The following is a 56,893-nucleotide window of genomic DNA, read 5'->3' as shown; positions in this document are numbered from 1 at the left end:
TGACGGGGCCGTGGCCAAGGATCCGGTCGGTGAGGTGGGGCGGATCCTGCGGTACTGGGGCGGGAACCTCGGCCATTACGCCATGGGGCCGGGCGACGGGAGCGCGATCTACGACTCGGAGTACTCCGAGGTCGGCGCCTGGCGGGTGATCGCCTCCTGAAGGGCCGCGCGGCACAACGCGTCCGCCCTGCGGGTGGTCTCGGGGAGGCGGTAGGCGGGGGTGAGCGCGAGGGTGTGGGCGCACGCGGTGTCCAGGCTCACCCGGTGGCCCACGGAGACGTACACAGGCTTGACGCCGTCCCGCGTGCGCAGCGCGCGGCCGACCTCCTCGGCGCCCGCCAGGAGCGGGGTGGACGCGCCACGCCGGGTGCCCGGCGTGGCGTACGTGAAGGTGAACGGGTTCTTGGCCACGCCGATGGTCGGCAGCCCGGTCAGGACACCGAGGTGGGCGGCCAGGCCGAAGCGGCGGGGGTGGGCGAGACCGTAGCCGTCGCACACCACCAGGCCGGGCGGTAGGGGCAGCGCCTCCAGGGCGGCCAGGACCGTGGGGATCTCACGGAAGGCGAGCAGGCCGGGGACGTACGGGAAGGAGATCCGGCCGACGGCGGTGGCCTCGGCGAGCACGTCGAGGGTCGCCGCGTCCAGGAGGACGGCCGCCGCGGCGACGAGGTCACGCCCGTCGTCGTAGGCGACATCCACTCCGGTGACATGGCCGGTACCCGGCGCCGGTCCCGCTTCATCGAGGACCACCCGCGCGCGTAGCGCGTCCTGCACCGCACGGGCCTCCTCCTCGGTGCCGGGCCAGCCTTCGGGAATGCCTACGGGCGTCGTCATGGGTCTCATGGTGGATCGAGCCTAGTCCCGGTTGGCGCCCGGCCCGATGGCGATAAACCCGAGGGCCATCGGCGTCGACAAGAAGTCGGCGAGGAGTTGGCGAGGAGTTGGCGAGAAGTCGTCATCAAAGGGATATGGAAGGAATAGCGGGGATCGGTCCGGAATGGAAAGTCGTCAGGGATTTGTAAAGCACGGTGACAGACATCACCGGGGTTCAAGTGCACTTCCCGGCCGATTTATTCGTCTCCCCCTATGACCGGCCTCATCCGTCCGGAGCGGTGCCGCCGGCAGCCCGGAAGCCCGTTCCGCCGTCTCAAGGGAGCAAGGCCATGAGCACTGTCATCGAGCAGCCCGTGGAGGCCCGCCTCGTCGCCGCCGCGCCCCGCATGCCGCAGATCCCCGCCACGCTGCATTACGACCCCCGGGACCCGTTCGCCGTCCGGATGACCTTCCCGGCGCAGGCCACCCTGGAGGGCATCGAGGTGTGCTGGACCTTCGCGCGGGACCTGCTCGCGGCGGGATTGCAGGCCCAGGCGGGCGACGGCGACGTCCGCGCCCGGCCCTACGGGTACGACCGTACGGTGCTGGAGTTCCACGCCCCCGAGGGCACCGCCGTGATCCATGTGCACTCGGCGGAGCTGCGCCGCTTCCTCGCGGCGACGAGCGCCCTTGTGCCGCAGGGGCTGGAGCATCTCCAGTTCGACCTCGACCGCGATCTCGCCGAACTGATGGGCGACGCCCGTTGACACCCTCCCGCCCGCCTCGTACGGTGTACAAGTCCTGTTGCCGCCGATTGGAGAAGGACGTTGCTCGTCTGAGGTCCTGAGACACCTCGTCACACCTCATCCGTGTGCGTTGCGTGCGACCTCGGCATTCGGGCCGTCCCAGCGGGGCAGGGCTTTTTCATGAGCCCCTGACCTTCCAGGAATCGTCCAGGCACTTCCGGGACTTTTCCGGGAATCCTCCAGGACTTTCTTCGGCTCCCCCTCCCGGTCGCCCCGGTCGCCGCTCCCGGTGTCTCGATACGCGTTGCTGCCCCCTGTCACACCAAGCAACCGCGAGGCCCGTATGTCTACTTCGCTCAGCTTCACCTCCCTTTCCTACGCCTGGCCCGACGGCACCACCGTCTTCGAGGGCCTGGACGCCTCCTTCGGCTCCGGTCGCACCGGGCTGGTCGGCGTCAACGGATCGGGAAAATCAACCCTGCTGAAACTCGCCGCCGGAGAACTCCACCCGACCGACGGCACCGTCCGTCTCACCGGTGAGGTCGGCCATCTCCCGCAGAACGTCGCCCTGGACACCGCGCTGCGCGTCGACCGGGCGCTCGGTATCGCCGAGCGGCGGGCCGCGCTGCACGCCATCGAGTCCGGCGATGTGTCCGAGGCGCACTTCGAGACCGTCGGCGACGACTGGGACGTCGAGGAACGCGCCCTGGCCACGCTCGGTGAACTCGGTCTCGGGCACATCGAGCTGGACCGCACCATCGGTGAGGTCTCCGGCGGCGAATCCGTCCTGCTCAGACTGGCCGCGCTGCTCCTCCGGCGGCCGGACGTACTGCTGCTGGACGAACCGACCAACAACCTCGACGTGTACGCCCGTAAACGGCTGTACACGGCCGTGGAGACCTGGCCGGGCGTGCTCATCGTGGTCAGCCACGACCGGGAACTCCTGGACCGGGTGGACCAGATCGCCGATCTGCGCTCCGGCGAGATCACCTGGTACGGCGGGAACCACTCCGCCTACGAGGAGGCGCTCGCCACCGAGCAGGAGGCCGCCGAACGGATGGTCCGGGCCGCCGAGGCCGACATGCGCAAGCAGAAGCGCGAACTGGCCGAGGCGCACCTCAAGCTGGCCCGCCGCAAGAAGTACGGCCAGAAGATGTTCGAGGAGAAGCGCGAGCCGAAGATCGTGATGGGGGCGCGCAAGCGCGCGGCGCAGGTGTCCGCGGGCAAGCACCGCATCATGCACGAGGAGAAGCTCGCGGGCGCCAGGGAGCGGCTGGACGAGGCGGCGGAGGCGGTACGGGACGACGACGAGATCCGCGTCGACCTGCCGTACACCGCGGTCCCGGCCGGGCGCACGGTGCTCACGCTGCGGGACCTGGAGCTGTGCTACGGCGCCCGCGTCGACGGCGGTTTCGATCTGCACGGTCCCGAGCGGATCGCGCTGATCGGCCGCAACGGCGCGGGCAAGACCACGCTGCTGCGCACGGTCGCCGGGGAGCTGGCGGCGGTGTCGGGCACGGCCACGGCCCATGTGCCGCTGCGGTTCCTGCCGCAGCGCCTGGATGTGCTCGACGGCTCGCTGACGGTCGCCGAGAACGTGGCCCGGTTCGCGCCGGGCGCCACCCACCAGCAGATCCGTGCGCGGCTCGCGCGCTTCCTGTTCCGGGGACAGCGCGCGAACCAGCGGGCGGAGACCCTGTCCGGCGGCGAGCGCTTCCGCGCGGCGCTGGCGGCGCTGATGCTGGCCGAGCCCGCCCCGCAGCTGCTGATGCTGGACGAGCCGACGAACAACCTGGACATGGCGAGCGTGCGGCAGCTCACCACCGCGTTGGAGGGATATGAAGGGGCCTTGATCGTGGCCAGCCATGATCTGCCGTTCCTGGAGTCGATCGGCATCACGCGCTGGCTGCTGCTGGACGGGGAACTCTCGGAAATCACGCCAGAAGCTGTCGGGTTTGACGCCTAGCGTCGCTCCCATGCGCGAGCACAGCGATTTCAGCGGTAGTTGCAGCGAACCCGGCGGTATCGGCGGTATCGGCGGTATTGCCGATACCGGTGGTATCGGTGGTATCGGTGGGTACATCATGCTCACCCGGGCCCGGGAGAACAATCTCAAGGACGTCACCCTCCGGATCCCGAAAGGCCGGCTGACCGTGTTCACCGGCGTCTCGGGGTCCGGGAAGTCGTCCGTCGTCTTCGACACCATCGCGGTGGAGTCACAGCGCCAGCTGAACGAGACGTTCACCTGGTTCGTCCGCAACCGGCTGCCCAAGTACGAGCGGCCCCACGCGGACGCGCTGGAGGACCTCACCCCGGCGATCGTGGTCGACCAGCGGCCGATCGGCGGGCACTCGCGCTCGACGGTCGGCACGATGACGGACATCTACTCGGTGCTGCGGGTGCTGTTCTCCCGGCACGGCACCCCGAGCGCCGGGGCGGCGACCGCGTACTCGTTCAACGACCCGGCGGGCATGTGCCCGCGCTGCGACGGTCTGGGCCGCACGGTCCAGCCCGACTGGGAGCGCATCCTGGACCCCGCCCGGTCCCTCGCGGACGGCGCGGTGCGCTTCCCGCCGTTCACCGCCGGGACCTGGCAGGGGCAGACGTACGTCAACACCGAGGAGCTGGATCCGGGCAAGCCGGTCGGTGAGTTCACGGTCGCCGAGCGGGAGTTCCTGATGCGCGGACGGTCCGGCAGCAAGGTCACCATCAGCGGCTCGGGCGGCACCTGGGTCACCGACTACGAGGGCCTCGCCGACCGGTTCGAACGGCTGTACCTCAAGCGGGATCTGTCGGCGCTCAGCCAGAAGACCCGCGATCTGGTCGGCGGGTTCCTGGCGGAGGGTGTCTGCCCCGAGTGCCGGGGCGCGCGGCTGAACGCGGCGGCGCTCGCGTCGCGGATCGGCGGCCGGTCGATCGCCGACTGCGCGGCCATGCAGGTCACCGATCTGATCGAGGTGCTGAGGGAGATCGGCGACCCGGTGGCCCGGCCGATCGCCGCGGCGGCCGTCGCGGCGCTGGAGCGGATCGACGCCATCGGCCTCGGCTATCTCAGCCTGGACCGGGAGACCTCCACGGTGTCCGGCGGCGAGGGGCAGCGGCTGAAGACCGTACGGCACCTGGGTTCCAGCCTCACCGGGATGACGTACATCTTCGACGAGCCCAGTGTGGGGCTGCATCCGCGCGATGTGCACCGGCTCGGGGATCTGCTGCTGCGGCTGCGCGACAAGGGGAACACCGTGCTGGTGGTGGAGCACGATCCGGACGTCATCGGGCTCGCCGACCACGTGGTGGACATGGGGCCGGGCGCCGGGGCCGACGGCGGCACGGTGGTGTTCGAGGGCACGCCCCGCGCGCTGGCCGCCGCCGACACGCCGACCGGGCGGTACCTGGGGCGGCGTACGGCCCTCAAGGAGCGGGTGCGTGAGGCCGTCGGCGGGAGGTGGGTGAAGGGGGCCGGGCGGCACAATCTGCGGGACGTGACGGTGGAGTTCCCGGCCGGGGTGCTCACCGCGGTGACCGGGGTCGCCGGGTCGGGCAAGAGCACGCTGGTCGCGCAGTTCACCGAGGCTCATCCGGACACGGTGGTCATCGACCAGTCGGCGATCGGTATCTCGGGGCGCTCGACGCCGGCCACGTATCTCGGGGTGCTGGATCCGGTGCGGCGGCTGTTCGCGCGGGAGACGGGGGCCGACGTGGGGCTGTTCAGCTTCAACTCGTCCGGCGCCTGCCCGGCCTGCGAGGGGCGCGGGATCATCTACAACGACCTCGCCTTCATGGACCCGGTCACCACCACCTGCCCGGACTGCGCGGGGCGGCGGTTCAAGGCGGAGGTGCTGGCGCTCACCGTGGGCGGGCACTCCATCGCGGACGTGCTGGAGATGACCGCCGGACAGGCCCTGGAGTTCCTGACGGACGCGGGGGTACGCCGACGGCTCCGGGCGCTCCAGGACGTCGGCCTGCCCTATCTCACCCTCGGGCAGCCGATGTCCACGCTGTCCGGCGGTGAGCGCCAGCGGATCAAGCTGGCGACCCGGCTGCGCGGGGAGCCGGAGGCCGCGGCACCCCGCGGGCGACGCGACACGCCCGGCGCGAAAACGGGCCCTGGCACTGGCACGGTGTACGTGCTTGACGAGCCGACGACCGGGCTGCACATGTCGGACGTGGACCGGCTGCTGGCGCTGCTCGACCGGATCGTGGACGGCGGCGACACGGTCGTGGTGGTGGAGCACAACCTGGACGTGGTGGCGCACGCGGACTGGATCATCGACCTGGGGCCGGACGGCGGGCGCTCCGGCGGACAGGTGATGTTCGAGGGGCCGCCGCGTCAACTGCTCACCGCGCGGGGCTCGTTCACCGCCGACCATCTGCGGCGGGCCACCGCCTGAGATCCGGGGGGTTTCGTCCGCGCGGGCGGCACTGCATCATGGCCCACCGGGGCCGCCCGCCCGCACCGCCGCCGTCACCCACCCGGAGTGTTCCCTCGTGCCCAGCAAGAAGGCGCTCGTCCGCCGCCCCGGCCCCCGCCTGGCCGAGGGTCTCGTCACCCACATCGAGCGCACCGGCATCGACACCGGCCTCGCGGCACAGCAGTGGGACGCCTATGTGGCGGCGCTGCGCGCGCACGGCTGGGAGACGGCCGAGGTCGCCCCGGCCGACGACTGCCCGGACGCGGTGTTCGTGGAGGACGCCGTGGTGGCGTACCGGAACGTCGCCCTGATCGCCCGGCCCGGCGCCGAGTCCCGGCGCGAGGAGACCCCGGGCGTGGAGGAGGCGGCGGCCGGGCTCGGCTGCTCGGTGAACTGGGTCTGGGAGCCGGGCACCCTGGAGGGCGGCGACGTACTGAAGATCGGCGACACGCTGTACGTCGGCCGGGGCGGGCGCACCAACGCGGCCGGGATCCAGCAGCTGCGGGCCACTTTCGAGCCGCTGGGCGCCCGGGTGGTGACGGTGCCGGTGAGCAAGGTGCTGCATCTGAAGTCGGCGGTCACCGCGCTGCCCGACGGGACGGTGATCGGGCACCTCCCGCTGCTGGACACGCCGTCGCTGTTCGGGCGTTTCCTGCCGGTGCCGGAGGAATCCGGGGCGCATGTGGTGCTGCTCGGCGGCGACACGCTGCTGATGGCCGCAAGTGCGCCGAAAACGGCCGAGCTGTTCCAGGATCTGGGGTACGCGCCCGTACTCGTCGACATCAGCGAGTTCGAGAAACTCGAAGGGTGTGTGACGTGCCTCTCGGTGCGGCTGCGTGATCTGTACGCCTGACGGGTGATTCGATCACTCCAACGGCCCCGGGACCTGCACTCCCGGGCGTGTCGTCGACCGCCCTGCACGGGCGGCAGATCTCCCTTGTGCAGGGCGTGAGCTGGGGTCTTTACCGCAGACTTAACCTACGGTTTCGTAACCTACGGATACGTAGCCTACGATTCCGTAGGTTCCGGCCCGCTCGCCGGTCACGCCCCCCTGTACGACGTCCCCCTGGAGTTCCCGTGACGATCACCACCCCTCCCCAGCTCGGCAGCCCCTCCGTCTGGACCGACGCCCGGCTGCTGTACGCGTTGGAGGAAGTGGTCGAGAACGAACTCAACCGGCATCTGAAGGTCGCCAAGGACTGGATGCCGCACGAGTACGTGCCGTGGAGCGACGCCCGTAACTTCCCCGGCTTCTTCGAGGACGGCGAGTCCTGGGACAAGGAGCAGTCCAAGGTCACCGAGATCGGCCGGATAGCCCTGGTGGTCAATCTCCTCACCGAGGACAACCTGCCCAGCTACCACCACGAGATCGCCTCGCTCTTCGGCCGGGACGGCGCCTGGGGCACCTGGGTGCACCGCTGGACGGCGGAGGAGGGGCGGCACGGCATCGTGATGCGGGACTATCTGCTCGCCTCCCGCGCGGTGGACCCGGACAAGCTGGAGCAGTTCCGGATGTCGCACATGAGCGAGGGCTTCGAGTCGGACAACCGGCACTCGATGCTGCACTCGGTCGCCTATGTCGCCTTCCAGGAGCTGGCGACCCGGATCTCGCACCGCAACACCGGCCACCAGTCCGGTGACCCGATCTGTGACCGGATGCTCGCGCGCATCGCGACGGACGAGAATCTGCACATGGTCTTCTACCGCAATCTCCTCGGCGCGGCCTTCGAGATCGCGCCCGACATGACCATGCAGGCCGTGCGGGACGTCGTGGTCGACTTCCGGATGCCGGGCCACGGCATTCCGGGCTTCGAGCGGGCCGCCGCGCAGATGGCGATCGGCGAGGTCTACAACCTGCGGATCCACCACGACGACGTGCTCCAGCCGGTGCTGCGGTTCCTGAAGGTCCTGGAGATCGACGGTCTCGGCCCCGAGGGGCTCAAGGCGCAGGAGGAACTGGGCCTGTACATGGGGGGGCTCAACGAGGAGGCGTCGAAGTTCGACGAGAAGCTGGCGGCCAGGAAGGCGCGGATGGCGGCGCGCGCGGCGGGCTGATCCGACGGCTCGGTTGGCACGACGGCTCGGTTGGCACGACGGCTCGCGGGCGGCGTCGAGGGGTTCCCTCGACGCCGCCTTTGTCGTACGCCGGGCCTTCCGGGGGCGCCTTCCCGGGTGTGTCCCGCGGGGCTCAGCCGGCGGTGCGGCGCAGGTGCAGCCGTTCCTTCTCGGAGAGGCCGCCCCAGACGCCGAAGCGCTCGTCGTGCGCCAGGGCGTAGTCCAGACAGGCGCGGCGCATGTCGCACATGCCGCAGATGCGCTTGGCCTCGCGCACCGAACTGCCCGGCTCGGGGAAGAAGAAGTCCGACCCGGTCTGCGCGCACAGGGCCTGGTCCTGCCAGGCGGCAGCGGCCGGGATGAGGGAATCGAAGTGCATGGCGAGGATCGTGCCGGGCCACGCAAAACGTTCACTCAACGCGGGATCAACGGCGTCGGCGGGCCGGGGGTGGCGCCGGGGGTGGTCAGCGCCCGCGCCGGGGGGCGTCCGCGCCGGGGCGGGTGGCTGTGCCGCCGGGCGGATCTCCTCGCCGCCGGGTGGGGCGGGGGTCCGCGCCGCCGGAGGACGGGGATCCACGCCGGGCCGGGCGTCCACGCCACCGGGACTGGCGCGGGTCCGCGCCGGGGCGGGCAGAGATCGCGCCGACGCGGACGTCCTCGTCAAGGGCTGGTGTGGTGGAGCGAGGCCGGGGCGGCTCGGGGCACGGCGGCGCGCGGGGTGGGCTGGAGGGCGGCGGCTAGAAGGCCGGAGGCTGGAGGCCGGAGGCTGGGGACACTCCGGCAGCGATTGTCAGTGGGCGGTGCAAGACTCGGCAGTGGACAGGCACGGGCAGTGCACAGGCAGTGGTTCCCGGGAAGGTGATCATGCTCAGCACCCATTTCGTCAGCGGCGCACCGAACTGGGTCGATCTCGGTACCGCCGACATCGACCGGGCCACCACCTTCTACCAGGCACTTTTCGGCTGGCAGTTCCAGTCCGCCGGGCCCGGGGCCGGTGGGTACGGGTTCTTCCAGCTGGACGGCAGGACGGTCGCGGGCGTCATGCCGACCGACCCCGGGCAGGGCCCGTCGGCCTGGACGGTCTACTTCCAGAGCCCGGACGCGGACGCCACGGCCGAGACGGTCCAGAAGATGCGCGGCAAGGTGCTGGCGGAGCCGCTGGACGTGATGGGCCAGGGCCGGACGGCGCTGCTCACGGACCGCGCGGACGTGCCGTACGGCATCTGGCAGCCGGGGCGGCTGAAGGGCGTCGACGTGGTCGGTGAGCACGGCTCGCTGATCTGGCTGGAGCTGTACACGCGGGACATCGCGGCGGCCGCGGGCTACTACAACGCGGTGCTCGGCTGGGAGACCTCCTCGGTCCTCTACCCCGGCGGCTCCTACACCTGCGTCAACCCGTCAGGGCAGGGCGAGGACTCCATGTTCGGCGGACTGGTCCCGCTGGACGAGGACCCGGTGGAGGCGGGCGGTGAGCCGTACTGGCTGCCGTACTTCTCGACGGCCGACCCGGATGTGGTGTGCGCCCGCGCCAGGGAGCTGGGCGGCACGGTCCGGGTGGAGCCGGTGGAGGTGCCGGACGTGGGCCGGGTCGCCAGGCTGGCCGACCCGTTCGGCGCGAGATTCGCGCTGCTGCGACCGCTGCCGCGGCAAGGGGACTGAGTCGCCGGGCCCGCTCGGCGGCTCATCTCGCCGGGGCCGGTGTCCTGCTCTGTGGATGCCGTGGGGTGCTGTGGGCTGCCGTGTTCGCCGGCTCGCCGTCGGCCTCGTCGGCGATAGCCTTCTGCCCCAACTCATCCATATATCAGGAGACAAAGCGTGACCGCGAATGGATCTTCCTTAGGCGAGGGCGGATCGGCCGGTGCGGGAAACCCGGGTCCGGGCCCCACGGGAGCCCCTCCGGGAGATGACGGATCCGGGTGGACGAGCCTGCACAAGCTGACCGCGCTCGGTGTGGTCGCCACGCTCTTCGGCGGCCTGGCCACGCTCATCGCTCCGCTGCTCGTGAAGGGGGGCAACGACAAACCCCCGGCGCCCGCGGCACCGGCGGTGACGACGTCCGCCGGCCCGCCGGGCGGTTCGAGTCCCGCGCCGGACGGGCCCGCTCAGCAGGAGCTGCGGACGGCGTACAGGGAGGTGTACTCCGAGCGTCTCCTCAAGCTCCGTACCCCTCGGTCGAGTGAATGCTGGAACTCGTTCGTCGACTTCGACGAGGGCGCACCCCCCGCCCCTCACCCCAGCAGATCCACCCCCACCCCCACCCCCTCCCGCACCGCCCGCTCATACGCCGGCCAGGCCACCGCGAGGTCCTGCCAGGGCAGGCCCACCGGGGCGTACACCGTCCGTTCTGTCGGGTCCGTGCGGCCGGGATGCTCGCCGCGCAGTACCTCGCCCAGGGTCGCGGCGGCTACCCCGGCCGGGAGGGCCGCCGTCGCCAGTACACCCGTGTCGGCGGCCAGTCGGCGGTCGTCGACGACGAGCAGGGCGTGCGAGAGAAGGTCGGTGGACAGTTCCCGTTTGCCCGGTTCGTCGGCGCCGAGGCTGGTGAGGTGGCGGCCGGGCGGCGTGTCCGCGAGGCCCAGGAGGGGTGCGCGTGACCAGGTCGCCAGCAGCACGATGTCCGAGGCCGCCGCGACCTCCCGTACGGAGGACGCCACCCGTCCGTCGTGCCGCTCGGCGAACGACCGGGCCCGCGCCGGGTCCAGGTCGTGCACGGCGAGCCCGGTCCGCGGACGCAGTGCCGCCAGTGCGCGGACCATCACCTCGGCCTGGGCGCCCGCCCCGATCACGCCCACCGCCCCGCCCTCACCGGCCAGGGCGTGGGTGCCGACGGCGGCGGCGAGGCCGGTCCGCCAGGCCGTCAGGGTGGCGGAGTCCAGCAGGGCGAGCAGTTCGCCGTCCCGTCCGCTGTGCAGGCAGACCACGCCGCGCAGGGCCGGACGCGCGCCCGGGAACTTGGCGTTGACCTTGACGGTGTAGGCGTCGATGCCCGGCAGCAGGCCGGGGATGAGGGCGGTCGCCGTGCCGGGGAACGGGAGGTCGGTCCGTATCCGCTGCCCCGTTGTCGCGGCGGGCGCGCGGACGAACCCCTCCCGCAGGGCGGCCACGCACTCCGCCGGGTCCAGCACGGCTTCCAGATCACTTCGGGTGAGCAGTCGGGTCACCCGCACATGGTCCCCGGTGCGCGGGAGCACGCCGGAGGCGCCCGGCAGGGCTCAGTGCGCGTGCCCCGCCCCCGCCGCGGTCTCGGTCCCGCTCGCCTTCTCCGCCGTATCAGCCGGTCTCTCCGCCGTATCACCCGATCCCGTCGACCCCCCTTGCGCCGCCGCCCCGTGGCCCGCATGCGGGTCGTATCCCGGAATCGTGCCGTCCGTCTTCTTGACCAGGAACAGGCCGACCATCCCCATGTCGGAGTGGCTCTGTACGTGGCAGTGGTACATCCACGCGCCCGCCCCCACCCCCTCCCCCGCGATCACCTGGAAGCCGAAGGAGTCGGCGGGGCCCACGATCTTGTTGTCGATGACCTGGCTGGGGTCGTCGGGGCCGGTGAGCAGGCCGGTGCGGTTGTCGGCCCAGCGATGACCGTGCATGTGGAACGTGTGGTAGTACTCGCCGTGCGTGATCATCACGAACTCCACCCGGTCGCCGACTGTGGCCTCGAAGTCCGGGCCGGTGTGCGCGGGACGGTTGTTGATGGTCATGTCGTTGAAGACGACGGTGTGGGTGCGGTCCGGCAGGAGGTCGCCCTTTCTCCGGACGATCACCGGTCCGTACAGGCCGTTGCGGATGCCGCCCGTGCCGTGCACGGTGCCGACCACGTGGTCGTGGTAGTGCCAGTAGCCCGCGCTGCCGGCCCGCCAGGTGCCGTCCTTGCGGCGGCCGGGGGCATGGGTGCGCCAGGTGTAGGTGCGGGTGGCGCCCGGCTCGACATGACTGTTGTTCATCTTGGTGCCGTCACTGGTGATCTCGTAGTTCAGGCCGTGGACGTGCAGGCTCACCGGGACGTCCATGGTGTTCTCGAACTCGATGTGCAGGGTGTCGCCCTCGTTCAGCTCGATCAGCGGGCCCGGGACGCTGGCCTTGCCCTTCTCGAAGCCGTAGCCCATCTTTCCGCCGTCCAGCCGCTCGGCGTAGAGCTTGATCCGTCGGGTCTCGCCGCCGGCCGGGGCGGTGCGGGCCGGGGTCGCGGTGGCGCTCATGGCTTCGGGTCCCAGGGACAACGAAGTCGCGACCGCCGCACCACCCAGCACGATCCGCCGGTTGAAAGCACGTCTGTCCATGCCGAACTCCCTACGTCGGTACGGGATTCGGAGTCGAGACGCTAGCCGGAGCCGCAGAGTTTATCCACACTCAGGACAAAGTTTGTTTCTTCACGGTCATACCTATTGGCGAACCGGGAAAAGACGTCTAGCTTTCCTAGGCGCTGGCTGTGAACCGACGAGGGGTGGAAGACCACATGCGGTCCACAACGCACCAAAGACCCTTTTCCGCACCAGGGTCGGGCGCTGCGCGACATACCGGGAAACGCACCGGGCGACGGGTCCTGACGGCCGCACTGGCAGCCGGATTCGTCACCGCGGGGCTGCTCTCCGGCCCGTCCGCCACCGCGCGCCCGGCCCCCGATCCGACGTTGGCAACGATGTCCATCAAGTCGCCCCCGGGCGGCGCGAACGTACGGGTGCTGGCCTTCTACGGGTCCGCCGCGGGCGGCGAGGAGTCGCCCGTGGTGAACGCCGGGATCGAGGCCGTCGAGGCCATCGGGCTCTCCGGGCCCACGAACCAGCGGTTCAGTACGGAGGCGACCGACGACGCCTCCGTCTTCACCAACGCCACCAAGCTGGGCCGCTACAACGCGATCGTGTTCCTCACCGGCGGCGGGGACATCCTCGACCCGGAGCAGGAGGCGGGCCTGGAGGCGTACATGGAGGCCGGGGGCGGATTCCTCGGCGTCCATGACGCGGCCAGGGCCGAGCCCTACTCGGACTGGTTCACCGGGCTGATCGGTGCCCGCCCGGCCGCGTCGAGCCCGGCGAACGTACAGCGCGCCACGGTCGAGATCGGCGACCGGCAGCACCCGGCCACCAAGAATCTGCCGCTGACCTGGAAGCGGCCCGACGTCTGGACGAACTGGGTGAAGAACCCGTCCGGCCAGGTGCACACGGTCGCCCGGGTGCGCGAGTCGACGTACAAGCCGGGCGCGAGCGCGAACGGCTGGGACCACCCGGTCAGCTGGTGCCGCGACTACGACGGCGGGCGCTCCTTCTACACCGGCATGGGCGGTACGGCGTCGGCGTACGACGAGACCGACTTCCGTGGTCATCTGCGCGGCGCGCTGCTGTGGACGACCCGGCTGGTCCGGGCCGACTGCTCGGCGACCATCACCGCCAACTACCAGGCGGAACGGCTCACCAAGCCGAATCAGCCGGGCCAGAACGACCAGATCGGCGAGCCGCACGGGCTGGTCACCGCACCTGATGGCCGGGTGTTCTACATCGGCCGGGGCGGCGCCGACTCCTCGCAGCCGGTGGTCACCGACTGGAACGACCCGAACATCGGCAAGGGCAAGGGCGAGATCCACGTCTACGACCCGAGGACCGGGCAGGTCACCCTGGCCGGCGCGCTGACCGTGTTCGGCAACAAGGGCGGCGGCGATGAGCTGCGCAAGGTCGAGGAGGGGCTGCTCGGCATCGAGCTGGACCCGCGGTTCGCGGACAACGGGTGGGTGTATCTGCACTACACCCCGCACGATCAGATCAACCGGGACACCCGGATGGCCGATCGGCGGGTCTCCCGGTTCACGCTCGACCAGGCCACCAACAAACTGGACCTGAGCAGCGAGAAGGTGCTGCTGGAGTGGCCGGTGCAGATCCACAGCTGCTGTCACGCGGGCGGCGGGATGACCTGGGACTCCCAGGGCAACCTGTACATCGCGACCGGTGACAACAACTCCAGCGGGTTCAGCAGCGGTTACTCGGGCAACAACCCGCAGCCGAACTACAAGGGCGTCTCCTTCGCCGACGCGCGCCGCACGTCCGGCAACACCAACAACCTCAACGGCAAGATCCTGCGCATCCACCCGGAACCCGACGGGACCTACACCCTGCCGAAGGGGAACCTCTTCACCGGCAAGGAACCCGACGAGGGCGGCGGCAAGACCCGCGGCGAGATCTATGTGATGGGCGTGCGCAACCCGGCGCGCATCTACGTGGACCAGCAGACCGACATCCTGTACGCGGGGTGGGTCGGCCCGGACGCCGGATCGCCGTCGCCGACCTGGGGGCCGGCGAAGTACGACACGTTCGCCGCGATCACCGAGGCGGGCAATCGGGGCTGGCCGTACTGCATGGGCAACAACCAGCCCTACCGGGACCGCAATCTGCCCGATCCCGCCCAGCCGCTGGACTGGTACGACTGCGACGCGCCGAAGAACGAGTCGCCGAACAACGACGGTCTGGTCAACATCCCGCCGGTCACCGGGAACAACATCTGGTACTCCCCGCAGGGCGGCGGACCGGACTTCCCGCGCGACGCGAACGGTGTGCCCTCCTACAAGCAGGAGGAGGCGACGTACGCGCTGCCGTGGCTGAAGGGCGGCGGACAGGCCGCGATGAACGGGCCCGTCTACCGCTACGACACCGCCTCGGCGAGTGCGGTGAAGTGGCCGTCGTACTGGGACGGCAAGTGGTTCGTGGGTGACTTCTACGACGCCGACCAGCCGCGCAACGCCGTGGTGATGGACCCGAAGACGGTCGGCGCGGGCGGCATCCCGGTGCACTCGGAGTCGCTGAAGAAGATCGTGCCGGTCGGCAACGACGGCATCAGGAACCTCATGGACTGGAGGTTCGGTCCGGACGGCGCGCTGTACGTGCTCGACTACGGCCGGGGGTTCTTCACCTCGGACGCGAGGTCGGCGCTGTGGCGGGTCACCTATCAGGGCGCCGGGCCGACCCCGGCCGCGAACCAGCTCGCCAAGGGGGCCAAGTGAGACGGCCGATACGAAGAGTGCGCCGGGGCAGACTGCTCACGGCACTGCTGGCCGCCGTGATGGTGATGCTCGGGCTCCAGTCGGCTCCGGCGCTCGGGCAGCAGCCCGGTGCGCCCGCCGCACCGGCCGCACCGGCCGCCGCGCAGACGCTGACCTGGACGGCGGGCGACCCCATCGACCGCTATCTGTCGGTGCCGACGACGGCGGTGGCGGGTCCGGCGACGATCGTCTTCGAGAACAGCGCGGCGACCGGCAACACCACCGGGATGCCGCACACGCTGACGTTCGTGACGAGCGACCCGGAGTTCAACAGCGATGTCCAGCTGAACATCCTGGCCAGCCCGTCCGACGCGCAGGGCGGCCGGCACACCGCGACGGTGAACCTCACGCCGGGGCGCTACTTCTACCACTGCACGATCCCCGGCCACGGCCAGATGCAGGGCATTCTGGTGGTGACCGAGGGCACCGGTGAGGACACCACCGCACCCGAGGCCACGGCCCGGGTCACCGGGACGCAGAACACCCAGGGCGAGTACGTCGGTGCCGCGACCGTGGCGATCGACGCGAGCGACGAGACGGGCGGCTCGGGCGTCGACCGGATCGAGTACGCGATCGGCGACGCGGGCGCCTGGCAGCCGTACACCGCCCCGGTGGTGGTCGACCAGGTCGGCGCGCACCAGGTCCGCTACCGGGCCACCGACAAGGCCGGCAATGTGTCGGCGGAGCAGACGGCCCGGTTCACGGTGGTGGCCCCGCAGACGGACGACACCACCGCGCCGGAGACCTCGGCGACCGTCACGGGTGAGCGCAACCCGGACGGTACGTACATCGACATGGCGACGGTGACGGTGTCCGCGTCGGACACCGGGTCCGGGGTCAACACGATCGAGTACGCCATCGGGGCGGACGGCGCCTGGCAGCCGTACACCGCGCCGGTGATGGTCCACGAGGTGGGTGACCACACCGTGCGCTACCGGGCGACCGACAAGGCGGGCAATGTGGCCGCCGAGAAGAGTGTGCGGTTCACGGTGGTGGCCGCGCCGCCGGAGGACACCACGGCACCGGTCACGGGCGTCGCGGTGGACGGCGCGCGCAACTCGGACGGGGCGTACATCGGCAACGCCAAGGTGACGGTGACGGCGACCGACGAGGGCGGCTCCGGCGTCGACCGGATCGAGTACTCGCTGGACGGCGGCCCCTACCTGGCGTACTCCGGCGCGGTGGTGGTCGACCGGGCGGGGGCGCATTCGCTGGCCTACCGGGCGACGGACAAGGCGGGCAACACGGCGGCGGCACGCACGGTGCACTTCACCGTGGTGGCGAGCGGTCCGCCCGCGCCGAACTGCGCGGAGTACGACGAGCGGCTGACGGTCATCGTCGGCACGGTCGACTCGGGCGTGCCGAACCGGCTGACCGAGAGCCGGTGCCGGATCAACGAACTGATCGAGGACGAGAAGCGGTGGACGTCCCACGCGCTGTTCCTCAAGCACGTCAAGACGGTCCTGGACAAGCTCCGCAAGGACGGGGTGATCGACAGGCGCGAGTACAACGCGATCACCAGGGCCGCCAAGCAGTCCGGCATCGGCACACCCGGCCAGACGACGGGGTACGTCCCGGTCTTCGACGGCACGGCGGGCTCCTTCGCCAAGTGGCAGCACGTGGGCGGCGGTTCGTTCGGGCTGAACCCGGACGGGTCGATGACCAGCGGCACCACCAAGGGCGGCCTGGGCATGCTGTGGTTCCCGCAGCGCAAATACGGCGACTTCTCGCTGCGCCTCCAGTGGCGCGACGACGCGCCGGGCACCGGGAACGCCAACTCGGGTGTGTTCGTGCGCTTCCCGAGCGTCCTGAATCACCCGGAGGAGACCCGTCCGGAGTGGGTCGCCATCAAGTACGGGCATGAGGTGCAGGTGTTCGACCGTCCCACCGGCGACATGTACAAGACGGGCTCGATCTACGGCTTCGACCGCGTGGGCCTGGCCGGGGCGGGTGTGACCCAGAAGGGCACCTGGAACGACTACGAGATCCGGGTGGTCGACCAGCACTACTCGATCTACCGCAACGGTGTGCTGATCAACGAGTTCGAGAACAGCGGCGGGCAGGAGTTCACGCCGCCGCGCGGGGACGACCCGGGCACCGACGGCCGTCGGTTCGCCTCCGGCTACATCGGGCTCCAGGTGCACGGCACCACGGATGTGGTCTCGTACCGGGACATCCGGATCAAGGACCTGTAGGGAGGGGCGACTTCAGGAGAGGGCGAAGCGCCCGTGACCGGACACCGGTCGCGGGCGCTTCGCGCTGCGGTCAGGGGCGCCAGAGTTCCAGGGCCCACTGGTCGGGGGCGATCTGGTAGCAGGTGAAGAAGGACGCGCCGGCGTTCATGACCGCCCAGTTACCGGCGTAGAAACAGGCGCCCTGGCTGGAGTACGTACCCCAGGGGACCCACTGGGTGGGGCCTACGTCCGTGGCGGTGACGGTGGCCTCGGTGGTGGTGGCCGCCTGGGCCGCCGGAGCGGCGAGCAGTCCGGCGGTGGCGACAGCGCCGGCCATGGCCGCGGTGGCGAGCAGCTTGCGCAGGGACATGACGTCGAGCCCTCCCTTTCGTCGAGGTCATCCGGGTTCCGCCCGGGATGACCTGGGAAAGATTGGTCCAGACCTCCTGTCGAACACAAGAGGAAGCCGACATTCAGTGACATATTGGCCGATATCTGGATCATCTGGCCAGAAATCGATGTCCGTGAACACGGAAAATCGGCGAATCGATTCAGCAGACTCGTTCGGGTGACCGAAGGAGAAGTGAGCGCACACATCAGGGCAGGCTCGACGCGAACATCCACCGCTCCCCTTGGAGGAAGCCCATGTCCCGTCTCGCCGCCACCGCCCTCGGCGCCGTCGCCCTGCTCGGCATGCTGGCCACGCCGGCCGTCGCCATTCCGGACCCGGTGGCCACCGTCGACTGCGCGGTCCAGGAGGTCACCGGTCTGGTGTCGCTGGGTAGCCTCGCCGTGCCCACCGCGGTGCCGGGCACGGGCTGCCTGGCGCTGGCTCCCTGAAACACGAGGGGAGGGACCGGGTCCGTTCGAGGCTCCGAGCCGAACGGGTCCGGTCCCCGGCGTCATTCCTTCCGGGCCCGGCTCGGCTGCACCCGCTTCGGCTCGCCCGGCATCTTCGGGTACTCGGGCGGGTACGGCAGATCGCCGAGACCATGGTCGCGTTCGTCCTGCGCGGCCAGGTCGAGCAGCGCCTCCAGCGAATAGCGGTGGTCGTCCATGTCGGCGTGCACATCACCGGCCTCCGCGAACCGCACCGGCATCGTCGCCAGGTCGAAATCACGCGGGTGGACGGCACCGACCTCCACCTCCTCCCAGCGCAGGGGCGCCGAGACCGGGGCGTGCGGGCGGGGACGTACGGAGTAGGCGGAGGCGATCGTGCGGTCACGGGCCGTCTGGTTGTAGTCCACGAAGATCCGCTCGCCGCGCTCCTCCTTCCACCACTTGATGGTGACCCGGTCCGGCATCCGGCGCTCCAGCTCACGGCCCACGGCGATGGCCGCGCGGCGGACCTGGGTGAAGGTCCAGCGCGGTTCGATGGGCACGAAGACATGCAGGCCGCGCCCCCCGGACGTCTTCGGGAAACCACGTAGAGCGCCGAACTCGTCCAGGACCGCGCGCAGTTCGTGGGCGGCGCGCACCGCGTCGTCGAAGTCGGTGCCGGGCTGCGGGTCCAGGTCGATCCGGAGTTCGTCGGGATGGTCGACGTCCGCCCGCCGCACCGGCCACGGGTGGAAGGTCAGGGTGCCGAACTGCGCGGCCCACACCACGGCTGCCTCCTCCGTGGGGCACATCTCGTCGGCGCTGCGTCCGCTGGGGAAGGTGATGTGGGCGGTGGGGATCCAGTCGGGCATGTTCTTGGGCGCCCGCTTCTGGAAGAAGGACTCGCCGGTCACCCCCTCGGGGTAGCGCTCCAGGGTGGTGGGGCGGTCGCGCAGGGCACGCAGGATGCCGGGGCCGACGGCGATGTAGTACCGGGCGAGGTCCAGCTTGGTGAAACCGCGCTCCGGGAAGAACACCTTGCCCGGACTGGACAGCCGTACGCTGCGCCCGGCCACCTCTAGCTGCACCGCTTCACCCATGCGAGACACGGTAGGCGGGCCACCCGTACCCCGCATATCGGGCAGAACGCCCGCGCGGGGCGGAGAATCTCTGGCATGGATCTCCCGGTGATGCCGCCCGTGAAGCCGATGCTCGCCAAGTCCGTGGCGAAGATCCCGCCGGGCATGCAGTACGAGGCCAAGTGGGACGGGTTCCGGGCGATCGTGTTCCGGGACGGGGCCGAGGTCGAGCTGGGCAGCCGCACCGGCAAGCCGCTGACCAGGTATTTTCCCGAGCTGGTGGCGGCGCTGCGCGACCGGGTGCCCAGCCGGTGCGTGCTGGACGGGGAGATCGTGATCGCCCGCGAGGGGCGGCTGGACTTCGACGCGCTGACCGAGCGGATCCACCCGGCCGACTCCCGGGTGCGGCAGCTCGCCGAGCGCACTCCGGCCTCGTTCGTGGCGTTCGATCTGCTCGCCCTGGACGACGAGTCGGTCCTGGACGTGGCCCTCGTCGATCGGCGGATGCTGCTGGCCAGGGCCCTGGCAGGGGTCACCCCGCCGGTGTATCTGGCCCCGGCGACGACGGACGCGGAGCGGGCCGGGCGGTGGTTCGAGAGGTACGAGGGCGCCGGGCTGGACGGGGTGATCGCCAAGCCGCTGACCCTGCCGTATCTCCAGAACGAGCGCGCGATGTTCAAGATCAAGCATGAGCGCACGGCGGATGTGGTCGTGGCGGGCTACCGCCTTCACAAGAGCGGGCCGGTGGTCGGCTCGCTGCTGCTGGGGCTGTACGACGACCGGGGCACCCTTCAGCATGTCGGGGTGTCCGCCGCGTTCGCCATGAAGCGGCGCGAGGAGTTGATCGGGGAGCTGGAGCCGCTGCGGATGGCGGACGCCGGCGGGCATCCGTGGGCGGCCTGGACCGAGGAGTCCGCGCACGAGGCGGCGCGGCTGCCGGGGGCACCGAGCCGCTGGTCGGGCAAGAAGGATCTGTCGTGGGTGCCGTTGCGGCCGGAGCGGGTGGCTGAGGTGGCGTACGACCACATGGAGAACGGGGTGCGCTTTCGGCATACGGCCCGCTTTCGCCGGTGGCGGGCGGATCGGGTGCCGGAGAGCTGTACGTATGCCCAGTTGGAGGAGCCGGTGGGGTATGACCTGGCGGAGGTTTTCGGGAGGGGTGAGTGAGGGGTGAGTGAGGGGTGAGTGAGGGGTGGGTGGTGGTTTCGTCGGGAGGTGCGGGCCGGTGGGGGCTGGTCGCGCAGTTCCGCGCGCCCCTGAAGGGGCACGCCGACGTCTCCCGGCTGCCGGGCTCCTGCTCCGATCGGCCCATCTCGTCCACCCGGCCGGCGGTGAATTCGCGATGCCGTCACGGAACGGTGGACAGTGTGTGGGTATGACCATCTAACGGCCGATAAGCGCTAATAACCGATCAGCGCATCATCGGAAGCACGAGTGGGTGGGTGGCGACGTTGGGCAGGGCAGTGGCATTGGCGGCAGTGGCTGACAGGGCGCGGACACGGCGGGTCACCAGGACGGCGGCGCTGCTGGTCACGGCGGTGACGGTCGCGGTGACGGCGAGTTGCACGGCGGGCGGCGACCGTGACCGGCGCGACGACGGCCGGGCGAGCGAGACCCCGCCCGCACCGACGCAAAGCGCCCCGGCGGACACCGGCCCGGTCCTCGCCGTGAAGATCGACAATGTGCCGCAGGCCCGTCCGCAGACCGGTCTGAACGCGGCGGACGTCGTGTACGCCGAGGAGGTCGAGGGCGGTCTGAGCAGACTGATGGCGGTGTACGCGACGCGGCTGCCGGACAGCGTGGGGCCGGTGCGCAGTGCCCGGGAGAGCGATCTGGAACTGCTGCGCCAGTTCGACGAGCCGGTGCTGGCCTTCTCCGGGGCGCAGAGCAGGCTGCTGCCGCTGATCGACGCGGCCCCGGTGCAGGCGGAACCGCCCGGCACCGCGTCCGACGCCTACACCCGGGCCGCCGACCGTCCCTCCCCGCACAATCTCTACGCCCGCCCCGGCCGGCTGCTGTCCGACGCCCCCGGCGCCGACGCCCTGACCACGGGCTTCCGCTTCGGTCCGGCCCCGGCCGGCGGCACGGCGGTGAACTCGCGGACCGTGCGCTATCCGACCGCCGAGTTCACCTTCACCTGGTCGCAGCAGCGGCACCGCTGGCTGGTCGCCATGGACGGCACCGAGGCGGTCACCACCGACGCGGGTGCCCTGGCCCCGGCGACGGTCGTCGTCCAGCACGTGACCGTGCGCCCGTCCGACTTCCATGACTCGCTCGGCAACTACACGCCGTACACCGAGACGGTGGGCTCGGGCACGGCGGAGGTGCTGCGGGACGGCAAGGCGTACGACGCCAAGTGGCAGCGGGCGGACGGCGCCGACGGCACCCGGTTCACGACGGACGACGGCAAGCCGCTGAACTTCGCGGACGGGCAGGTGTGGGTGGTGTACGCCCAGCGGTGACGTGGGTGACGTGTCCGATACCCCGGCCCGGGCGGGTCAGGGCCGGCCGACCAGGGGCTCCTCGGGATTGCGGAGCCCCTCCGCCGCGTCCGCGACCCGGCTGATCAGGTCGAGGAACAGGGCCCGTTCGTCGGCGGTCAGCGGGGCGAGGAAGACCTGGTTCATCCGGGCGGTGCGCAGGGCGATCCGGCGGTGGGTGCGCATGCCGTCCTCGGTCGGGCGCAGCAGGAAGCGGCGGCCGTCCTGCGGGTCGCGCACCTTGGCCAGCAGTCCGCGCCGGTCGAGGCGGCTGATCACCTCGGCGACGGTCGACCGGTCGAGCCCCACCCGCTCCCCCACGGTCCGCTGGTCCAGGCCGGACTCGGCGACGAGCGCGTTCAGGACGGCGAACTGCGGTGAGGTGATCTCCTCGGAGACCATCGTGTTCCACAGCAGGTAGTGCGCCTGCTGGAGCCGCCGGGCGAGGTGCCCGGGGTGGGTGGTGAGGTCCACCGCGGCCATGTGCGCTCCCTGGTCCGAATTCGTTGGTGCACTGAGCAATTTCAGTGGCGCACCAAACGATACCTGGGTGTCGAGTGCCTGTCTGCGGGCCCGGAGCCGCAGCCCAGAGCCCTGATTCTGCCCGGAATGTCGCGGCTCTTGACGGTTGAGCCGTCCCGGTGGCAGCGTGAGGGCAAGCTCGTGGAGATAATCAGTGCCCTGACTAATTGAACTCTTCGAGAGGTCGGGACGCCTGGCAGAGATGGGGCTTCGGGGATGGACAAGGTGGTCGCCTCGGCCGCGGCGGCGGTGGCCGATGTGCCGGACGGCGCGTCGCTGGCGGTCGGCGGGTTCGGGCTGAGCGGGGTGCCGAACGTGCTGATCCAGGCGTTGTACGAGCGCGGGACCGGCGGGCTTTCGGTGGTGTCGAACAACTGCGGCGCGATGGAGTCCGGGCTCGCGGTGCTGCTGGCGGCCGGGCGGATCGCCCGGGTCACCGGCTCCTACATCGGCGCGAACAAGGAGTTCGCCCGGCAGTATCTGGCCGGGGAGCTGGAGGTCGAGATGATCCCCCAGGGCACCCTCGCGGAGCGGCTGCGCGCGGGCGGCGCGGGGATTCCCGCCTTCTACACACCGGCCGGGGTCGGGACGCAGGTCGCCGAGGGCGGGCTGCCCTGGCGCTACGACGGCTCCGGCGGGGTCGCGCTGGCCTCCCCGCCGAAGGAGGTCCGGGAGTTCGACGGCGGCGAGTATGTGCTGGAGCGGGGCATCCGGACCGATTTCGCGCTGGTCCGCGCGGCCCGGGGCGACCGGCACGGGAACCTCGTCTTCAACAAGTCGACCCGGAACTTCAACCCGCTGGCCGCGATGGCCGGGAAGATCACGATCGCCGAGGTCGAGGAGCTGGTCGAGCCCGGCGAGATCGACCCGGACGCGGTGCACCTGCCGGGGATCTTCGTACAGCGGGTGCTGGCGCTGACGCCCGGGCAGGCGGCGGACAAGAAGATCGAGCAGCGGACGGTGAGCAGCTGATGGCCTGGACCCGGCAGGAGATGGCCGCGCGGGCGGCGCGCGAGCTGACCGACGGTCAGTACGTGAATCTGGGGATCGGGCTGCCGACGCTGATCCCGAACTATCTCCCCGAGGGTGTGGAGGTGATCCTGGAGTCGGAGAACGGCATCCTCGGCACCGGTCCGTACCCCACCGAGGACGAGGTCGACCCGGATCTGATCAACGCGGGCAAGGAGACCGTCACGGTCCTGCCCGGGGCGTCCTTCTTCGACTCGGCGCTGTCCTTCTCGATGATCCGGGGCGGGCACATCGATGTCGCCGTGCTGGGCGCGATGCAGGTCTCGGCGGGCGGGGACCTGGCGAACTGGGCCATCCCCGGGAAGATGATCACCGGGATCGGCGGGGCGATGGACCTGGTGCACGGCGCCCGGACGGTGATCGTGGTGATGACCCACACCGCGAAGGACGGCTCCCCGAAGATCCTGGAGCAGTGCGCGCTGCCGCTCACGGGCAAAGCGTGTGTGAACCGGGTCATCACCGATCTCGGCGTGCTCGACATCACCGACGACGGGCTGCTCCTCACCGAGACCGCGCCCGGTGTCACCGCCGACGAGATCGTCACCAAGACCGCCGCGAAGGTACGGATCGCCGAGCGGCTGACCGCCGGGGAGGCACAGTCATGAGGGACGTCTACATCGTCGACGCCGTCCGCACACCCATCGGCCGCCACAACGGCGCCCTCGCCCCCGTCCGCCCCGACGACCTCGCCGCCCACGCCATCCGCGCGCTCCTCGACCGCACCCCGGAGCTGGACCCGTCCCGTATCGAGGACGTCTACTTCGGCAACGCCAACGGCGCCGGTGAGGAGAACCGCAACGTCGGCCGCATGGCCGCCCTTCTCGCCGGGCTGCCCACCAGCGTCCCCGGCGTCACCGTCAACCGGCTGTGCGCCTCCGGCCTCGAAGCCGTTATCCAGGCCGCCCGCGCCATCGCCACCGGGGATGCCTCCATCGCCCTCGCGGGCGGCGTCGAGTCGATGACCCGGGCCCCGTACGTGCTGCCCAAGTCGGACCGGCCCTTCCCGGCCGGACCCGCCGAGCTGTACTCGACCACCCTCGGCTGGCGCATGGTCAACCCGAAGATGGACCCGCAGTGGACCGTCCCTCTCGGCGAGTCGGCCGAACTGATCGCCGAGAAGCACAAGATCACGCGCGAGCAGCAGGACGAGTTCGCCCTGGACAGCCATCTCAAGGCCGCCGCCGCGCAGGAGGCGGGGCTGTTCGACGCCGAGCTGGCGCCCGTGAGCATCCCGCGGCGCAAGGGCGAGCCGGTGGTGTTCGCCGCCGACGAGTCCGTACGCGCCGACGCCTCGCTCGCCGCCATGGCCAGGCTGAAGCCGTCCTTCCGCACGGAGGGCGGCACGGTCACGGCGGGCAACGCCTCTCCGCTGAACGACGGGGCCGCTGCGCTGCTGCTGGTGGACGAGGAGGGCCTGAAGGCGACCGGCCGTGAGCCCCTGGCCCGGGTGTCGGCGACCGGCGTGTCCGCCATCGAGCCGCACTACTTCGGGCTGGCCCCCGTCCAGGCCGTGCACCGCGCGCTGGGCAAGGCGGGCCGGACGTTCGCCGACCTGTCCGTCCTGGAGCTGAACGAGGCGTTCGCCGCGCAGGTCCTCGGCTGTGTGGCCGAGTGGCCGGAGTTCGACCCGGCGGTCCTCAACCCCCAGGGCGGTGCCATCGCCCTCGGTCATCCGCTCGGCGCGTCCGGCGCACGGCTCGCCGGGACCGTCGCCCACCAGCTCGCCCGGCGCGGCTCGGGCACCGGCGTGGCCACCCTCTGCATCGGCGTCGGCCAGGGCCTGGCCCTGGTCCTCGAACGCTAGGAGTTCCCATGACGCTCACCCAGCACGACATCGACCAGGAGATAGCGGCGCAGCACGCCGCCTATGAGAAGGGTCTCGCCGAGGGGGCGCCGGTCGAGCACCACCCGCGGCGCGACTACGCGCCCTACCGGTCCTCGGTCCTGCGCCACCCCCGGCAGCCGCTGGTGGCGATCGACGTCTCGAAGGACCCGGAGCTGGTGGAGCTGGCCTCCCCGGCGTTCGGGCAGCGGGACCTCACCGAGAGCGACAACGACCTGACGATCCAGCACAGCGGTGAGCCGGTCGGCGAGCGGATCACCGTCTCCGGGCGGCTGCTGGACCGCGCCGGGCGCCCGGTGCGCGGTCAGCTCATCGAGATCTGGCAGGCCAACTCGGCGGGCCGGTACGCGCATCAGCGCGAGAAGCACGACGCGCCGCTCGACCCCAACTTCACCGGCGTCGGCCGCACCCTCACCGACGCCGACGGCGGCTACCGCTTCACCACCATCCAGCCCGGCCCCTATCCGTGGCGCAATCACGACAACGCCTGGCGCCCGGCGCACATCCACTTCTCGTTCTTCGGCACGGCGTTCACCCAGCGCCTGGTGACGCAGATGTACTTCCCCGCCGACCCGCTGTTCCCGTACGACCCGATCATCCAGTCCGTCACGGACGACGCCGCCCGGCAGCGGCTGATCGCCACGTACGACCACAGCCTGTCGGTGCCGGAGTTCTCGATGGGCTACCACTGGGACATCGTGCTCGACGGGCCGAACGCCACCTGGATCGAAGAAGGACGCTGACCGCCATGACGAAGATCGACACCAGCAGCCCGGAGCGGGTGCTGCCGACCCCGTCGCACACGGTCGGCCCGTTCTACGGCTACGCGCTGCCCATCACCGGCGGCGAGGAGATCGCGCCGCTGGGCCACCCGGACACCGTCGCCGTGCACGGGTATGTGACGGACGGCGCGGGACAGCCGCTGCCGGACGCCCTCGTGGAGATCTGGGGGCCGGACCCGGACGGCAATGTGTCCCGGACCGACGGTTCCATGCGGCGCGACGCGGCCTCCGGCGGGTACGCGGGCCGCAACGGGGTGGAGTTCACCGGCTGGGGCCGGATCCAGACCGACGCCGACGGCCACTGGTACGTACGGACGCTGCGGCCGGGGGCGCGCGGGAACAGTGCCCCGTATCTGAGCGTGTGTGTGTTCGCGCGCGGGCTGCTCGTGCACCTGTTCACCCGGATCTACCTGCCGGGCGACGAGGCCGCGCACGCCGCCGACCCGCTGCTGTCCGCGCTGCCCGAGGCGCGCCGGGACACGCTGGTCGCGCGCTCCGAGGGCGCGGGCGCCTACCGTTTCGACATCCGCCTTCAGGGCGAGGGCGAGACGGTCTTCCTGGAGTACAGGTGACATCCGAACCATCCGGCACAGGTGTCGGCACCCCGGCCGGCACAGGTATCGGCACCGACAGCGGCGGTCTGCTCGCCCCCGGGTGGGCCGGCTCCGCCGCCGCGTCCTCGACCGGCGACCGGGCCTACCTCCAGGCGCTGCTGGACGCGGAGGCCGCTCTGACCCGGGCGCAGGCCGGGCTGGGGCTGGTCCCGGCCGGGGCGGCGACGGCGGTCACCGAGGCGGCCGACGCGGCCCGCTTCGATCTCTCCTCCCTGGCCGGGCGGGCGCGCGGCGGCGGCAATCCGGTGATCCCGCTGGTGGCCGATCTGACGGCGGCGGTCGGCGCGCAGTGGGGGCCGTACGTCCACCGGGGCGCGACCAGCCAGGACATCCTGGACTCGGCGGCCATGCTGGTCGCGGTCCGCACGCTGGGCCCGGTCCTCGCCGACCTCGCCCGTACGGAGGCGGCGCTGGCCCGTCTCGCCGCCGCCCACCGTGACACCGCGCTGCCCGGCCGCACCCTCACCCAGCACGCCGTCCCGACGACGTTCGGGCTGAAGGCGGCCGGGTGGCGGTCGCTGGTGCTGGACGCGCGGGACCGGCTGACGGCCGTCCGGGACACGCTGCCCGCGCAGCTCGGGGGCGCGGCGGGAACGCTGGCCGCCTTCGGCGCGTACGGCGCGGACGATCCGACCGCGCTGCCGGGCGCGTTCGCCCGTGAACTGGGCCTGCGGGCACCCGCGTTGCCCTGGCACACCCTGCGCACGCCGGTCGCCGATCTCGCCGGGGCCCTCGCCTTCACGGCGGGCGCGCTCGGCAAGCTCGGCGTGGATGTGCTGACCCTGTCGCGGACGGAGATCGCGGAGGTCGCGGAGGGCGGGGGCGGCGGCTCCTCCGCGATGCCGCACAAGTCCAATCCCGTACGGTCCACCCTGATCGTCGCCGCCGCGCGCCGGGCACCGCAGCCGGCGGCGACGCTGTACGGGTCGCTGGTCGCCGAGGACGAGCGGCCCGCCGGGGCCTGGCACGCCGAGTGGGAGCCGCTCAGGGAGCTGCTGCGGCTGGTCGGCGGGGCGGCGAGGGACGCCGCCGAACTGGCCGAGGGGCTACGGGTACGGGCGGACGCGATGCGCGCGCATCTGGACCTGACACGCGGGGCGATCGTCTCCGAGCGGCTGTCCGCCGAGCTGGCCGCGACGCTGGGCCGCGCCCGTGCGAAGGAACTGCTCAGCAGACTCGCGGCGGAGGGACGGCCCTTGTCGGAGGCCCCGGAGCTGGCCGGCTCCGACCTCGACCCCACCCATTACACCGGCTCCGCCGGGGCCCTGACCGACCACGCACTGGAGCGACGGTGACCCTGTCCAACCGCCTCGCGGAAGGGTCCACGCCGGCCGCGACGCCTGGCCGGACCCGCGCGCAAGAGCTGCCCGGCAGACTCGCCGCCGAAAGGCAGCCCCACTCACACGCCCCCGAGCCCACCCATTGCGCCAAGCCCCGCCACAGCCCCGACCGGCCACGCACTGAAGCGACCGTGACCCCGCTCGACCACCTCACGCCAGGGTTCACGCCGGCCGCGACGCTCGGCTCCGCCACAGCCCTGACCAGCCACCCACTGGAGCGACCGTGACCCTGCTCAACCACCTCGCGGAAGGGTCCGCTTCCGCTCCCCCGCTGTTGCTGGGGCCCTCGCTCGGGACGTCGTACGCCCTGTGGGACGAGGTCGCGCCCGAGTTGTCCGTGGCTCACCGGGTGATCCGGTGGGATCTGCCGGGGCACGGCGGGTCGGCTCCGGGGCTGATCGGGGCGGGGGCGACCGTCGGTGATCTGGCCGGTCTGGTGCTGGCGCTCGCCGACGCGCTCGGTGTCGAGCGGTTCGCCTACGCGGGGGTGTCGCTCGGCGGGGCCGTGGGGCTGCATCTCGCGGTGCACCACCCGGAGCGGCTGTCGTCGCTGGCGGTGATCTGCTCCTCCGCGTACTTCAACGGGGACCGGCCGTGGCGGGAGCGGGCCGCGCTGGTGCGTGCCGAGGGGCTCGCGCAGCTCGCCGAGAGCGCGAACACGCGATGGTTCGCGGGCGGCTTCACCGTGCCCCGGCTGGTCCAGGACCACCGGGACACCGACCCGCAGGCGTACGCGGCGTGCTGCGACGCCCTCGCCGCCTACGATCTGCGCGACCGGCTCGGGGAGATCTCCGTCCGGACCCTGCTGATCGCCGGGCGCGAGGACCCGGCGACGCCGCCCGCGCATCTGCGGGAGATGGCGGACGCCGTGCCGGGCGCCGCGCTGGTGGAGATCCCGGGTGCCTCGCATCTGGCGCCCGCGCAGTGCCCCGAGGCGGTGCTGAGCGCCCTGCGCACCCATCTCGACGGGCCCGCGCGGCGTGGGATGGCGGTACGCCGGGAGGTGCTCGGCGACGCCCATGTCGACCGCGCCCAGGCCCGGCAGACCCCGTTCACCGCCCGCTTCCAGGACTTCATCTCGCGCTACGCGTGGGGCGAGATCTGGACCGACCCGACGCTCACCCGGCGCGAGCGCAGCATGATCACCCTGACCGCGCTGGTCGCCCACGGCCACTACGACGAGCTGGCCATGCATGTACGCGCGGCCCGGCGCAACGGCCTGACGCCCGACGAGATCGGGGCGGTGCTGTTGCAGACGGCGGTGTACTGCGGGGTTCCGGCGGCGAACTCGGCGTTCGCGGCGGCCCAGCGGGTGCTGGCGGAGGAGCCGGACGCGCCGGGCGAGCCGGACGAGTGAGGGTGACGTCCCTGACGGTCGTGGGGTCACCGGACCCGGGGCGGGGGGCCGTCCGGCTCACGGCGTGGCGGTGCGTCGGGGTCACTGAATGAGTCTGTCGGGCTCACCGTACGGGCCGCCGGTCTCATGCCGTGGTGGGACGCCGGGCTCACGGCGTGGTGGGCCGCCAGGCTCACGGCGTGGCGGACGACAGGGCTCATCGTGCGGGCCCAGCAGGCTCGCGGTGTCGGTCCATCCGGCTCACGGCGTAGCGGCCCACCGGGCCCACCGGGCCCACCGGACGGGCCCGGCAGGCTCACCGGGTCCGTCCATCCGGCTCACGGCGTCGTCGGTTCGTCAGGTGGTGATGTCGCCAGGGCCCGCAACGCCGTCTCCGCGCGCTGGACCAGGCCGTCCGCGCCGCACGAGCGGGCCAGGGGCAGGCCCCGGTTCAGCTCGGAGGCGGAGCGGGCGGCGATGCCGTGTTCGATGCGGGCCGCCGCGTGTTCGTACTGGCAGGGCGATGCCTCCAGATAGGTGACGGCCTGGGCGGCGAGGCGGACCCCCCGCCGGCCGGTCTCCAGCGCGGCGGCGCACCGCAGGGCCTCGCCGATCGCGGTGTCCGTGCCGAAGTGTTCGGCCTGGCGGCGGGCGTCGGAGGCGAGCCGGGCCGCGCGGGCCGGGTCCTCGGCGGCGAGGGCGACGGCGAGATCCACGGTCCACGGGGCGAGCACCGGGTTGTGGCCACCGCGTGCCGCTGCCGCCTTCTCCGCCGCTTCGAGTTCGTTGACGCCGTCCTTGGTGCGGCCGACCGCGAGCAGCAGCCTGCCCCGTACGGTGCGCGGGTCGGGCAGCACGATCGTGGACGGGTACGGCGGCGAGAAGCCGTACTGCTCGGCGATCGACCACGCCTCGTCGACATGGCCGCGGGCGAGCAGGGTGTCCACCAGTCCGCAGGTCGCCGACCAGTGCAGCGGCAGACGTCGGCCGACGCGCTCGGCGAGCCGCAGGGACTCGCGCAGCACCTCCTCGGCGTCCTGGAGCCGGCCGCGTCTGCGGTGGGCGAGGCCCAGATAGGCGTGGGCGAGCGCCAGATGGCCGCCGCTCCAGCCGGCCGTGGTGTAGGCGCGCAGGGCCTCGGCGAAGAGGCTCTCGGCACGGTCGATCCGGTCGGCGTAGGCGTAGCTGCTGCCGAGCATCATCAGCAGCTCGACGCCCCACTCGGGGTCGGTCCAGCCGAGGCCGGGCGCGAGCCGTCCGTTGACCATGGCGCGGTCGCAGTTCTCGATGACCACCTCGGCGTTCTCGCCGTGGGTCATGGCGTCGAAGGCGCGCAGGATGAGCAGCGCGCGTTCGGAGTTGTCGCGGCCGGTGCAGGCGCCGGCCTGGGCGGCGAGCCGCTCGGAGCGGCCGGGCGGGGCGGTCTCGCTGTAGATGCCCTCCCACATGTACTGCACGGCCTGCAACCGCATCCGGGCGGGGCCCGCCGGATGGCGCGCGGCCTCCGCCTCGACCGTGCGGACGGCCTGTTCGAGCTGGTCGTTGTGGAGCAGGGACTGGGAGAGGCGGTACACGGCGTCGACGCGTTCGCCGCCGTCCAGGCCGGGCATGGCGAGCGCGTTCTGGAGGTGGTCGACGGTGGTGGCGGGCGCGGTGAGCAGGGTGGCGCAGCCGAGTTCGAAGAGGACCTGTGCGTGCACCTGGGGCCGGGGCGGCTCTCTGAGCGCGCGTTCCAGACAGAGGCGGGCCGCGTCCGGGGCGCCGACGCCCAGATGTTCCCGGGCGGCCTCGCGCAGCTGCTCCACTATCTCGGCGTCGTCCTCCGGGTGGACCGGCAGGAGGTGCCGGGAGGCCGCGGCGGCGCCGAGCCCGGATTCGATGACGAGCTTGGCCGCTATCCCGTGCATCGCGGTGCGCAGTCCGTCGGGGATGGAGTTGTAGACGGCCGACGCGATCAGCGGGTGCACGAACTCCAGGTCGCCGCCGCCCGCGCGGGCGCCCGCCGGGTCGGGTGCGGTGAGGATCCGGGCGGTGCGCAGCAGTTCGGCGCAGCGGGCGGCCTCGTCGTGTTCCACGGTGATCAGCTGGGCGACCAGGTCGACGGTGATGCCGGTGCCGAGGATGGCGGAGGCCCAGGCGAAGCGGGTGGCGTTGATGCCGAGTTCGCCGAGCCGGTCGACGAGTCCGCCGCCGCGCGCCGAGCGGTTGAGGTCGCGCAGTTCGTCCGCGGAGGACTCGCTGGGCTCCATCTCGCTGTCGCGGACCTTGGCCAGGAGTTCGACGGTCTCGTACGGGTTGCCCGCGGTGACCGCCCAGACCTGGCGGCAGAACGGGCCGTCGGCGTGCTCGCCGACGGTGGCGCGGGTGAGGGCGGCGGTGGCGTCCGGGGTCAGGGCGCTGAGGCTGGTGACCCGGTCGCTCAGCTCGGCGGTCCGGTCGAGGTAGCGGGCGCTGTCGCCGCCCACCTCGCCGGGCCTGCGGGCGACCACGACGAGCACGGACAGATCGTCGAGCCGCTCGGCGAAGGCGGCGAGCCAGCGCAGGGTCTCCTGGTCGGCCCAGTGGGCGTCGTCTATCAGCAGGACGAGCGGCCATTCGCGTTTGGCGAGGCGGCGGACGGCGACGACCAGGCCGTCGCACACGCCCTGCGGGAGGGGCTGGACCTCGCCGGGCTCCGCTATCCCGAGGGCGGGGCCGGAGATGTCGAACCAGTCCCCGAGGTAGTCGCGGGCCTCTTCGGGCAGCAGGGAGATCAGCGCGGGCTGGAGGAGCTGCCGTACCACATTGAAGGGGACGGACCGCAGGGTCTCGCCGCCCCGGGCGGACCAGACGGTGCAGCCCTGTGCCTCGGCGAACTTCCGGGTCTCGGTCAGCAGTGCCGTCTTGCCGAGTCCGGCGTCGCCGCGCAGCATCAGCAGACTGCCGCGGGAATCGCCGGTGTGCAGTGATTCCACGGCCTGCCGGAGGCCGGCGACTTCCTCGTCCCGCTCCCACAGCGGAGCCGAGGCGCCCGCCGTGGGCCGTACCTCCGTCATCCCGCTACCTCCCCAAGTCGCCCGAACGACGTACAGGGCTTGAGCGTAGCCGCCTGATGCGCCCCGTGGTGGCGGGTCTCGGGCAGCCGTTGCCGGGTCGGGTGAACAGGGATGCCTCCGGATGGCGCGCCGGGCGTGCGACGGGGGTTTGCGGGGCGCCCGCACGGTCAACAGCCCTGGGGTGAAAGAGACTTTCCGCGAGCGCCGGCGGCCGGACGCGGCGCGGCCCGGTGTGCGGGCGCTGGCGGCCGGTTCGGTGGGCAACTTCATCGAGTGGTACGAGTTCGGCGTCTACGGCTACTTCGCCACCGTCATCGCCGCGCGGTTCTTCACCCCGGAGGGTGGCGGCGAGGCCGAGGCGCTGGTGCGGACGTACGCGTCCTTCGCACTGGCGTTCTTCTTCCGGCCGGTCGGCGCGGCGGTGTTCGGGCGGCTCGGGGACCGGATCGGGCGGCGGCCGGTGCTGATCCTGGTGGTGTCGCTGATGACGGGCGCGACGGCACTGATCGGCCTGTTGCCGACATACGCGTCCGTCGGCGCGCTCGCCCCGTGGCTCTTGACGCTGCTGAGGGTGGTGCAGGGGCTGTCGGCGGGCGGGGAGTTCGGCGGGGCGGTCGCGCTGATGACGGAGTTCGCGCCGCCGGGGCGCCGGGGGCTGTACGGGGCGTGGCAGTCGTTCACCGTGGCGCTGGGGCTGCTGGGCGGGGCCGGGGTGGCGGCGACGCTGGCGACCGTGCTGACCCAGGCCCAGGTGGAGTCGTGGGGCTGGCGGGTGCCGTTCCTGCTGGCGCTGCCGCTGGGGGCGGTCGCGCTGTGGCTGCGGTTGCGGCTGGAGGAGACGCCGTCGTTCCGGGCGGAGGAGCGGCGGGCGGTGCGGGTGCGTCCGCCCGCGCGGGCGGTGGCCGGGGCGATCGCGCTGGGCGCCGGGCGGATCATGGGCTGGTCGGCGGCGGGTTACACCTTCCTGGTGGTCCTGCCCTCGTATCTCCAGAACACCCTGAACGCGAGTTTCCGGCAGGCCCTGCTCGCCACCGTCCTCGCCAACCTCGGTTTCGCGGCCACGATCCTCCCGGCGGGCGCGCTCAGCGACCGGATCGGCCGGCGTCCGGTGATGCTGACCGGCGCGGCCTTGGTGGTGGCCCTCGCCGTGCCCCTCATGAACGTCCTCCAGGACACCGGCGCGTCCGGCGCGGCGAAGGGGGCCGCGCTGTTCTGCGCGGGTGCCGTGGTCGGCCTGATGGCCGGTCCCGGCCCCGCCCTGCTCGCCGAGATGTTCCCGACCACCGTCCGCTACACCGGCCTGGGACTCGCCTACGCCCTGTCCAATGCCGTCTTCTCCGGCTGCGCGGGCCTGATCATCACGGAGACGGTCGAACGCACCGGGAACGCCGATGTCCCCGCGTACTACGCCGCCGCGACCTGCGCGGTGAGCGTGCTCGCGCTGGCGTCGGCGGCGAAGGGGGTACGGACGGTGGCGGACGAGGCGCGGTGAGGGTGAAGGGGAGGGGGAGGGCGAGGGTGAGGGTGAACTGGCCTTGTGGAAGCAGTGGAAGCAGTGCAAGCAAGAGAACCGAGGGAACCGAGGAATCCGGGGGAACGGATGGAACCGAGCGGGCCCATGCGGGTGATCGGGCTGATGTCCGGGACGTCGTACGACGCCATCGACGCGGCGGCGTGCGAGCTGCGGATCGCCGGGGACGCGCTGGTGCTGCGCCCGCTGGGGATGGTCCGTGCGGGGTACGAGGACGGGTTGCGGGCGGCGCTCGCGGCGGCGTTGCCGCCGGGGACGGTGACGATGGCGGACGTGTGCCGGCTGGACACCCGGATCGGGCAGGCGTTCGCGGCGGCGGCGGTCCGGGCGGACCGTGAACTGTGCGGCGGGCGGGCGGAGTTGGTGGCCTCGCACGGGCAGACCGTCTACCACTGGGTGGACGGTACGACGGTCCACGGCACATTGCAGCTCGGGCAGCCCGCGTGGATCGCGGAGGCGACCGGGCTGCCCGTGGTCGCCGACTTCCGGCCCCGGGACATCGCCGCGGGCGGGCAGGGGGCACCGCTGGTCAGCCTGGTGGACCTGCTGTGGCTGCGGGGCCGCCCCGGGACGCCCGTCGCGCTCAACCTCGGCGGCATCGCCAACCTCACGGCACCGGACGGCACGGCGTTCGACACGGGCCCCGGCTGCGCCCTGATCGACGCGGCCGCGCGGGGGTTCAGCGGGGGGCGGCTGGAGCACGACGCCGAGGGGCGGCTGGCGGCGGCCGGGCGCGTCCACGAGGCGCTGCTGGCCCGGCTGCTGACGGAGCCGTACTACGCGCTGGCCTCGCCGAAGACGACCGGCAAGGAGCTGTTCCACCCTGGCTATCTGCGCGACGCGCTGGCCGGGGTCGGCACCACGCTGTCCGCCGAGGACATCATCGCCACGCTGACCGCGCTGACCGCGCGCACGGTCGCCGACGCGGTCCTCGCGGTCGGCGCGACGGAGGTACTGGCGTCGGGCGGCGGCACCCGCAACCCGACGCTGATGGCCCAGCTGGCGGCCCGGCTGCCCGACGTCCCGGTCCGCCCCTCCGACACCCTGGGCCTGCCGTCCGACGCCAAGGAGTCCTACGCCTTCGCCGTCCTGGGCTACCTCACCGCCCACGGCCTCCCCGGCACGGCCCCCGCCGCCACAGGCGCCCGCCACCCCAGCGTGCTCGGCTCGATGACCCCGGGCCGGACGGGACTGCGGTGGCCGGGGGCGGTGACGGGGGGTGGGCCTCGGCGGCTGGTGATCGAGCGGTAGGGGGTGGGGGTAGGGGGCGTGGCGGGGTGGTGGCTGGCCGCAGGGCTGCGGGGGCGGTGGCCCGGCCTGGGGGCACGGGGGGTGGCCCGGTCCTTGGGCCACGCGGGGGCGGTGGCCGGTACTCGGGGACCGCCGGGGAGGCTGGTTGGCGCCCTCACCCCGGCCGGGCCCCTCGGCCGACCCGGGCCGGCGTCGTACACACCGGCGCCGGAGCCGGCGGCGCGCGCCCACCTCACGTCGTACGGCGTGAGCGGGCCGCCCCTCCAACCGGTTCCGCCCCTCCAACCGGTTCCGGTCCTCCCGGCCGGGGCCGGTCCGGGACCCGTGTAACAAACGCATGTGAGAGTCGGGTCGCAGTCTTGGCCGGTCCCTCTCATCCCTCTTTCACAGATGCCTCATACGGTTAGGTCATGACGCAGGTGACTCCTCCCGGGTGGTATCCCGATCCCGGGCAGACAAGTGACGGTCCGCCCACCGAGCGCTGGTGGGGCGGCAAGGCATGGACGGAGCGGACCCGTCCCGCGGGCCAGGCCGCCGCGTGGGGTCCCCCGGGGCAGCCGCCGGCCACCGGGGAACCGTCGGCCGACGCCCCCGGCGCGGCCGATTCCCCCGGCGCTCCGCCGGCCGACGTACAGCTCGACAAGCCCCCCGCCGACGAGGCGGGCCCGGCCGACATCGTGACGAACCCGGGCGACCCGGGCGACCCGGTGGCGGACACGGCCGTCCAGCCGACGCAGCCCACCTATCCGACGTACCCGGGACAGCCCGGGCAGCCGGGCCAGCCGGGGCAGTTCGGGCAGCAGGCGTATCCGGGGTATCCCCAGCCGCCCGGTCCGCCGGGTCAGGGCGGGTTCCCGGGGTATCCCGGCTACCCCGGTTACCCTGTGCAGCCGCCGCCCGCCAGGCGCCGTGGGCTGCGGACCGGGATCGCGGTCGGGGTCGCCGCCGCGGTGCTGGCCAGCATCGGGGTCGGGGTGTACGCGCTGGCCGGCGACGACAGCAGCGACCAGGCGGGGACCGGTACGCCGACTCCCAGCGCGCCCGGCCAGCGGGATCCCTTCGGGGAGGGCGGCGGGGGCGGTCAGTCGCCCGCGCCGGAGCAGCCGCAGCCGTCGGCGCCGCCGGAGGTCGAGGGCGGCGGCACGGTCTCCGACCTGGTCAACGCGATCAGCATCGAGGTGCCGGAGGGCTGGACCGGGCAGGCGATGAGCGTCGGCGCGCAGATCACCTCCGACGACACCTACGACTGCCCGGGCGACCCTGCCAAGAGCTGCACCACGGGCGGCGCGTACTCGGCGCCCGCCATCGCGCACGGCACCGAGGGCACCACGCCGGAGGAGGTGGCGAAGGCGGACATCGAGGCCAACGCCGAGGAGTCCTACGGCGGTACCACCTACGGCGCGATCACCTCGCACGAGGTGCTGGCCTCCGAGGCGATCACGGTGGCCGGCCAGCAGGGCTATCAGGTCCGCTGGAAGGCGGTCACCAGCGAGGGCGCCGACGGCATCGTCGAGTCGCTGGTGTTCCCCTCGCCCGCCAGCCCCGAGCAGCTGGTGATCGTCCGCATCGGTGTGGACGCCGGGGAGAACGAGGCCGTGCTGGACGAGATAGCCGAGGGCATCAAGGCGTCCTCGGGCGGCGGCACCGGCCAGGGCGTCTGACCGGCCCGCACACAGGCCGGCCGGGTGAGGCACCCCTCCGCTCCAGAGGAACCCCACCCGGCCGGCGGGTGCGCCGCCCCCGTCCCCACGGTGCGGCGCGTTCAGGTCACCGCCCGGTCATCCCGGGACGGCGGCCCGGCTCAGGGGTCGCCCGGCACGCCCGTACCGGTGGCGCGGGGCGCGGGCACCCGGCCCGGCGGGGTGAGACCGAGCGCGGGCAGCACCGCGACCTCGACGAACCGGACCAGATAGTCCTGGTCGGCGTGCCGGTTCTCCAGCACCGGGCGGGCGCGCAGCACGCCGAGCATCATCACCGGTACGTACTCCAGCGCGGGATGGCCGGCGGACACCTCTCCGCGTGCCACCCCGCGGCAGACGATCTCCCGCAGCGCGGCGACCTCGGGTTCCACCACGGCTTCGTGCAGCGCCCGCGCGAGCTGCTTGTCCTGGACGACCGCGTGCCCAAGCGCCTGGAACAGCCGGGTGTCGTCGGCGGAGACCTCACCGGCGGCCCGCCCGGCCTCGATCAGGTCCCCGGCGAGCGAGCCGGTGTCGATCCCGGAGAACCGCACCCGCCGGTTGGCGCGCAGGGCGGCGGCCACGAACCGCGGCTTGGTCTTCCACTGGCGGTAGAGCGTGGACTTGCTGCACCGGGTGCTGGCGGCGATGCCCTCCATGGTCACCGCGTCGTAGCCGCACTGGCGGAGCTGGTCGAGCACGGCGTCGTAGAACTCCCGCTCACGCTCGGGCGTCAGCTTGGAGCGGCGCGAGACACCGGCCGCCTCCGGCCGGTCCGCGGCCTGCGACGTCATGGGCTCTCTCCTCGCTGCCGAACGGAAGGGATGGAGGGGACGGAGGGGACGGAGGGGATGGAGGGGAATGCAAGGGAACGGAGGGGACATAGGGCACAGAAGGGGACCGAGTCGCTCACGGTGTGCCGAACGCCACCGATACGCCAGTGTACCGGTACTAAATCGTATCGGTACACTGGCGTATCGATACGAACCAGTATCGATGCCATATGCATGCGCCATGAGTCCGTCCGTCCGCATGCGCCATGAGTGAGGGGCCGGGGGATGAGCGACGCAGAGCCTTCCGGAGCGGAGTCCGATCCCCCGGAACGCCCGCCGATAGTCCGGGAGCTGCTGCTCGTCGCGGGGCTCTACCTCGTCTACACACTGGGCCGGCACCTGGCCGACGGCCACACCGCCGAGGCGTTTGGCAACGCGCGTGACGTGTGGGGCTGGGAGCGCGCCCTGCGCCTGCCCGACGAGGGCTCGGTGCAGGCGCTGCTGCTGCACGGCGACGGTCTGATACGCGCGGCCAACACCTTCTACGCGACCGTCCACTTCCCGGCCACCGTGCTCTTCCTGGTCTGGCTGTACTGCCGCCGCCCCGCGCACTACGTACGGACCCGCCGGGTGCTCGCCACCGTCACCGCCGCCGCCCTGGTCCTGCATCTCACGTTCCCGCTGGCCCCGCCCCGGCTGCTCGCCGAGACCGGGCTGATCGACACCGGGCAGGTCTACGGCCCCTCGGTCTACGGGCCGCCCGAGACCGACCAGCTCTCCAACCAGTTCGCGGCGATGCCCTCGCTGCACTTCGGCTGGGCCCTGATCCTCGCGCTCGGCGTGATCGCGGCCACCCGTACCCGCTGGCGCTGGCTCTGGCTGCTGCACCCGCTGGTGACGCTGCTGGTGATCGTCGGCACGGCCAATCACTACTGGCTCGACGCCCTCGTGGCGGGCGTGCTGGTCGCCGTGGCCCTGCTCCTGGTCGAGGCCCCGCGCCGGGTCGGGGAACCCCGGCCCGCCAAGCGGCCTCCGCTGGTCGGGGCGGCGGGCCGGTGAACGCCTCCGTGCTGGCCGTCGCCCTGTCCCTGCTGTCCGCCGTCGGTTACGCGTTCGCCGCCGTCGCCCAGGAGCGGCTCGCCGCCCGCTCCCCCGGCACCGGCCTGCTGCGGCTGCTGCGCGGCGGGGCCTGGTGGGGGTCGGTGGTGCTGAACGCCGCCGCCGCGCTGCTGCATGTGGTGGCCCTCAAGTACGGTCCGCTGACCGTCGTCCAGCCGCTCGGGGCGCTCACCCTGGTCGCGGCGGTGCCGCTGGGCGCGCGGCTGGCCGGACGGCGGGTCAGCGCGACCGAGTGGCGGGGTACGGCGCTGACGCTGGCTGGGCTCGCCGCGCTCCTGGTGACGGCGACCGGTCCGGCGCCCGACGATGTGCTCAGCGTCCGGGAGGCGCTGCTGGTCTCCGGCGCCACGGCGGTGCTGATCGGCGTCCTGTGCCGGCCGGCTGTACGGCCGGGGCTGCGGCACGCCACCGCGTCCGGGGTCTCCTCGGGGGTGGCCTCGGCGCTCACCCAGACGCTGACGGTGGCGACGACGGACGGCGCCGGATCGCCGCTCGGCCTCCAGGTGATCGGGGTGGCCGTGCTCGTGGCCGGCTTCGCGGCGGGCGGGCTGCTGCTGGCGCAGACCGCCTACCGGGGCGGCCTGGGCGCCCCGCTCGCGGTGGTCACCCTGGCCAACCCGGTGGCCGCCGCGGTGATCGGGCTGACCCTGCTGAGCGAGCGGTTCCGGGGCGGCGCGGCCGGCGTCCTGCTCGCCCTCACGGGCGCGGGCCTGGCGGCGTGGGGCGTGGTCCTGCTCTCCCGGGCCGGCCCCCGCGCCGCACCCCCTCCCCCGGCGAAACGCCCGGCCCCCGTGGCCACCTCCGCCGACCGCCCGGCAGTACGGGTCCCCCGCCAGCCGGACACCGAACCGGACCACCTGACGCCGGTGAGCAAGCCCGCGCCTTGACGCCGTTGAGCAAGCCCGCACCCTGACGCCCGAGACCCGGCCCGCGCCCCGACGCCGGTGAGCCGTCCCGCACCCGGACCCCATGCGCTGACCCCCGTGGGCTTGCGCGCTCCCTGGCCCCGCCGGCGGCCCATCCCGCACCCCGACCCCGCGCACCCGCCCGCTCCCTGCCCCCCCTTGGCGGACCGACCCGCCCCCTGACCTCCCGTGAGCGCGCCCGCACAGGCCCACCCGGAGGTCGTCGGCGTCCGGGGCGAAGGGCAGCACCTCGGTGGTGCCCTGTGCCTGGTGCCACACCGCCTTGCCGTTGGCCAAGCCGACCGGCCGCGGGTCACCGAAGCCGCGGGCACGCGCAGGGTGCCGGACGACCTCTCGTCCTGGTGAGGGAGGCAAGGGAGGCAAGGGGGCATCAGCAGGCTGATGGGGACCCCGCGCCGCATCGCGGAGCGGCCACGTGATGCGGCGCGGGGAGTCGGGGTCACGGCGTCGCGTAGACCTCCACCTCGCTGAACTGTGCCGCGGGCCAGCCGGTATTGCCGGTGACGGTCAGCCGCAGATGGCGCAGGCTGGTCCCGGCGGGCAGGGCGATGGTGACGGTGTTGCCGGTGGCCGGGTCGAAGCGGTAGCCGGTGGAGCCGGCCACCGTCGAGAAGGCGCCCGCGTCGTTGCCGCCCAGCACGGACAGGGTCTGGGTACGAGCGCTCCAGGCCGGGGCCGGCGGCAGCTTCAGCACCACCCGGCGCACGGTCTGCGCCGAGCCGAGGTCGACCGTGAGCGACTGCGGGAAGGCGTTGTTCGCCGACTCCCAGTAGCTGGTGGCGTTCCCGTCGACCGCGTTGCCCGGCGCGTAGCCGCTGACGCTCCCGGTGGCGGTCGCCGGACGGCCCTGGGCGAGATTGCCGGTGGGCGCCGGGTTGCCCTGGCCCGGCTGCGGCCAGGTCGCGCAGTTCGACCAGGTGCTGGACCAGCCGGAGTTTCCGCCGCCGTCGGTGAGGGCGAAGGTGCCGGAGGGGTACGGGCAGTTGTAGATGCCGGCCGCGCCGACGCCGCTCGCGGTGACGTTGCGGAAGGTCGCGGCGCCGGTCGTCTCGGCCTGGACGACCACCGTGCCGGTGTTGCGCACGGTCGCGCCGTCGACGGTGATGTTCTTCGCGGCGAGCCCGCGCCCGCTGCCGGAGACGAACTCGAAGGCGCTGTAGGGGCTGTCGGTGATGGTGGTGTTGGTGATCTTGATCTGGGCCTCGGTCGCGCTGTCGTACGCGTCGACGCGGATCGCGCCCATCGGGTGGTTCCAGTTGGGGTTCATGGCGCCCGTGCGCACCAGCGTGTTGCCGTCGACGGTGATGGTGCCCGCGAGCGGATGGAACGGGTCCATGAACTTCTGGTTGGAGATCGCGATGCCGCTGCCGAGGGAGTTGGTGTCGGAGATCAGGTTGTTGCGGACGGTGATGTCGGTGCCGCCATAGATCGCGATGCCGTTGGCGAGGTTCGGCTGGGTGATGGTGTTGTTCTCGAAGCTGCTGTTGGAGTCGGGCCCGTTCAGCGACCACATGGCGAGCGCGTCGTCGCCCTGGTTGCGCAGGAAGTTGTTGCGGACCTTGACCCCGCGCGCGTTGCCGTTGAGGTTGAGACCGTCGGCGGTCATATCGAGGAAGCGATTGTTCTCGACGATCAGGTTGTCGTTGTTGCCGGTCAGCCAGAGCCCGACCTTGAGGTGCTGGAGCCACATCCCGGACACCGAGCTGTTCGGTCCGAGGGTGCCGTTGACGAAGTTGTCGGGGTTGGTGTCGACCCGTTCGGTGACCTCGCCGATGACCGCGAAGTCCCGGATCTTGACGTTCCCGGAGCTGCTGGTCTGGTCGATGAACCGGGAGGTGCGCACGATCGAGTACCAGTGCCCGGCGCCCTGGAGGGTGACGTTCTGGATGCCGCTGAGGGACGACGTCAGCCGGTACTGGCCCGGCGGGATCCACACGGTCCCGCCCTGCGCGGCGGCGATGGCGTTGCGGAACGCCTGGGTGGAGTCGCCCACGCCGCTGGGGTCGGCGCCGTGCGCGACGACGGAGACGGACCCGGCGGGCTGCGCGGCCGGTGCCGCCGCCTGCTCGAAGTCGGCGACGTCCACGGTGACCTGGACGCCGGTCGCCTGGACGGCCACCTTGGCACCGGCCGGGACGTCCTGGCCGAGCAGCAGCCGGGCGTTGTCGTAGAAGTGGTGGGTCTTGGCGCCCGCGATCCAGGGCGTGTCCACGTACGAGTACGTGGAGGTGACCGCGATGGTCTTGGCGATCTTGACGCCGTTGACATACACGTCGAGGGTGCCGGACTGGCCGTCGGGGACGCTGTAGGCCAGGTTCAGGGCGTTGGCCGCGCGCGGGACGGTGAACTCCACGCGCTGCCCGGCGGTCAGCCGGACCGCCTGGCGGCCGGACGCCTCGGAGGCGAGGGTGCCCTGGGTGTGGTCGGGGCCGATCTTCGTGCCGGTGGTGGTCGCGGACTCGGCCTCGACCGAGGTGAAGGGGAGGGTGGCGCCGGAGGCGGCTTGGGCGGTGGTGGTGTTGAGGGCGACCAGGGTGCCGGCCGAGAGGGCGACCGCCGTCGCGGCGACGGTCATGGACCTGACAGACCTGCCGATGCGGGTGTTCATGTGCTCTGCCGTGCCTTTCGAGTGGGGGATGTTTCGAGTGGGGGGTTGGGGGGTGGGTGGGGGGAACAGGGGGGTCCAGGGCCTGACACTCCGGCGGCACCCTGCGACGGACGGCACCGTGACGCAGGCACCGCGCGGTGGCAGGCCCTGGGGCGGCTCAGACGCGCAGCCAGGCCGCCGTGTCCTGCGGCAGCCGGCCCTGGGTGTCCAGGGGCCCGCTGGTGAGCAGGAGGTCGGTGTGGGCGGGCAGTTCGGCGGCGGTGGCGGAGAGGTTCACCACGCAGTGCGCGCCGTCCGCGCGGGCGAAGTGCAGCACGCCGTCCGGGGCGGGCAGCCAGGTCAGCGGGCCGCTGCCGAACGCCGGGCGCAGCCGGATCGCCTCCCGGTACAGCCGCAGCATCGAGCCCGGGTCATCGGCCTGGCCATCGGCGGCGTACGACGCCCAGTTCGCGGGCTGGGGCAGCCAGGGCTCCTGCCGTGAGCCGAAACCGGCGTGGGGCGCCTCGGCGGTCCAGGGCAGCGGGACCCGGCAGCCGTCGCGGCCGGGGTCGACGCCACCGGAGCGGAAGTGCATCGGGTCCTCGATGCGGCCGAGCGGGATGTCCGCCTCGGGCAGGCCCAGTTCCTCGCCCTGGTAGACGTAGACCGCGCCGGGCAGGGCCAGCGAGAGCAGGGCGGCGGCGCGCGCCCGCCGGGTGCCCAGGGCCAGGTCGGTGGGGGTGCCGAAGGCTTTGGTGGCGAAGGCGAAGGCGGTGTCCTCGCGGCCGTAGCGGGTCGCTGTACGGGTCACGTCGTGGTTGCACAGCACCCAGGTGGCGGGGGCGCCGACCGGGGCGTGCTCGGCGAGGGTCTCGTCGATGGAGGAGCGCAGCCGCGCCGGGTCCCAGGGGCAGGACAGGAACGCGAAGTTGAAGGCGGTGTGCAGTTCGTCGGGGCGCAGATAGCGGGCGAAGCGCTCGGTGTCGGGGAGCCACACCTCGCCGACGAAGACGCCGTCGTAGTCGTCGGCGACCTGCCGCCAGGAGCGGTAGATGTCGTGCAGTTCGTCGCGGTCGACGAAGGGGTTGGGGTCGACGCCCTCGGTGAAGTCGGGCAGTTCGGGGTCCTTGGCGAGCAGGGCGGCGGAGTCGATGCGGACGCCCTCGACGCCGCGCTCGAACCAGAAGCGGAGCACGTCCTCGTGTTCGCGGCGGACCGCCGGGTGGTCCCAGTTGAGGTCGGGCTGCTCGGGGGTGAACAGATGCAGGTACCACTCGCCGTCGGGCAGCCGGGTCCAGACCGGTTCGGTGGAGCCGGCGAACTGGGAGGGCCAGTCGTTGGGCGGGATCTCGCCCGTCTCGCCGCGTCCGGGCCGGAAGTGGAACAGCTCGCGCTCGGGGCTGCCGGGCCCGGCGGCGAGGGCCGCGCGGAACCAGGGGTGCTGGTCGGAGACATGGTTGGGCACGATGTCCACGATGGTGCGGATGCCCAGCTCACGTGCCTCGGCGATGAGCTTCTCGGCCTCGGCGAGGGTGCCGAAGGCCGGGTCGATGGTCCGGTAGTCGGCGACGTCGTATCCGCCGTCCTTGAGCGGCGAGAGATACCAGGGGGTGAACCACAGGGCGTCCACGCCGAGTTCGGCGAGGTACGGGAGGCGGGCGCGGACGCCGGCGAGGTCGCCGGTGCCGTCGCCGTCGCCGTCCGCGAAGCTGCGCACGTACACCTGGTAGATGACGGCGGAGCGCCACCAGTCGGACTGTTTCCGGGCAGGGGTGGGCTGTGCCACGGGGCTGGCCTTTCTCTCGGTCGTGGGGGGCGGCGGGTGTCAGCCCTTTGTGCTGCCCGCGCTGATCCCGGCGATGATGTGGCGCTGGAAGATCAGGAACATCGCGACCATCGGGATGCTGGCGATCACCATGGCGGCGATCAGCACGGTCAGCTGGATGTTCTGCGAGAGCTGGACCAGTGCCACGCTGATGGGCTGCTTGCTGGTGTCGGAGAAGACCATCAGCGGCCAGAGGAAGTCCTGCCAGACGGCGACCAGGGCGAAGATCGACACGACGCCCAGCACCGGCCGGGACATGGGCAGGACGATCGACCAGAGGATGCGCAGTTTCCCGGCGCCGTCGATCTCGGCGGCCTCCAGCACATCGCGGGGGATCTGGTCGAAGAACCGCTTGAGCAGATAGAGGTTGAAGGCGTTGGCGACGGCCGGCAGCCAGATGGCGAGCGGGTCGTTGAGCAGCCCCAGATCGGCGACCGTCAGGTACTTCGGTACGACGAGGGCCTGGGCCGGGACCATCAGGGTGGCGAGGATGCCGCCGAGGATGATCTTGCCGAACACCGGCCGCAGTTTGGACAGGGCGTAGGCGGCGGCGGTGCAGAGCACGATCTGGAAGAACCAGGCGCCGGCCGCCTGCACCACCGTGTTCCACAGATGGGTGGGCAGGTCCATCAGTTCCCAGGCGTCCTGGTACCCGGCGAACTGCCAGTCCTCGGGGAGGATCGTGGGAGGCGTACGGGCCACCTCGTCCGGCGACTTCATCGCGCCGGTCACCATCCAGTAGACGGGGAAGAGGAAGGCCAGCGCGAACAGCAGGACGACGCCGGTGAAGACGCTCCAGTAGACGGCCCTGCCGCGGGGGCGGGCGAGGGCCGCCGGGGAGAGAAGGGTACGGGTGCTCATGCGCTGTCCCCCTCCGAGCGGGTGAGCCGCAGATAGACGGCGGCGAAGACGCCGAGGAAGAGCAGCAGCATCACGCTCAGCGCGCAGGCGCCGCCGAAGTCGTTGTAGAGGAACGCGTACTTATAGATCAGGTAGAGCACGGTGACCGTGGCGTTCTCGGGGCCGCCGCCGGTGATGACGAACGGTTCGGTGAACACCTGCATCGTGGCGATGATCTGGAGCAGCATCAGCATCAGGATCACGAACCGGGTCTGCGGGATCGTGACGTGCCGGATGCGCTGGAACAGATTGGCGCCGTCGAGTTCGGCGGCCTCGTACAGCTCGCCCGGGATGGACTGGAGGGCGGCCAGGTAGATCAGGACCGTGCCGCCCATGTTGGCCCAGGTGGCGACGATGACCAGGGAGATCAGGGCGGTGTCGGCGCCGTTGGTCCAGTTCGAGGTCGGCAGGTGCAGAAAGCGCAGTGCCTCGTTGGCGAGGCCGGTGCCGGGGTCGTAGAACCACTTCCACAGCAGGGCGCTGACGACCGGCGGGATCATCACCGGGAGGTAGACCACGACCCGGAAGAACGACTTGGCGTGCCGCAGTTCGTTCAGCACCAGGGCGAGCACGAACGGGATGGCGAAGCCGATGAGCAGGGCGAGCACCGTGAAGGTGAAGGTGTTCTTCCAGGCCGCGGCGAACTCGGGGTCGCCCCAGACCCGGGTGAAGTTCGCGGTGCCGACCCATTCGGGCGCCGATCCGGGGGTGTACTTCTGGAAGGCGATCACGACCGCGCGGATCGCCGGGTACCAGGAGAAGAGCGCGAAGCAGATCAGTCCGCCGACGAGGAAGCCGTAGGCGCGGACCTGGTCGGTGAGGCGGCGCCGCCCCCGGTCCCCTGCCGGGGGCGGTGCCTCGACCGGGCGGACCGCGACCTTGGCCGCGGTCCGCCGTTGTGCCGTCTTGGTCATCTTCGGTCAGCCCTGGGCGAGGATGTCGTCGATCTTGCCGGAGGCGTCCTTCAGCAGGGAGTCGATGTCGGCGTCCTCCTTGGTGAGGACGGCGGAGACGGCGCCGTCGAGGACGGAGTAGATCTGCTGGGCGCTCGGCGGCTCGATCTTCATGTCCAGGCTCTCGTTGCCGTCCAGGAACGCCTGGTAGTTCTCCACCGGGACATTCGCGTTGGCTTCCTTGACCTGCTGGTCCTTCTCGTCGGCGGCGCCGGTGAACAGGCGCGGCTCGGGCAGGCCGACGGGGGCGTCGTTCTCCTTGGCGCGGGCGTAGTCGCCGAGGAAGCCGTCACCGGGGGTGAGGAACATGGCGTCGAGCCACTTCAGTCCGGCCCGGATCTCCTCGGGGCTGGCGTTCTTGTTGAACATGTAGCCGTCGCCGCCGATGAGGGTGCCGTTGCCGCCGGGCATGGGCGCGATGGCGATCTCCTCGTAGGTGGCGCCCTTCTCCTTGACCAGGATCGGGATGTTGTCGGGGGCGGCCAGGTACATGCCGAGCTTGCCGGAGCCCATCATCTGCTGCACGTCGTTGATGACGAGGAGCTGCTTGCTGCCCATGGAGTCGTCGGTCCAGCGCATGTCGTGCAGGGTCTGGAGGACGGCCCTGCCCTCGGGGGTGTCGATGGTGGCCGACTTGCCGTCCTCGCTGACCACGTCGCCGCCCTGCGAGTACAGCTCGGCGGTGAAGTGCCAGCCGCCCTGGTTCTGGGCGCTGTAGTCGGCGTAGCCGACGGTGCCGTCGCCGAGTTCGGCGATCTTCTTGGCGGCGGTACGGACCTCGTCCCAGGTGGCGGGCGGCTGGTCGGGGTCGAGACCGGCCTCCTCGAACAGGGCGCGGTTGTAGATCAGGCCCATCGAGTAGCCGGTGCGCGGAATCCCGTAGATCTTGCCGTCCACGGTGTAGATGTCGCGCAGCTGCTGCTGGATGGTCTCGTAGCTCTCCAGCTCCTCGATGTACGGCGTCAGGTCCGCGGCCTGGTCGATGTCGACGACGTGGTTGACGTCGGTGAAGTACGTGTAGAACACGTCCTCCATCTGGCCGCCGGCGAGCTTGGCGTCGAAGGTCTTCGGGTCCTGGCAGGGGAACGCGTCGTGGGGGACGACGTCGATGTCCGGGTTGGCCTTCTCGAAGGCGGCGACATCGTCCTCGAAGAACTGCCGGTCGACCTTGGCGCTCTTCGGCGGCATGCAGTTGACCGTGATCTGGGTCTTGCCGCTCGCGGCGTCGTCCCCGTCCGAACCGCAGCCGGCCAGGGCGGTCAAGGACATGGCACACGCGAGCGTGACGAACGTGCGGCGGAACCCGGAGCTTCTCATCGGTGGACCCCTTCGGGCAGGAGCGCTGAGCCCCTTCGGGCCGAGCGGGTGGGCGTCGCACACTCAAGCACCGACCGGATCGCCACGCAAGATGTCACGCAGAATTTGCAATAAACTGACAGCCACAGACGCGCTCATGACGGACTTACGAGGGTCAGTCGCGCGGCGCTTGCGCGGTGGAACCACGCACCACCAGTTCCGGCTCGAAGAGGAGTTCCTCGGTGGGCACCGCGCTGCCGCCGATCTGGGCGTTGAGGAGTTCCACCACGGCCCGTCCCATGGACTCGATGGGCTGGCGGACGGTGGTCAGGGGCGGTTCGGTGCAGTTCATCAGCGCCGAGTCGTCGTAGCCGACGACCGAGATCCGGGACGGTACGTCGAGCCCCTTGCGCCGGGCGGCGCGCACGACACCGAGGGCGAGCGGGTCGCTGGCGCAGATGAAGCCGGTCACGCCGCGGTCGATCAGCTTGGCGGCGGCGGCGTGACCGCCCTCGATGGAGAACATGGCCCGCGCCACGTGCTCGTCCGGCAGCCCGTCCCCCGCGATCTCCCGCGCGGCGGTGAGTTTGCGCGCCGAGGGCACGTGGTCGACGGGGCCCAGCACCAGGCCGATCCGCTCGTGCCCGAGCGAGGCGAGATGCCGCCACGCCTGCTGCACGGCCACCGCGTCGTCGCAGGAGACCCCTGGGAAACCGAGATCCTCTATGGCCGCGTTGACCAGCACGACCGGGATGTTGCGGTCGGCCAGCAGCCGGTAGTGGTCATGCGGGGCGTCCTTCTGGGCGAACAGTCCGCCGGCGAAGACCACGCCGGAGACCTGCTGCTGGAGCAGGAGTTCCACGTAGTCGGCCTCGGAGACCCCGCCCTTGGTCTGGGTGCACAGCACCGGGGTCAGGCCCAGCTGGGCCAGCGCCCCGCCGATCACCTCCGCGAACGCCGGGAAGATGGGGTTCTGGAGTTCCGGCAGGACCAGGCCGACCAGCCGGGCGCGTTCTCCGCGCAGCTGGGTGGGGCGCTCGTAGCCGAGCACGTCTAGGGCGGACAGCACCGACTGCCGGGTGGCCTGGGAGACCCCTGGTTTGCCGTTCAGCACCCGGCTCACCGTGGCCTCGCTGACCCCGACCTTCTTCGCCACTTCAGCAAGTCGTCGCGTCATGCCCGCAAGAATAGCGCAAGGTGCGCAAGTGGCTTGCGTAGGGGGAGTGAATTTGAGGCGGGGAGGGGGAGGGGGGCGGCGGTTGTCGTTCGGGTGCGGGTCGTCTTGGGCTGGTCGCGCAGTTCCCCGCGCCCCTTAGGGGGTGGTGGTGAGCGGAGTGTTGGCTGCGGGCCTTTGGGGGGTGGTGGTCGCCGGCGTGTTGGCTGCGGGCCGGCTGTGGGGCTGGGGGTTCGACCGAGGCGCCGTCGGCGACCTGAACGCCGACGGTGCCCGGTCAGCTCTCGGACGCGTGGACCACGCTCAGATGGCTCGCGCCCGTCCGCCGGTCACGGCGGTGGCGGCGCGGGGCCGCCGCGGGCTTGCGGATCTCGCGCAGGACCAGGGTCAGCCGCGTGCAGCCCAGTTCGCGCAGCGCGCGCGGGGTCTCGCCGACCACCCGGCAGTCGGTGGCGCCCCAGCGCGGGTCGGGGTGGTGCAGCGGGCGCACCGCGCCGTCGTGCTCGAAGGCGTACTCCCCCATCGCCCGGATCCAGTGCGGCAGTCCCTGCCGGAAGGCCGCCTCCATGATCGGGTCCTGCGCGATGTCCCGGCGGATCGACTGGAGCTGGTGGTCGTGAGTGTGCCGCTCGACGGAGGACGCGAAGTGGGCCAGCATCGGCAGACACCACTGCGCCTCATGATCACCGAGCACCGTGGCCGCGTCCGGGTGGAACAGGACGAACCGCAGGAAGTTGTCCCGCGGCATGGCCGTCGGATGCGGCCCGACCTCCCGGAAAAGTGTCTCGAACGCGCTGTTCGCCAGGACCACGTCCCAGCTCCGGTCGACCACGAAGGACGGGAACGAGAGGGCGTCGAGGAGCGCGGCGTAATCCTGGAGATACGCCTGGGCCGCACGGCTCGTGGGGAGGGACTGCGGTAGCGACGACTGCTGTCCACCTGCCTGATATGCCATCGGGAGGTCACCCCTCTTGCCTATGCGGCCTTCTCGCGGCGTGCCGATCCTGCTGCCCCGGACGGAGCCGTGTCAACTATCGTGGCATTCCACGACGGTTGACGGCTGAAATTGGCCACAGTTGTGGCGAGACCTGGATGTGAGTTCGAACGAACCGCTACGCTCCGGGAAGTTCACGGCAACCCGCTTGAGAGATGGCTGTGAGAAACGTAGGAGACACGTCGGTGACGGATGGCAACGAGATTCCGGGCGCCGCCTGGTCGGCAGTGCTGTCGGCCGTCGTCGCCCGCGTCGGCGCACTCACCGACCGGCTCGGCACCCCGCACACCGAGGTCTTCGACACCGCCCGGCTCTCCGTGGCCTGCGGTGTCCCCGAGCCCGTGGTGCGAGAGCTGCTGGCCGACCGGCCCGCCGGCGAGCCCGATGTGCAGGCCCGCTTCCTGCAACGGCTCGACCTGCTGCGCCGCACCCGCCTCAAGCCCAACGGCCGCAAGTACACCCAGCAGGAGATCGCGGACGGCGCGGGCATGTCCCGGCAGCAGGCCGGCGCGCTCATCAACGGCGACCGCAGGCCCACCATGGAGCACTGCGACGCCATCCAGCGCTTCTTCCGGGTGCACGCGGGGTTCCTCACCGCCGAGGACCCCGAGGCGCTCGCCGACACCCTCCAGCGCACCGAACAGGAACTCCTCCAGCGTCTCGCCGACCGGGAGCGCGCGGCGGCGGCACGGGCAGCCACCGAGGACCCGCTGGAGAAGCTCCTCCAGGACCACGGCGTGCGCGGCATCGCCTGGCGGGCCGCGCAACTGCCCACCGATCAGCACCGCGACAAGGTCGCCGAATGGCTGGACATGCTCCTGGAGAGCGTCAAGCGCCCCGAGTCGTGACCCGGGCGGCGCGGGTCCATGCCGGCGGGAACACTGCCGGTGCAGTCCGCTGAGCGGGGGAGAACCGGTGTGGCCGGGGCGGATTGTCAGTGGTGGTTGGCAAGCTGGAGGCTGCGCTCCCGGTGGGCGGGGGCGTGGACGTCAGGTGAGGAGAGCCGACCATGCGTACCGTGCTGCCGACCGATCGTGAACGCGCTGCCCTTCGGGCCTATCTGCGCCTGCTGCACACGGTCCGGGCGGCGTGCGACGGGGACGCCGGGCCACCCGGCCGGCCACCCCTCGTACCGCCGGGCGTGCTGGCGGAGGCCGACCGGGCACTCGCGGAGGCGGGGCTCAGCGGGAACGAGGAGGAGTTCTTCCGGATGCTGGGCAACTGGTGCCCGCCCGCGGCCACGCCGTAGGCCGGTCGACCGGTCACCCTGGTGATGAGTCCCGCTGCCCCTTCGACCGGCCCGGCCGGGGTCCGGTGCGTGCGGCCGCGAGGCGGAGGAGGGCGACGACGCAAGGGGGGCCCGGAGGGGAAGGCCACGACGGGCCATGGGCCGGATCAGCCCAGCGGGACCGTCACGGCCGTCGTCGCCAGACCGCGCCGGATGGTCCAGCGGCCCTCGAAGTGGCTCAGGCGGCGGCCGGTGACCAGCGGGCCGGGGACCAGAAGTGCGGCCCGCAGGGTGCCGGAGGTCCCGGTGGCGGGGTCGGGGGTCAGCTCGATGTCCGCCTCCGAGAAGTCCAGCCAGCTACGGGTGAGCGGGAACCACGCCTTGTAGACGGACTCCTTCGCGCTGAACAGGAGCCTGTCCCAGTGGAGTTGGGGATGGCGGGCGGCCAGCCCGGTCAGGCGGGCCCGTTCGGCGGGGAGGGCCACGGCGTCCAGCACGCCCTCGGGGAGGGGGCCGTGGGGTTCGGCGTCTATGCCCAGGGAGGCCAGGTCGGTGGCGCGGGCGAGGGCTGCGGCGGCGTAGTTCTCGCAGTGGGTCATGCTGCCGATCAGGCCGGGTGGCCAGCCCGGGGCGCCGCGCTCGCCGGGCAGGACGGGCCGGGGCGCCACGCCCAGCTTGTCCATCGCGCGGCGGGCGCAGACACGTACGGTGGCGAACTCGCGGCGGCGCTTGGGGACGGCCTGGGCGACCAGGGCCGCTTCCTCGGGGTAGAGGGCGGCCTCGGCGGTGGGGTCGGCGCCGAAGGTCTCCACGGCGACGACGGGGGCGGGCAGCAACTCCTCGATCACCGGGGTGCGACCTCCTCGGTCGGGATCGGGCGCAGCCGGCCCGGGGCCTGGGGCCGCTGGCGCCATTCGCGGGGGTAGCCCACGGACACCTCCTCGAAGCGGACACCGTCGTGGACGGTGCTACGGGGGATGTGCAGATGGCCGTAGACCATGGTCCGCACCCGGAAGCGGCGGTGCCAGTCGGCGGTGAGGGTGGTGCCGCACCACATGGCGAACTCGGGGTGCCAGAGGATCTCGGTCGGGTGGCGGTCCAGGGGGTAGTGGTTGACGAGGACGGTGGGCAGGTCCGGCGGGAGCGCCGACAGGCGCTGTTCCGTCTCGGCGACGCGGGCCCGGCACCAGTCCTCGCGGGTGGGGTAGGGGTCGGGGTGGAGCAGGAACTCGTCCGTGCAGACGATGCCGGTGGAGTGGGCGTAGTCGAGACCCTGGGCCTTGGTGGGGTGGCCGGGCGGCAGCCAGGAATAGTCGTACAGAAGGAAGAGCGGGGCCACGGCGACCGGGCCGTGCGGGGACTGCCACAGGGGGTAGGGGTCCTCGGGGGTGAGCACGCCCAGGTCGCGGCAGAGGGCGACCAGATGGTCGTAGCGGGCGGTGCCGCGCAGGGTGACGGTGTCCTTGGGGTGGGTCCACAGTTCGTGGTTGCCGGGGGCCCAGATGACCTTGCGGAAGCGGCTCGCGAGGGTCTGAAGGGCCCAGTGGATGTCGGCCACCGTCTCGGCGACGTCTCCGGCCACCAGGAGCCAGTCGTCGTCCGTGCCGGGGCGCATCCGCTCCACCAGGGCGCGGTTCTCGGCGTACCCGATGTGCAGGTCGCTGATGGCCAGCAGTTGACCGGTGCCGCCGGCCGTGGATGTCACCCGTGCCCCCTCGGATCAGCTGAGCGTGATCACATGACCACTTGACCACGAGATCACACACCGAAGGCGCGGAGCAAGGGGCGCCGGGCGGGCCCGGCCCGTGGCGCGCGGGTGGCGTACGGGTGGTGGTACAGGTGGGCCACCGAGGGGTGTGCGGGGTGAACGGGAGCCTGCGTTCCGGGGGTACATCATCGGAAAATCCGTAACACGCATGTTGCACGCCTGGTCCCTGCGAGCCCGTATGATCGCCCCGACACCACCCGCCGCGACCCCTCCTGTCACGCAGGGCGGTTTGGTGTACCTCCAGCCACCCCTGCCCGGGCACGGGCGTGCTCCGCCCTGCCCGCCCACCGTGAAAGGCGGCCTGCATGGTCTCTCGCGTACGCGTCTGGCTCAACCGCACGTACGCGGAGAACGTGTTCTTCATGGATCAGCTGAGGCGAAATCCCAGCGACCGGGCCGTCGAGATCCATGCCACCCACGGTGACCCCGACTCCCCCGTGCTCGCCGCCGCCGACACCGCCGAGCTGGAGCCGGAGGGGCTGTCCCCGGCGGGGTATGTGGAATTCGCGCTGGACCAGTGCGCGCGGCGTGGCATCGATGTCTTCGTGCCGCGGCTGCACCAGTCGGCGATCGTGGCGCACCGGGCCGAGTTCGAGGCCGCCGGTACGGCCCTGCTGGCGCCGCCCCCGGAGGCCGTCGCCGTGTTCCGGGACAAGGTGATCGCCTACGAGGCCGTGCAGGCGATCGGGGTGCCGGTGCCGCCGTGGTGGCGGGTGCGCAGCGCCGATGAGCTGCTGGCCGCCGTGGAGGAGCTGGAGGGGGCCGGGCACAAGGCGTGCTTCAAGCCCGCGTCCGGGGCGGGCGGGGTCGGATTTCGGATGATTACTCGTGCCCCCTTCTCCTTGCTGCATCTCAGTGGGTTTCCCACGCCCTATGTCCAGCTCGATCTGGTGGTCCAGGCGCTGCGGGAGGCCGAGGAGCCGGTCGACTGGCTGGTGATGCCCCGGCTGGAGCAGCCGGAGGTGTCGGTGGACTGCCTGACCGGGCCCGACAATCGGGTGCGGCTCGCGGTGGGGCGGACCAAGAACGGGCGGCGGCGCGGTTTCACGCTCCATGAGCAGTGGCTGGAGCCCGCGCGGCGCACGGCGGAGGGCTTCGGGCTGCACTACCTCTCCAACATCCAGTTCCGGATGTTCGGGGACCGGCCCGTGCTGATGGATGTGAACGCGCGCCCGGCCGGGGGGCTGCACCAGCTGTCCCTGTGCGGGATCAATGCGCCCTGGGCGGCCGTGCAGCTGGCGCTCGGCGAGGATCCCGGGGAGATGGCGCCGCCGTTCCTCGGGCAGGACTACACGGTCGTGTCGGGGCCGCGTCCGCTGCTGGACTCCGCCCCCGTGCCGCTGGTGGAGGAACCGGGGCCGGCGCGGGCCGCGGTGGCCGCGCAGCCGGCGGTCCAGGCGGATCAGCAGGTCCAGGCGGTTCAGCCCGTGCAGGCCGTCCAGCCGGTTCAGGCTTCGGCTCAGGCGTCGGCTCAGGTCTTGCCGCTCCAGCCCTTGACACCGTAATTGGTCCAGACCACATTGGGTGGCGCACCACTCGTACTCCCGAACACCCCACACATTCAGGGAGACCGCGTGCGCAACCCACTCTCTTGGCGTGCCCGTCTCGGCAGACGTCTGCTCGCGCTGTTCGGGGCCGCCGCTCTCGCGCTCGGCGGGGCCGTGGCCCTGCCGGGTACGGCCCACGCGGCCAATGTGCTCACCAACCCGGGGTTCGAGTCCGGCGCCCTGGCGCCCTGGTCGGGCTCCGGGAACCTGGGGTCGGTCGTGTCCACCCCCGTGCACGGCGGCTCGCGGGCGCTCCAGGGGGCGGCGAGCGCCGGTGACCACGCGCGGTGCGTCCTGCTGAGTGTGTCCTACTGGCAGTTCACGTCGATCACGGCGGGGTGCACCGGGTGACGGACGGGCGCCGCCGTTCCGGCTGACGCAGGACGGGCCGGACGCTCCGGCCGACGCACGGGCCGGTCAGGCCGGCCGTACAGCTCGTGGGGGTGCCCGGTGTCCTCGTGCCCACGCCCCAGGTCCGACCGACCGGACCTAAGCCGGGTACCCCCACGTTCTCGCCAGCTCCGTCAGGCGGGGCGGCAGGGCGAGGTCGGGGGCGGCGGGGCGGGCGGACTGGATGCGGCCGGACTTGATGGTGCTGCTCCAGTCGCCGAGCTGGGGGCGGAAGGTGCCGTGGTCCTTGCTTCCGTAGTCGAGCATGGACGGCTCCCAGGGGACGCCGAGATGGGCGCACAGCTCGCGGGTGGCGGCCTCGGGCTCGGCGGTGAGATGTTCGTACCGGATCACCTGGGCCTGCGGCAGTCCGGCGCGGGCCTCTTCCAGTTTTTCGCTGTAGCCGAGGACCTCGGCGCGGATCCGGTCGGGGTCGGGGTGGGCGCGGCGGTCGGTCAGTGAGGTGATGACCGCGCCGGGGTGGCGCAGCAGCAGGATGTAGCGGGCGTCGGGCCAACATCGGTGCAGCCGGGGCCAGATGAGGGTATTGGCGGGGGTCTTGTCGACGATGACGTCCTTGCCGCTGCGGGCCAGCTCCAGGTGCAGCACCCGGTCCCACAGGACGTGTTCCAGCTCCTGCTTGTCCAGTTCCAGTTCCTTCATCGCGGCGGCGGTGAAGTCGCGGCCCAGCTGGACGTGCAGGGTGCGCAGATGCATCTCGTGCGGGGCGCGGACGCGGCTGTGGCTGTTGAGCAGCACCCTGAGCAGGGTCGAGCCGGAGCGCACCGAGGAGAGCACGAAGACCGGGGAGTCCACCAGGCGGGGGGCGCGCGGGGCGACGTAGGTGGTGGTCCTGCTGCTTCTGGGCTTGGGCTGGGACGGGACCGCGTTCGGCCTGCGGCGGGGCGGGCTCACCGCCTCGGCGATCAGCCGGCCGCGCCTCCTGAGCCCCTTGCCGATCGCGTCCATACGCGGGTCCCGCACGGTGCACCTCTTTCGCTGTCGTCCCTGCCCTGTGTCGTGCCTTCGCATCTCAGGGGCGGAAGGCGAACTCCAGGTGTCACGGAGGCGACGAATCCGGTTCGCCGGGGCCGGGGCATCGGCCGTGGCCAGGCGCTTTACCGCTTCCTTAATTCTTGATGGGAATGGCGTCGGGGTCGTCAGGTGGGATCGACGTCGTCAGGTGGGATCGGGGTCTTCAGGTGAGACCGGGGTCTTCAGGTGAGATAGGCGAGGCCGGGGTGGACGGCTGTGTATCCGTCGACGAGCCGTCGGGCCACGTTGACCGAGTCGACCAGCGGATGCAGCGCGAACGCCTTCACGGCCGTCGTACGGGATCCGGAGTCAACCGCGGCGAGCACCTCGCGTTCGACGGCCTTCACCGCGCAGACCAGGCCGGTGGCATGGCCGGGCAGCGGGTCGACGGCGACCGGGTGGGCGCCATTGGCGTCGACCAGACAGGGCACCTCGATGACGGCGTCGGCGTCGAGCGCGGCGAGGGTGGCGCGGTTGCGGACGTTGAGGATGAGGGTGGTGCGCTCGTCGCGGGCGATGGCCCGCATCAGGGCGAGGGCGACCTGCTCGTAGCCGCCGGAGAGATCGTCGGCGGCGCGCTCGCCCGCGCCCGCGGTTTCCCGGTTCTCCGCCATGTAGGTGGCCTCGCGCTCGGCGCGGGTACGGTCCCAGGCCGCCAGGGCGGGCGCGGCGGGGTCGCGCATGTCCTCGTAGAAGCGGGCCTGCTGGTCGCGGAGGAAGGCGCCGCGGGTCTGCTCGGCCTGCTGGTAGGCGTGGACGGTCTCGCGGTTGAAGTAGTAGTAGTGGAGGTACTCGTTGGGGATCGCGCCGAGCGAGCGGAGCCAGTCGGGGCCGAAGAGCTTGCCCTCCTCGAAGGAGCCGAGCAGGTCGCGGTCGGCGAGCAGTCGCGGGAGTTCGTCGCGGCCGGCGACACGCAGGCCGCGCACCCAGCCGAGGTGGTTGAGGCCGATGTAGTCGATCCATGCCTCGGCGGGGTTCTCGACGCCGAGGACCCGGGCGATACGGCGGCCGAGGCCGACCGGGGAGTCACAGATGCCGATGACACGGTCGCCGAGGTGGCGGGACATGGCCTCGGTGACCAGTCCGGCCGGGTTGGTGAAGTTGATGACCCAGGCGTCGGGAGCGTGGCGGGCCACCCGGCGGGCGATGTCGACGGCGACCGGTACGGTCCGCAGGCCGTAGGCGATGCCGCCCGCGCCGACCGTCTCCTGTCCGAGGACCCCTTCGGCGAGCGCCACCCGCTCGTCCTGCGCCCTGCCCTCCAGTCCGCCGACCCGGATCGCGGAGAACACGAAGTCGGCGCCGCGCAGGGCCTCGTCCAGCTCGGTGGTCGCGCTCACGCGCGGCGCGTCGGGAACACCGGCCGCCTGCTCGGCGAGCACGCGGGTGACGGCCGAGAGCCGCCCGGCGTCCAGGTCGTGCAGCACGACCTCGGTGACCCGCCCTTCGGCATGGTCGCCGAGCAGCGCCCCGTACACCAACGGCACCCGGAACCCGCCGCCGCCGAGGATGGTCAGCTTCATGTGGTGTCTGCCCTTCGTGTGTGCGTGGTGTCTGCCGACGTGGTTGCTGTTGCCATGATCCCCCGGTGGTGGTGTTCGGGGAGTGGGTGGGCGCCGCCCGGGGGCAGGGGCAGGGGGCCGGCGGAGGGTGTCGGCGGAGGGTGCGGGGGCCGGGGCCCGGCCGGTAGATCTGTGTCCGCTGGCTGCTGGCTGCTGGCTGCTGGCTGCTGGCTGCTGGCTGCTGGCTGCTGGCTGCGTACGGTCCACTCGCTCGCCGTCGGGCCGGATGCGGTAGGTCTCGATGGTCGTGCTGGTCAC

At 71.9% G+C, this 56,893-nt stretch carries 47 protein-coding genes and 1 pseudogene (1 of these 48 cut by a window edge); 28 read left to right on the top strand and 20 right to left on the bottom strand.

Annotation, left to right across the window (positions count from 1 at the left end):
- Window positions 1-160: the 3' portion of a hypothetical protein gene (locus ACFRFC_RS07150; RefSeq protein ID WP_382686675.1), read on the top strand. The gene continues 29 nt to the left of window position 1, outside the view; only the last 160 of its 189 coding nucleotides appear in the window; its start codon lies beyond the left edge, outside the window; its stop codon occupies window positions 158-160.
- On the opposite strand, the gene ACFRFC_RS07145 is transcribed toward ACFRFC_RS07150, so the two are convergent.
- Window positions 109-834 carry an endonuclease V gene (locus ACFRFC_RS07145; RefSeq protein WP_382686677.1) on the bottom strand — a complete coding sequence of 242 codons (726 nt, stop codon included), beginning with the start codon at window positions 832-834 and terminating at the stop codon, window positions 109-111. The two genes, ACFRFC_RS07150 and ACFRFC_RS07145, sit on opposite strands and share 52 nt — an antisense overlap.
- 329 nt (window positions 835-1,163) lie before the next feature.
- Between ACFRFC_RS07145 and ACFRFC_RS07140 the strand changes: the two genes are divergently transcribed.
- The 5 genes from ACFRFC_RS07140 to ACFRFC_RS07120 all read left to right on the top strand — a co-directional run bounded on the left by ACFRFC_RS07140 (window position 1,164) and on the right by ACFRFC_RS07120 (window position 8,023).
- Entirely contained in the window at window positions 1,164-1,580 is a 417-nt protein-coding gene (locus ACFRFC_RS07140) for an SsgA family sporulation/cell division regulator (RefSeq protein WP_382686680.1), read from the top strand.
- A 322-nt stretch (window positions 1,581-1,902) separates the two neighbouring features.
- Window positions 1,903-3,525 carry an ABC-F family ATP-binding cassette domain-containing protein gene (locus tag ACFRFC_RS07135; protein ID WP_382686682.1) on the top strand — a complete coding sequence of 541 codons (1,623 nt, stop codon included), beginning with the start codon at window positions 1,903-1,905 and terminating at the stop codon, window positions 3,523-3,525.
- A gap of 118 nt (window positions 3,526-3,643) precedes the next feature.
- Entirely contained in the window at window positions 3,644-5,947 is a 2,304-nt protein-coding gene (locus ACFRFC_RS07130) for an ATP-binding cassette domain-containing protein (RefSeq protein WP_382686998.1), read from the top strand.
- A 97-nt stretch (window positions 5,948-6,044) separates the two neighbouring features.
- Window positions 6,045-6,821 carry a dimethylargininase gene (ddaH, locus tag ACFRFC_RS07125; protein ID WP_382686685.1) on the top strand — a complete coding sequence of 259 codons (777 nt, stop codon included), beginning with the start codon at window positions 6,045-6,047 and terminating at the stop codon, window positions 6,819-6,821.
- Window positions 6,822-7,045: 224 nt separating this feature from the next.
- Complete coding sequence (locus ACFRFC_RS07120) at window positions 7,046-8,023, top strand: acyl-ACP desaturase (RefSeq protein WP_382686687.1); 978 nt, start codon at window positions 7,046-7,048, stop codon at window positions 8,021-8,023.
- Between the two features lie 133 nt (window positions 8,024-8,156).
- Here ACFRFC_RS07120 and ACFRFC_RS07115 read toward each other — a convergent pair whose 3' ends face one another.
- On the bottom strand, window positions 8,157-8,402 hold the full coding sequence (locus ACFRFC_RS07115) for a WhiB family transcriptional regulator (protein ID WP_382686690.1): 246 nt from the start codon (window positions 8,400-8,402) through the stop codon (window positions 8,157-8,159).
- Window positions 8,403-8,887: 485 nt separating this feature from the next.
- Between ACFRFC_RS07115 and ACFRFC_RS07110 the strand changes: the two genes are divergently transcribed.
- A complete protein-coding gene (locus ACFRFC_RS07110; RefSeq protein ID WP_382686693.1) occupies window positions 8,888-9,682 on the top strand; it encodes a VOC family protein in 795 nt (264 codons plus the stop codon).
- A gap of 569 nt (window positions 9,683-10,251) precedes the next feature.
- On the opposite strand, the gene ACFRFC_RS07105 is transcribed toward ACFRFC_RS07110, so the two are convergent.
- Both ACFRFC_RS07105 and ACFRFC_RS07100 read right to left on the bottom strand, forming a co-directional pair.
- A complete protein-coding gene (locus ACFRFC_RS07105; RefSeq protein ID WP_382686695.1) occupies window positions 10,252-11,184 on the bottom strand; it encodes an ornithine cyclodeaminase family protein in 933 nt (310 codons plus the stop codon).
- A 51-nt stretch (window positions 11,185-11,235) separates the two neighbouring features.
- The gene (locus ACFRFC_RS07100; protein ID WP_382686698.1) at window positions 11,236-12,300 is read right to left on the bottom strand and encodes a multicopper oxidase domain-containing protein; all 1,065 of its coding nucleotides are present in this window, start codon (window positions 12,298-12,300) and stop codon (window positions 11,236-11,238) included.
- Window positions 12,301-12,575: 275 nt separating this feature from the next.
- Here ACFRFC_RS07100 and ACFRFC_RS07095 point away from each other — a divergent pair, with 275 nt between their 5' ends.
- Together ACFRFC_RS07095 and ACFRFC_RS07090 are read left to right on the top strand one after the other, a co-directional pair.
- Complete coding sequence (locus ACFRFC_RS07095) at window positions 12,576-15,005, top strand: ThuA domain-containing protein (RefSeq protein WP_382687001.1); 2,430 nt, start codon at window positions 12,576-12,578, stop codon at window positions 15,003-15,005.
- A 59-nt stretch (window positions 15,006-15,064) separates the two neighbouring features.
- Window positions 15,065-17,239 carry an OmpL47-type beta-barrel domain-containing protein gene (locus ACFRFC_RS07090; protein WP_382687004.1) on the top strand — a complete coding sequence of 725 codons (2,175 nt, stop codon included), beginning with the start codon at window positions 15,065-15,067 and terminating at the stop codon, window positions 17,237-17,239.
- A 70-nt stretch (window positions 17,240-17,309) separates the two neighbouring features.
- Here the strand turns inward: ACFRFC_RS07090 and ACFRFC_RS07085 are convergent, their stop codons facing one another.
- On the bottom strand, window positions 17,310-17,588 hold the full coding sequence (locus tag ACFRFC_RS07085; protein ID WP_382686700.1) for a hypothetical protein: 279 nt from the start codon (window positions 17,586-17,588) through the stop codon (window positions 17,310-17,312).
- Window positions 17,589-17,863: 275 nt separating this feature from the next.
- On the opposite strand from ACFRFC_RS07085, the gene ACFRFC_RS07080 reads away from it, so the two are divergent.
- Window positions 17,864-18,058, top strand: coding sequence for a hypothetical protein (locus ACFRFC_RS07080; RefSeq protein WP_382686703.1), 195 nt, complete (start codon window positions 17,864-17,866; stop codon window positions 18,056-18,058).
- Window positions 18,059-18,120: 62 nt separating this feature from the next.
- Here ACFRFC_RS07080 and ligD read toward each other — a convergent pair whose 3' ends face one another.
- Complete coding sequence (gene ligD / locus ACFRFC_RS07075) at window positions 18,121-19,137, bottom strand: non-homologous end-joining DNA ligase (protein WP_382686706.1); 1,017 nt, start codon at window positions 19,135-19,137, stop codon at window positions 18,121-18,123.
- 75 nt (window positions 19,138-19,212) lie between these two features.
- On the opposite strand from ligD, the gene ACFRFC_RS07070 reads away from it, so the two are divergent.
- Together ACFRFC_RS07070 and ACFRFC_RS07065 are read left to right on the top strand one after the other, a co-directional pair.
- Window positions 19,213-20,283 (top strand): ATP-dependent DNA ligase, encoded by a 1,071-nt coding sequence (locus ACFRFC_RS07070; RefSeq protein ID WP_382686708.1) that lies wholly within the window; start codon window positions 19,213-19,215, stop codon window positions 20,281-20,283.
- 311 nt (window positions 20,284-20,594) lie between these two features.
- On the top strand, window positions 20,595-21,578 hold the full coding sequence (locus ACFRFC_RS07065) for a DUF3048 domain-containing protein (protein ID WP_382686710.1): 984 nt from the start codon (window positions 20,595-20,597) through the stop codon (window positions 21,576-21,578).
- Window positions 21,579-21,614: 36 nt separating this feature from the next.
- Here ACFRFC_RS07065 and ACFRFC_RS07060 read toward each other — a convergent pair whose 3' ends face one another.
- Window positions 21,615-22,079: a MarR family winged helix-turn-helix transcriptional regulator gene (locus ACFRFC_RS07060; RefSeq protein ID WP_382686712.1), complete on the bottom strand. Its 465-nt coding sequence runs from the start codon at window positions 22,077-22,079 to the stop codon at window positions 21,615-21,617.
- A gap of 255 nt (window positions 22,080-22,334) precedes the next feature.
- On the opposite strand from ACFRFC_RS07060, the gene ACFRFC_RS07055 reads away from it, so the two are divergent.
- From ACFRFC_RS07055 to pcaD, 7 genes are all read left to right on the top strand, one after another.
- Complete coding sequence (locus ACFRFC_RS07055; RefSeq protein ID WP_382686715.1) at window positions 22,335-23,090, top strand: CoA transferase subunit A; 756 nt, start codon at window positions 22,335-22,337, stop codon at window positions 23,088-23,090.
- Window positions 23,090-23,752, top strand: a complete 663-nt coding sequence (locus ACFRFC_RS07050) for a CoA transferase subunit B (RefSeq protein WP_382686718.1) — start codon at window positions 23,090-23,092, stop codon at window positions 23,750-23,752. Before ACFRFC_RS07055 ends, ACFRFC_RS07050 begins: the two co-directional genes overlap by 1 nt.
- A complete protein-coding gene (locus tag ACFRFC_RS07045; protein ID WP_382686720.1) occupies window positions 23,749-24,951 on the top strand; it encodes a thiolase family protein in 1,203 nt (400 codons plus the stop codon). Before ACFRFC_RS07050 ends, ACFRFC_RS07045 begins: the two co-directional genes overlap by 4 nt.
- Window positions 24,952-24,959: 8 nt before the next feature.
- Window positions 24,960-25,733, top strand: a complete 774-nt coding sequence (gene pcaH, locus ACFRFC_RS07040; RefSeq protein WP_382686722.1) for a protocatechuate 3,4-dioxygenase subunit beta — start codon at window positions 24,960-24,962, stop codon at window positions 25,731-25,733.
- Window positions 25,734-25,738: 5 nt separating this feature from the next.
- Complete coding sequence (pcaG, locus tag ACFRFC_RS07035) at window positions 25,739-26,344, top strand: protocatechuate 3,4-dioxygenase subunit alpha (RefSeq protein WP_382686724.1); 606 nt, start codon at window positions 25,739-25,741, stop codon at window positions 26,342-26,344.
- Between the two features lie 47 nt (window positions 26,345-26,391).
- Entirely contained in the window at window positions 26,392-27,681 is a 1,290-nt protein-coding gene (gene pcaB, locus ACFRFC_RS07030) for a 3-carboxy-cis,cis-muconate cycloisomerase (RefSeq protein ID WP_382687008.1), read from the top strand.
- A gap of 268 nt (window positions 27,682-27,949) precedes the next feature.
- The gene (gene pcaD, locus ACFRFC_RS07025; protein WP_382686726.1) at window positions 27,950-29,083 is read left to right on the top strand and encodes a 3-oxoadipate enol-lactonase; all 1,134 of its coding nucleotides are present in this window, start codon (window positions 27,950-27,952) and stop codon (window positions 29,081-29,083) included.
- A gap of 317 nt (window positions 29,084-29,400) precedes the next feature.
- Here the strand turns inward: pcaD and ACFRFC_RS07020 are convergent, their stop codons facing one another.
- Complete coding sequence (locus ACFRFC_RS07020) at window positions 29,401-32,097, bottom strand: ATP-binding protein (protein WP_382686729.1); 2,697 nt, start codon at window positions 32,095-32,097, stop codon at window positions 29,401-29,403.
- 181 nt (window positions 32,098-32,278) lie between these two features.
- Between ACFRFC_RS07020 and ACFRFC_RS07015 the strand changes: the two genes are divergently transcribed.
- From ACFRFC_RS07015 to ACFRFC_RS07005, 3 genes are all read left to right on the top strand, one after another.
- Window positions 32,279-33,589, top strand: a complete 1,311-nt coding sequence (locus ACFRFC_RS07015; protein WP_382686732.1) for an MFS transporter — start codon at window positions 32,279-32,281, stop codon at window positions 33,587-33,589.
- A 126-nt stretch (window positions 33,590-33,715) separates the two neighbouring features.
- Window positions 33,716-34,879 (top strand): anhydro-N-acetylmuramic acid kinase, encoded by a 1,164-nt coding sequence (locus ACFRFC_RS07010; RefSeq protein WP_382687011.1) that lies wholly within the window; start codon window positions 33,716-33,718, stop codon window positions 34,877-34,879.
- Between the two features lie 410 nt (window positions 34,880-35,289).
- Window positions 35,290-36,540 (top strand): DUF2510 domain-containing protein, encoded by a 1,251-nt coding sequence (locus ACFRFC_RS07005; protein ID WP_382686735.1) that lies wholly within the window; start codon window positions 35,290-35,292, stop codon window positions 36,538-36,540.
- 140 nt (window positions 36,541-36,680) lie between these two features.
- On the opposite strand, the gene ACFRFC_RS07000 is transcribed toward ACFRFC_RS07005, so the two are convergent.
- Entirely contained in the window at window positions 36,681-37,352 is a 672-nt protein-coding gene (locus ACFRFC_RS07000) for a TetR/AcrR family transcriptional regulator C-terminal ligand-binding domain-containing protein (RefSeq protein ID WP_382686738.1), read from the bottom strand.
- Window positions 37,353-37,616: 264 nt separating this feature from the next.
- Here ACFRFC_RS07000 and ACFRFC_RS06995 point away from each other — a divergent pair, with 264 nt between their 5' ends.
- Window positions 37,617-38,390 (top strand): phosphatase PAP2 family protein, encoded by a 774-nt coding sequence (locus ACFRFC_RS06995; protein WP_382686740.1) that lies wholly within the window; start codon window positions 37,617-37,619, stop codon window positions 38,388-38,390.
- Entirely contained in the window at window positions 38,387-39,337 is a 951-nt protein-coding gene (locus ACFRFC_RS06990) for a hypothetical protein (protein ID WP_382686742.1), read from the top strand. Before ACFRFC_RS06995 ends, ACFRFC_RS06990 begins: the two co-directional genes overlap by 4 nt.
- Window positions 39,338-39,815: 478 nt before the next feature.
- Here ACFRFC_RS06990 and ACFRFC_RS06985 read toward each other — a convergent pair whose 3' ends face one another.
- From ACFRFC_RS06985 to ACFRFC_RS06955, 7 genes are all read right to left on the bottom strand, one after another.
- A complete protein-coding gene (locus tag ACFRFC_RS06985; protein ID WP_382686744.1) occupies window positions 39,816-41,984 on the bottom strand; it encodes a discoidin domain-containing protein in 2,169 nt (722 codons plus the stop codon).
- Window positions 41,985-42,141: 157 nt separating this feature from the next.
- Entirely contained in the window at window positions 42,142-43,749 is a 1,608-nt protein-coding gene (locus tag ACFRFC_RS06980) for an alpha-amylase family glycosyl hydrolase (protein ID WP_382686747.1), read from the bottom strand.
- 39 nt (window positions 43,750-43,788) lie between these two features.
- Window positions 43,789-44,649 carry a carbohydrate ABC transporter permease gene (locus tag ACFRFC_RS06975; protein ID WP_382686749.1) on the bottom strand — a complete coding sequence of 287 codons (861 nt, stop codon included), beginning with the start codon at window positions 44,647-44,649 and terminating at the stop codon, window positions 43,789-43,791.
- On the bottom strand, window positions 44,646-45,602 hold the full coding sequence (locus ACFRFC_RS06970; protein WP_382686751.1) for a carbohydrate ABC transporter permease: 957 nt from the start codon (window positions 45,600-45,602) through the stop codon (window positions 44,646-44,648). Before ACFRFC_RS06970 ends, ACFRFC_RS06975 begins: the two co-directional genes overlap by 4 nt.
- Window positions 45,603-45,608: 6 nt before the next feature.
- Complete coding sequence (locus tag ACFRFC_RS06965; protein WP_382686754.1) at window positions 45,609-46,958, bottom strand: ABC transporter substrate-binding protein; 1,350 nt, start codon at window positions 46,956-46,958, stop codon at window positions 45,609-45,611.
- Window positions 46,959-47,112: 154 nt separating this feature from the next.
- Window positions 47,113-48,114, bottom strand: a complete 1,002-nt coding sequence (locus tag ACFRFC_RS06960; RefSeq protein WP_382686757.1) for a LacI family DNA-binding transcriptional regulator — start codon at window positions 48,112-48,114, stop codon at window positions 47,113-47,115.
- A gap of 274 nt (window positions 48,115-48,388) precedes the next feature.
- Entirely contained in the window at window positions 48,389-49,066 is a 678-nt protein-coding gene (locus tag ACFRFC_RS06955) for a hypothetical protein (protein ID WP_382686760.1), read from the bottom strand.
- 224 nt (window positions 49,067-49,290) lie between these two features.
- On the opposite strand from ACFRFC_RS06955, the gene ACFRFC_RS06950 reads away from it, so the two are divergent.
- Both ACFRFC_RS06950 and ACFRFC_RS06945 read left to right on the top strand, forming a co-directional pair.
- Complete coding sequence (locus ACFRFC_RS06950; RefSeq protein WP_382686762.1) at window positions 49,291-49,953, top strand: helix-turn-helix domain-containing protein; 663 nt, start codon at window positions 49,291-49,293, stop codon at window positions 49,951-49,953.
- 161 nt (window positions 49,954-50,114) lie between these two features.
- Window positions 50,115-50,354, top strand: coding sequence for a hypothetical protein (locus ACFRFC_RS06945; RefSeq protein ID WP_382686765.1), 240 nt, complete (start codon window positions 50,115-50,117; stop codon window positions 50,352-50,354).
- Window positions 50,355-50,500: 146 nt separating this feature from the next.
- Here ACFRFC_RS06945 and ACFRFC_RS06940 read toward each other — a convergent pair whose 3' ends face one another.
- Both ACFRFC_RS06940 and ACFRFC_RS06935 read right to left on the bottom strand, forming a co-directional pair.
- The gene (locus ACFRFC_RS06940; protein WP_382686767.1) at window positions 50,501-51,181 is read right to left on the bottom strand and encodes a 4'-phosphopantetheinyl transferase; all 681 of its coding nucleotides are present in this window, start codon (window positions 51,179-51,181) and stop codon (window positions 50,501-50,503) included.
- Window positions 51,178-52,038, bottom strand: a complete 861-nt coding sequence (locus ACFRFC_RS06935) for a metallophosphoesterase family protein (protein ID WP_382686770.1) — start codon at window positions 52,036-52,038, stop codon at window positions 51,178-51,180. Before ACFRFC_RS06935 ends, ACFRFC_RS06940 begins: the two co-directional genes overlap by 4 nt.
- A gap of 368 nt (window positions 52,039-52,406) precedes the next feature.
- Here ACFRFC_RS06935 and ACFRFC_RS06930 point away from each other — a divergent pair, with 368 nt between their 5' ends.
- Both ACFRFC_RS06930 and ACFRFC_RS06925 read left to right on the top strand, forming a co-directional pair.
- The gene (locus ACFRFC_RS06930; protein ID WP_382686773.1) at window positions 52,407-53,606 is read left to right on the top strand and encodes an ATP-grasp domain-containing protein; all 1,200 of its coding nucleotides are present in this window, start codon (window positions 52,407-52,409) and stop codon (window positions 53,604-53,606) included.
- Between the two features lie 69 nt (window positions 53,607-53,675).
- Window positions 53,676-53,939 (top strand): annotated as a pseudogene (locus ACFRFC_RS06925) (chitinase); the annotation flags it as partial.
- A gap of 198 nt (window positions 53,940-54,137) precedes the next feature.
- Here ACFRFC_RS06925 and ACFRFC_RS06920 read toward each other — a convergent pair.
- Together ACFRFC_RS06920 and ACFRFC_RS06915 are read right to left on the bottom strand one after the other, a co-directional pair.
- Entirely contained in the window at window positions 54,138-55,022 is an 885-nt protein-coding gene (locus ACFRFC_RS06920) for a sulfotransferase family protein (RefSeq protein WP_382686775.1), read from the bottom strand.
- A 233-nt stretch (window positions 55,023-55,255) separates the two neighbouring features.
- Window positions 55,256-56,596 carry a 6-phospho-beta-glucosidase gene (locus tag ACFRFC_RS06915; protein ID WP_382686778.1) on the bottom strand — a complete coding sequence of 447 codons (1,341 nt, stop codon included), beginning with the start codon at window positions 56,594-56,596 and terminating at the stop codon, window positions 55,256-55,258.
- Window positions 56,597-56,893 lie beyond the last annotated feature (297 nt).

The sequence above is a fragment of the Streptomyces sp. NPDC056734 genome (genome assembly GCF_042790455.1).
Classification (GTDB): domain Bacteria; phylum Actinomycetota; class Actinomycetes; order Streptomycetales; family Streptomycetaceae; genus Streptomyces.
This window is presented reverse-complemented; position numbering and strand designations above follow the sequence as displayed.

Excerpts from the sequence above, each read along its gene's own strand:
- ACFRFC_RS07145 (WP_382686677.1), bottom strand. The coding sequence starts at position 834 with ATGACGACGCCCGTAGGCATTCCCGAAGGCTGGCCCGGCACCGAGGAG.
- ACFRFC_RS07140 (WP_382686680.1), top strand. The coding sequence starts at position 1,164 with ATGAGCACTGTCATCGAGCAGCCCGTGGAGGCCCGCCTCGTCGCCGCC.
- ACFRFC_RS07135 (WP_382686682.1), top strand. The coding sequence starts at position 1,903 with ATGTCTACTTCGCTCAGCTTCACCTCCCTTTCCTACGCCTGGCCCGAC.
- ACFRFC_RS07130 (WP_382686998.1), top strand. The coding sequence starts at position 3,644 with ATGCTCACCCGGGCCCGGGAGAACAATCTCAAGGACGTCACCCTCCGG.
- ACFRFC_RS07115 (WP_382686690.1), bottom strand. The coding sequence starts at position 8,402 with ATGCACTTCGATTCCCTCATCCCGGCCGCTGCCGCCTGGCAGGACCAG.
- ACFRFC_RS07110 (WP_382686693.1), top strand. The coding sequence starts at position 8,888 with ATGCTCAGCACCCATTTCGTCAGCGGCGCACCGAACTGGGTCGATCTC.
- ACFRFC_RS07100 (WP_382686698.1), bottom strand. The coding sequence starts at position 12,300 with ATGGACAGACGTGCTTTCAACCGGCGGATCGTGCTGGGTGGTGCGGCG.
- ACFRFC_RS07090 (WP_382687004.1), top strand. The coding sequence starts at position 15,065 with ATGGTGATGCTCGGGCTCCAGTCGGCTCCGGCGCTCGGGCAGCAGCCC.
- ACFRFC_RS07085 (WP_382686700.1), bottom strand. The coding sequence starts at position 17,588 with ATGTCCCTGCGCAAGCTGCTCGCCACCGCGGCCATGGCCGGCGCTGTC.
- ACFRFC_RS07080 (WP_382686703.1), top strand. The coding sequence starts at position 17,864 with ATGTCCCGTCTCGCCGCCACCGCCCTCGGCGCCGTCGCCCTGCTCGGC.
- ligD (WP_382686706.1), bottom strand. The coding sequence starts at position 19,137 with ATGGGTGAAGCGGTGCAGCTAGAGGTGGCCGGGCGCAGCGTACGGCTG.
- ACFRFC_RS07070 (WP_382686708.1), top strand. The coding sequence starts at position 19,213 with ATGGATCTCCCGGTGATGCCGCCCGTGAAGCCGATGCTCGCCAAGTCC.
- ACFRFC_RS07060 (WP_382686712.1), bottom strand. The coding sequence starts at position 22,079 with ATGGCCGCGGTGGACCTCACCACCCACCCCGGGCACCTCGCCCGGCGG.
- ACFRFC_RS07055 (WP_382686715.1), top strand. The coding sequence starts at position 22,335 with ATGGACAAGGTGGTCGCCTCGGCCGCGGCGGCGGTGGCCGATGTGCCG.
- ACFRFC_RS07050 (WP_382686718.1), top strand. The coding sequence starts at position 23,090 with ATGGCCTGGACCCGGCAGGAGATGGCCGCGCGGGCGGCGCGCGAGCTG.
- ACFRFC_RS07045 (WP_382686720.1), top strand. The coding sequence starts at position 23,749 with ATGAGGGACGTCTACATCGTCGACGCCGTCCGCACACCCATCGGCCGC.
- pcaH (WP_382686722.1), top strand. The coding sequence starts at position 24,960 with ATGACGCTCACCCAGCACGACATCGACCAGGAGATAGCGGCGCAGCAC.
- pcaG (WP_382686724.1), top strand. The coding sequence starts at position 25,739 with ATGACGAAGATCGACACCAGCAGCCCGGAGCGGGTGCTGCCGACCCCG.
- ACFRFC_RS07020 (WP_382686729.1), bottom strand. The coding sequence starts at position 32,097 with ATGACGGAGGTACGGCCCACGGCGGGCGCCTCGGCTCCGCTGTGGGAG.
- ACFRFC_RS07010 (WP_382687011.1), top strand. The coding sequence starts at position 33,716 with ATGCGGGTGATCGGGCTGATGTCCGGGACGTCGTACGACGCCATCGAC.
- ACFRFC_RS07005 (WP_382686735.1), top strand. The coding sequence starts at position 35,290 with ATGACGCAGGTGACTCCTCCCGGGTGGTATCCCGATCCCGGGCAGACA.
- ACFRFC_RS07000 (WP_382686738.1), bottom strand. The coding sequence starts at position 37,352 with ATGACGTCGCAGGCCGCGGACCGGCCGGAGGCGGCCGGTGTCTCGCGC.
- ACFRFC_RS06995 (WP_382686740.1), top strand. The coding sequence starts at position 37,617 with ATGAGCGACGCAGAGCCTTCCGGAGCGGAGTCCGATCCCCCGGAACGC.
- ACFRFC_RS06985 (WP_382686744.1), bottom strand. The coding sequence starts at position 41,984 with ATGAACACCCGCATCGGCAGGTCTGTCAGGTCCATGACCGTCGCCGCG.
- ACFRFC_RS06975 (WP_382686749.1), bottom strand. The coding sequence starts at position 44,649 with ATGAGCACCCGTACCCTTCTCTCCCCGGCGGCCCTCGCCCGCCCCCGC.
- ACFRFC_RS06970 (WP_382686751.1), bottom strand. The coding sequence starts at position 45,602 with ATGACCAAGACGGCACAACGGCGGACCGCGGCCAAGGTCGCGGTCCGC.
- ACFRFC_RS06965 (WP_382686754.1), bottom strand. The coding sequence starts at position 46,958 with ATGAGAAGCTCCGGGTTCCGCCGCACGTTCGTCACGCTCGCGTGTGCC.
- ACFRFC_RS06960 (WP_382686757.1), bottom strand. The coding sequence starts at position 48,114 with ATGACGCGACGACTTGCTGAAGTGGCGAAGAAGGTCGGGGTCAGCGAG.
- ACFRFC_RS06955 (WP_382686760.1), bottom strand. The coding sequence starts at position 49,066 with ATGGCATATCAGGCAGGTGGACAGCAGTCGTCGCTACCGCAGTCCCTC.
- ACFRFC_RS06945 (WP_382686765.1), top strand. The coding sequence starts at position 50,115 with ATGCGTACCGTGCTGCCGACCGATCGTGAACGCGCTGCCCTTCGGGCC.
- ACFRFC_RS06930 (WP_382686773.1), top strand. The coding sequence starts at position 52,407 with ATGGTCTCTCGCGTACGCGTCTGGCTCAACCGCACGTACGCGGAGAAC.
- ACFRFC_RS06915 (WP_382686778.1), bottom strand. The coding sequence starts at position 56,596 with ATGAAGCTGACCATCCTCGGCGGCGGCGGGTTCCGGGTGCCGTTGGTG.